The following is a 57296-nucleotide window of genomic DNA, read 5'->3' as shown; positions in this document are numbered from 1 at the left end:
GCTGAAGCCGGTCCTACCGTGGAATGCGGTGCTACTTACTGCCTGACTGCTCGCCCGGCAAACACGGCCTTGCCCACCCCCTGCAACACCACGTCATTCTGTGGCGTGTGTACTCGGCCGCAGACGACGTTGCGGTAATGGCGTTGCAGCGGGTTGCTGCGCGACAGGCCGGGGTTGCCGGTGGCTTCAATCGCCAGTTCAACCGCGCGAATAGCGTTGCTGGTCACCAGGTATTTGATCTGCGCCGCATGACTGGCCGGCGTCAGCCCATGAGTCGCCGATTCCAGCAGTGTCTGGTTGGCGAACAACAAGGTGTCGATGTGGCCGAGTACTTCATGAAAGCGCGGCAGCGTCGACAGCGAGGCTCCCAGGTTGGACGGCGTGCGCTGCTCCAGAAAATTCACCAGCCAGTCCCGCGCCGATTGCGCAATGCCGTCGTACACCGACGATAACAACACCGACATCCACAGCAATCCCGTCGCATCCAGCTCAGGCTGCGGTGAACTCGCCGGGCTGGTGTTGACAGCATGATCCAGCGGCACCAGCACGTCGTCGAAAATCACCTCGTGGCTGGAGGTCGCGCGCATGCCCAAATGATCCCAGTCCTCGATGATGCTCGCGCCCAGGCTGTCCTTGCGCACCAGCCACACCCCGACCAACGGATCGGCGTCATCGCTGCGCGCCCAGACGTTGAACCAGGTCAGGCCGTGGCTCCCCGTCGAGTAAATCTTTCGTCCGCTGATCCGCCAGCCTTCCGCCGTCCTGCGCGCAATCGTCGCCGGCAGCCCGCCGCGAGAAGGCGAGCCCAGATCCGGCTCAACGCGCAGCGCATTGATCAGCGCACCTTTATTCACCGCGTCCAGCGCCACCTGTCGGTATAAATGCTCGGGCCAGTTTTTGACCTCCCGAAGGCGTGCGTGCTGGATGTACTGCATCACCAGAATCAGCGCAGTGGAGGGCTCGCCGCGCGCCACCGCGCTGATCACTTGCTGTGCCCGCTTAAGATCCGCATCACCGCCCCCCAGCGCGCCTTCGACCGTCAGCCCGAGCAGACCTTGCTCGTGCAGCAAACGGAAGTTCTCGTGTGGGAAGTCAGCCGTTTCATCGTAGTGCTGCGCGGTCTCGGCCAGCCGCTCGGTGATCCCCTGCAAACGCGCCACAAAGGCCTCCTCGGTCTCGGCATCAGCTGAAGCATCAGGCTGCCGATTCAATCCTGCGCTCATGCCGGGACCTGCGATTTTTTGGCGTCCGTGACTTTCGCAGCCGCTGCCAGCCGCGCGGCGGTATGACGATTAACGGGAAACTCCAGACCGAAGTGTTCCCGCAGGGTCGAGCCGGTGTAATCACTGCGTTGCAGGCCGCGTTGCTGCAGGAGCGGAATCACCAACTCGGTGAAGTATTTCAGCCCATCAGGCAACAGCGAATTGATGATGAAGCCATCACTGGCGCCGTTCTCGAACCAGTGCTGAATCTGGTCGGCGACCTGTTCGGGCGTGCCGACGAACTCGCGGCGAGGGCGGGAGAACTCCAGCGCAACCTGACGCAGGGTCAGGTTCTGCTCCCTGGCCTGCTGCTTGATCCGATCCGAACCGCCTTTCTGGCTGTTGGCGCCCAGATCACCCAGGTCCGGAAACGGCGCATCCAGCGGGTATTGGCGGAAGTCGTGATCGTTGAACGGCCGGCCCAGCGCGACGATAGCGTCTTCGATGCTCACCAGTTCCACCGCTTGCTGATAACGCTGCTCAACCTCTTCGGCGTCGCGCCCCACGATCGGGCGAATGCCCGGCAAAATCGACAGGTCATCCGGGTTGCGCCCAAAGCCGACCGCGCGGCGCTTGAGGTCGGCGTAATACGCTTGAGTCTCTTCCAGGGACTCGGCGTGGACGAAAATCGCATCGGAATACTCTGCAGCGAAGTTGCGCCCGTCCTCGGAGGTGCCAGCCTGAAACAGCACCGGCTGGCCCTGGCGTGAGCGGGCGATGTTCAGCGGGCCTTTGACCTGAAAGAAGTCGCCCGAGTGATTCAAGGCGTGGAGCTTGCTGCGGTCGAAAAACTCGCCCGTCTGCTTGTTGCGGGTGAAGGCGTCGTCCTCCCAGGAATCCCACAGCCCTTTGACCGCCGACACGTGCTCCCTGGCGATGCGATAGCGCACGGCGTGGGGCGGATGCTCGCTCTTGCTGAAGTTCTCGGCGGTGCCGCTGAGCCATGAGGTGACGACGTTCCAGCCGGCGCGGCCGCCGCTGATGTGGTCCAGGGAAGAGATCTGCCGCGCCACTTGAAAGGGTTCGGTGTAGCTGACGGTCACAGTCGCCACCAGGCCGATCCTGCTGGTAGTGGCGGCCAGCGCCGAGAGAATGGTCAGTGGCTCGAAACGGTTGAGGTAGTGCGGGCTGGAGTTCTCGTGGATGTGCAGGCTGTCGGCGATGAACACGAAGTCGAATTTCGCGTCTTCAGCCAGTCGGGCCTGGCCTTTATACCAGTCGACGTTGGTGCTGGCGTCGGCCTGCGCATCCGGGTGGCGCCACTCGCCCCAACCGTGGCCCACGCCATGGACCATTGCACCGAGTTTGAGTTGACGAGGCTTGCTCATGGTGTGTGCTCCTGAGTCGAGCGCTTAGCGTGCAGCTTGGGGATTGTTCTGGTGGGCGGCTTGCTCGGCTGATTGCTCGGCGGCCAGGCGGATGGCGTTGAAATCCGCATCGAAGCCGTGGGACACGTCGACGTGCTTGTTCAGGATGCCTTCGCGCTGGTAGATGTCCGCCGTGTTCTGCAAGCCCTTGATGACGCCGTCATCGATGCTCACGCGTTCCATTTTGGTGTCTTTGTTGACCGCCAGATGCACGGCCAATGGCAGCCCGGTGACCTTGGTCTGGGCGGCGGCGTATTCGGCGGGATGGGCGTTGGCCCAGCGGTAGGCGCGGTCGAGGCGCACCACGAAGTCGTCCAGTTGCACGCGCTTGTCGGCGATAGCCTTGCTGGTCGCAGCGAGGTAGGAATGATTGGTCAGCAAGTCCGGGCCGTTGGGCAGAATGCGCGCGCCGTTCTGCGTGGCGACGGTGGTGTAGGGCGCCCAGGTGGCCCAGGCATCAGCATCGCCGTTGTCGAGGATCAGCCGCGACTCGCTGGGCAGCAGGTAGACGAAATTCACGTCGCTGGTCTTCAGGCCCGCTTCGTTCAGCGCGCGGATGGCCAGGTAATGGCCGATGGAGCCGCGTCCGGTGACGATGCGCTTGCCCTTGAGGTCGGCAACCGACTTGATCGGCGAGTCGTTGCGCACGATCAATGCAGTGGTATAGCGGCCGCTGACGTGGGTGATGCTGATGACCTTCAACGCGGCCCCCGCGCCCAGCGCAAAGACATACGGCGCGTCGCCCAGTGCGCCAACGTCAACGGCCCCTGCGTTCAGGGCTTCGCCCAGTGGCGACGCCGAAGGGAATTCGGAGAACTTGATCTCGTAGGGCACGTCCTTGAGCTCGCCGGACACCTCCAGCAGCACCTTCAGCGCGGACTTCTGGTTAGCGACGAGCAGCGGCTGGAGTGGCTCGGCGGCCTGCGTGATTTGGCTGAATGACAATGCGAGCAGTGCGCCGAGTATCACGTGTCGGACGCGGAGCAGGGGAGTGAAAGGGGCGGACATGATGCGTGTCTCCAGGCGTGGAAGTGGATTCTTGGCCTCCGCCTGGAGAAGGGGTCGGCAAGGGGATTGACCTTATGCCTATAAGAAACGGAATAGAAGTATCTTTTGGTTATATGCTAATTATGTATTTGTGTGATGATGCGGATACTAATTATTAAATTAATGCATAACTATTTTTGGGGCGATGCATTTTGTGCAGGAGCGGTTGCCCACGAGGTGGCGGGCACACGCGCTGAATCTTCAGCGGCTGGAACGCCATCTTCGCGAGCACGCTCACTCCCACAGCGGCTGGCGTCGTCCGCGCGACGGGGGCAAAAGCCGTCATGCGGCGGCTCAGATCACATAAAACCCGTGGGTCCCGTCGCGGCCCAACTGCTCGACCAATCCATACTCCCAATCCAGATACGCCTGCATCGCCTCACGCGGCGCATCAGTGCCTTCATAAGGCCGGCGATAGCGATCAATGCGCGAGGAGGCCAGATGGCTTTCGCCGTGCTCAAGCTCTAACCCCGCCGCGACCCAACTGGCGGTGCCGTCCTTGAGCACAAACACCGGCTTGCCCGTTAGCGCTTCGACCTCAGACACAGCCAGGCGCGCCAGTTTGCTGCTGCCACAGGTCAGCACGTAACGCTCGGCGACCGGAATGTTCTGCAGCGCGCTGGCAAGGTCGGCTCGCAGCGTCCACCAGGCACCCGGAATATGCTGCTTGACGTAGTTGGCGCTGGCGGTGAAATCCAGCACCGCCACGCCACCGTGTTCGCGCCACTGGCGCAGTGTTTCGGCGCTGATCTCCTCGACCTGCGGCGCGGGCGGACTCGGCGCGTTCCAGCCGCCTTTTTCGCTGAAATCCTCAGGACCCAGGTTGTCCACCACGAACACCTCCCAGCCGAGCTGTGCGAGCCACGAAGCCGACATGTTCGCGCGCACGCCGTCGTCGTCGAGCAAGACAATTCGTGCGCCGCGCACGCTGGCGTAATGGTCAGTCTCCTGCACCAGTTGGCCGCCCGGCGTCGAACGCGCCCCCGGCATGTGACCGGCTTCGAACTCCTCCGGCGTGCGCACATCGAACAGGTACGTCGTGCGAGTCGTTTCTGCCTGCCAGACCGGCAGGTCCGCGCGGCTGCCTCGTTTCACTCGTGCTTTGTCCGCCACGTTGCGCGCATCCGCCCGAGCGACTTCCCGGGTCGCGTCGCTGACTTGCGGGAAGCGCCGGGATTGCCCGTGATCCAAGGTCTGCCCGGCCAGCAGCCAGCCGATGGTGCCATTGCGCAGGGCGGAAATCGGGTTGGGCAGGCCCGCGTTGACCAGCGACTGGGTGCCGATGATGCTGCGCGTACGGCCGGCGCAATTGACGATGATCCGGGTGCTGGGATTGGGCGCCAGTTCACGGGCACGCAGCACCAGTTCGGCGCCGGGCACGCTGACGCCGGTGGGAATGCTCATGGTCTGGTATTCATCGAACCGCCGCGCATCCAGCACCACCACGCCGGCCTGGGCGTCGAGCAACTGCTTGACCTCTTCGGCGGCCAAAGACGGCGTGTGGCGATGGTGCTCCACCAGTTCGCCGAACGCCTTGCTCGGCACGTTGACGTCAATGAACACCTCGCCGCCAGCGTTGCGCCAGCCCTGCAACCCGCCTTCAAGCAGCTTGACGTCGCTGTAACCCAGTTCCTGAAGACGCTTCAAGGCGCGTTCGGCCAGACCTTCGCCGTTGTCATAAACGGTGACAGCGGTATCGCGACGTGGGATGCGCGCGAGCACCTCCAGCTCCAGCTTCGACAACGGAATGTTCGCGGCGAACAGCGGGTGAGCTTCGGCGAACGGGGCTTCTTCGCGGACATCGATCAGCGCGACCTCCTCATGGGCGAGCAGCGCTTGGCGGATGTCGGCGTAGGAACGGGTGTCATGGCTCATTGGGCTTGGTTCTCTTTGGACAGATCCCAGATGTTCGGGAGAAAAGCGTTGGAATAGCCGGAGATGAACAGTTTTTCGCTGCCATCGGGCTGGTAAACAGCGCGCTTCACGGCGCCGATGTTGGCGCCGTAGACATGAATACTGATCGACACCTGGTCGTCGAAGGCGTTGCTGACCTGATGAATGTCGTTGCTGCGCGGCGACAACGCCTCGACATGACCGGGCTCCAGGCGGATCGCCGGGCCTTCCTGTTCCAGCCGGCCATCGGCGCTGCGGGCGAACCCCTGGGAATACTCGGCGCCGCGCAGCATGCCGATCAAGCCCCAGACGCGATGGTCATGAATCGGCGTGCTCTGGCCCGGCCCCCACACGAAGCTGACGACCGAGAACCGCTGCCGTGAGTCGGCGTGCAACAGAAACTGTTGATAGCGCGCCGGATCGGGCACGGCGAACTCATCCGGCAGCCAGTCGTCATGACTGACCAGTTGCCCCAGCAGCTTGCCACCCCGGGAGAGCAGGTCGCCTTCCCCCGGGTTGCTATCGATCAGCTCGGCCAACGCGCCGATAAAGGCCCTGAGTCGTTCAGGGTGTCGGATGTGAGTCATATCGGCTCCGGTCGGAAGGGGATGCTTAATATAAGCATAATGCGCCTGGCTAATATGCTATTTATTGATGATTAGGTTATAACCAAAAAGTCGTTGATAACCGATTCGCAGGGTGCCGGACGTTGTGAGGCTATCCAGCGCCTTCGATAGCCATTATGATTTTTGCCTATCTTGTTTCTCTTATTCCATGTGCGATCCGAATGAAAATTGATGACATCGATGCTTTCGTAGCGGTCATTCGCTGCCAGTCGATCAGCCATGCCGCTGAATCCCTCGACCTGACCCAACCCGCTATCACGCGCCGGGTGCAGAATTTCGAGCAGGCGCTGGGCGTTGAGTTGTTTGACCGTAATACCAAGCCGCTCAAGCCGACGCCAATGGGCACGCAGGTGTATCAGAAGTGTCTGGCGATCCTGCGGGAAATGGACTCTCTGCGTGAACTCGTCGCCAGCGACACGCCGCCCAGCGGTTTGCTCAGGCTGGGGGTGCCGCAAACCATCGGCGACGTCGTGCTGCTGGATGCGTTGAAACACCTGCGCGGGCAATTTCCCGACCTGCGCGCCCAAGTGATCACTGGCTGGGGCAGCCACCTGATCGGCAAAATCGAGAATGGCGAACTGGACGCGGCCGCGGCGCTGTTCCCGGCCGGGAAGATCTTCCCTGAAGGCATCGTTGGCGAGTCCATCGGCAAGATGGAGCTGGTGGTGGTGTGCGCCAGGAGCGCGCTGCCGAAAAAGCCGGTGAAGCTGGCGGACTGCTACGAGCTGGGCTGGGTGCTCAACCCCGATGGCTGCGGTTTCCGCGCCGGACTGCAACGCACGCTGGCTGATCAGGGGTTAAGCCTGAAGGTCAATCTGGAAACCTTCGGCACCGAGCTGCAACTGGGGCTGGTTGCCGATGGCATGGGCCTGGGTCTGGTGCCGCGTCCGCTGCTGGAACGCAGCGTCCACCGCGATTCACTGGCGGTCATGCCGCTAAAGGATTTCAAGCCGGTCATGGACCTGTGGCTGATCTACCCTCGCTTCCTCGGCAATCTGCAGGCGCCGGTGGCGTCCTTCGGCAGTCTGGTGGCGCAATCGCTGAAGCAGGAGCGGGATGCGGCTTGAGGGCTGCTCCAGTCTAATAATAAAAAATACTGATAATTAGCTTAGAAGAAAATGTGATTTCTAAATGGTTTGCTCGGCGCATAGGCTGCCCCGATTACGTCTGAACCAGACCACCAGGGAGTCATGCATGAGCAACGTCAGTTCTTTACCCGTTCAGTCCGGCGTTAGCACCGCCGTCAACGCCGGCAGCGTGCGTGATCGGGTCAGCCCGGAAGAGTGGGAGGTGCGGGTGAAACTGGCGGCGGCTTACCGGATCGCCGCCCTGAAACGCTGGACCGACCACATCTACACGCACTTTTCCGCGCGCGTGCCGGGGCCTGATGAGCACTTCCTGATCAACGCCTTTGGCTTGCTGTTCGACGAGATCACCGCGTCCAATCTGGTCAAGGTCGACATCGACGGCACCCTCGTCGATGACCCGACCGGCCTGGGCATCAACAATGCCGGCTACGTTATCCACAGCGCCATCCATGCAGCGCGCCCTGATTTACAGGCGGTGCTGCACACCCACACCCGCGACGGGATTGCCGTCTCTGCGCAGAAGAACGGGCTGTTGCTGATCTCCCAGCATTCCCTCGGGTTCTCCGGGCGCGTGGCGTACCACGGTTACGAAGGCATCGCGCAGGACCTCGGCGAGCGTGAACGCCTGGTGGCGGACCTGGGCGACAAGAGCGTGATGATCCTGCGCAACCACGGTCTGCTCACGGCAGGGGTGAGTGTCGAGCACGCGTTTCAACAGCTGCACAACCTCGAATACGCGTGCAACATTCAGATCGCGGCGCAGGCGGCGGGCAATGCCGAATTGATCTTCCCGCCCGAGGAAGTGGTCAGGAAAGTGGAAGAACAGGCCAAAGTCCTGAAAAGCGGCACGGGTCCGGGCGTGACACGGCACTGGAACGCGCTGATCCGCGAACTGGATCGGCACGGGACGGATTATCAGGCGTGATGTCGAATCCTGGCGCGCCGTTACGCGGCGCGCCTGGCATGGGGTGTTGATGAGGCCTGCCGCGCAGGCGGCGATTACGCCACTTTCTCGTTCTTCTCCTGCTCACGCCGCGCGACCAATTCCCGTGTCAGCGGGATCAGTTTTTTGCCGTAATCGATTGCGTCTTGCAGCGGATCAAAACCGCGAATCAGGAACGTCGTGATTCCCAAGTCGTAATAATCCAGCAGCGCCTCGGCCACTTGCTCTGCGGTACCCACCAGCGCGGTGGAATTGCCTTTCGCGCCAAGCAGCCCGGCAATGCCGGTCCACAAGCGTTTGTCCAGACGCGCACCTTGGGCCGCGGCTTCCAGCAAACGCCGCGAACCTTCATTTGGCGGCTCCCGGCGTTCAAACCCTGAAGCCTGCGCCAGTGCCTTCGCCCGCTCAAGGATATTGTCCGCACGCGCCCAGGCCTTTTCCTCCGTCTCCGCCAGAATCGGCCGCAACGACAGGCTGAAACGTACCGTCCGGCCGTGTTTTGCGGCTTCAGCCCGCACCTGTTTGACGATGTCTCTTACTTGCTCGTAGGTCTCGCCCCACAGCGCATAGACATCGGCATGCTTGCCCGCGACTTCCAGCGCAGCCTGCGAGGCACCCCCGAAATACAGCGGAATATGCGGCTGCTGCGGCGACTTGACCAGCGAGTGAGCGCCCTCGAACTGGTAGTAATCACCGTGGTGATAGAACGGCTTGTCGGCTGTCCATTCCTGGCGCACCACGCCGAGGTACTCGTCCGTGCGCGCGTAACGCTCATCCTTGCCAATGAAGCTGCCGTCGGCGCGCAGCTCCTGATCATCGCCGCCTGTAATGATGTGCACCGCAATCCGCCCGCCAGTGAACACATCCAGCGTGGCGAATTGCCGAGCGGCGACGGTGGGTGAGATAAAACCCGGACGGTGTGCGACGAGAAACTTCAATGTTGTCGTGACGCTGGCCGCGTAAGACGCGACGAACGCACTGTCCGGGCTGTTGGAATGGTAGGCAACCAGTGCACGATCAAAGCCCGCCTCTTCATGGGCACGGGCGACTTTCTCCACATACTCAGGCTGGACCGCCGGCCCGCTGCGCGGATGAATCTCCGATCCGGGTTGGGTCGCGATATAACCGATGAACTCGACGCTCATGACAATTCCTCGTGCTGATGGAACAACCTGCACCAAGGGGAGGGCGCGGGTGCGAGTCAGCAACATAGGGGGAAGTCGAGGGTCTGTGAAATTCGATTTGGCGCTAAGCTAATTATAAAAAATATGCATTTAGCGGGCAGGTAAGATCACAAAATGTTTTGTTGAGCGGCAGAGCCACTGACAAGTTCAATGACGACGCGGAGCGTCTTGGGCTGCATTCCCACGCAGAGCGCGGGAACGATCAATTCGCGGCGCCCGTGCTGACCTCTTCCCGGCGAAAGCCGGTCCTACAAATGCGCGCAGTCATAAGGACCGGCGGCGCCCCCCGTAGGACCGGCATCAGCCGGGAAGCCCTTGATCTGCCGTTGATCTGGATCTTGATCTTGATCTTCATACGCAGAATGTCCAGACACCGCTAAACGCGACTTGGTTGCAGGCTGAACGCAGGTTTCGCGGAGTGGGCCGAGCCGCATGGATGCGGCGAGAGCGCCGTCAGGACATGGATGTCCGTTCGGCGCGGGCCCACGGAGCGAGACCGGAGTGAAGGAACCCCGACGGAGGAGGGGCCAAACCGAGAGCAAGCACCCTTGGTTACTTGGGGTGCTTTTCCAAGTAACTCGCCGAAGGCGAAACAGTCGAGCCGTTAGGCCGACGCTCTTGATCTTGATCCGGATAACCTCAGATCAATGCTTGGACTCAGACTGCGACATCGCCAACAACTGCTTCTCCTGATTCCAGTCGAACGGCTCCTCGTTCTCCATCGCCTCAAACCGACGCTCCTCCAGCGCCGTATACAAATCAATCTCATCGTCCGGCATGAAATGCAGACAATCGCCCGCGAAAAACCACAACAAATCCCGCGGCACCAAATGAGCAATCTGCGGATAGCGCTGAATCACCTGACACAACAAATCCTGCCCCAGATACTGACTCTCGATCGGATCAGCCGGCAACAGCGTCAGCAACTCATCGTAACGCTCCAGAAACAGCGCATGACTTTCTTCGGGGACCTGCTCGGCCTCTCCCAGCGCGACCAGGATGCCGCGCAAATGCAACAGCAGATTCATGATGTGGTCGAGATTGGCGTCGGCCATGATGAAGCCCTCAGAGACAAAAACAGGCGCAGGAGTATAGAGGCCCCCGCCGCCTGCGGCTATCTCAATGCCACAACCCGGCCAGATACCGATGGCCTGCTTCGGTAAGCGCGAGATGAGCATAGGTACGGTCAGGACTGGGCAGACGAGTGACGAAGCCCATCATCAGCAGGGTTTGCAGGGTTTGTGTCGGCTTGCCTCTGTAAAGATCCTCCCCGGAGGCAATTTCAGAGAGCAGGCAGCGATGAGTCAGGCGTTGGTTAATCATGATGCGTCCCCTTGGGTTTTTCTTGTTGTTACCAAGGAGTGTAGGACAATTCGCTAGAGCGGTGTATGTAGACGTAAGTCGTGGGCAGCAACTGCAGGAGCGATTCCCATGCTCGCGGATGACGGCGTGTCAGCTAAGGTGCATGTTGCTGACCCACCGCAATCGCGAGCAAGCTCACTCCTACAGGGTACGTCGTTGTTAGCGGGTTTTGCCTTCAGTGGCGACCAGCGCTTCCTTGTCGAAATCATCCACATCGATCACCTTGCGTCGCGCCGCCTCTGCAGCGCGCAAGGTTTCCGCTTCCGCCGCCTGCAGCACGCCTGCGTTGAGCGCGGCGTCGATCAGATGCTCGCCACCCGTCGGTTTGACCTGGCCGCTTTTCACCGCGTGATGAAGTTTGCTGCGGATCGCCTTGGCGCCGTCGAGCAAGTCGCTGGCGTGCTGCAACGCGCCGACCGGATCCTCTGCGTCGGTCGGGCGATAGCAACCGGCAAGCACCGATTCCAACGCCGGGTCTCCCTTGGCGCGGCCGAGGATCTCCGCGACCTGGGCATCGAGCCTGTCCGATGGCCCTTTGTGGCGACGGCCGAACGGGAACACGATCACCCGCAGCAACCCGCCGAGGATGCGGTTCGGGAAATTGCTCAGCAGCTCATCCAGCGCACGCTCGGACTCGCCCAGCGCTTCTTCCATGGACCAGCAAAACAGCGGCGCCAGCGCTTCGGGATAATCCAGATCGTGGTAACGCTTGAGCGCGGCGGACGCCAGGTACATGTGGCTCAGCACATCGCCAAGACGCGCCGACAGACGCTCGCGGCGTTTCAGCTCGCCGCCCAGCAGCATCATGCTCAGGTCCGCCAACATTGCGAACGCAGCAGCCTGCCGGTTCAGCGCGCGGAAATAACGCTGGCTCAGGCGATCCCCCGGCACGCTTTCGAAATGCCCCAGCCCCAGATTCAGCACCAGCGTGCTGGCCGCGTTGCGCACGGCGAAGCCAATGTGCTGCATGAGCAGGCCGTCGAATTCCACGACCGCCCGATCGTGATCCTTACGGCCGGCGAGGGCCATTTCCTTCAGCACGAACGGATGGCAGCGAATAGCGCCCTGACCGAAGATCATCAGGTTGCGCGAGAGAATGTTCGCGCCTTCCACGGTGATGAAGATCGGCGCGCCTTGCCATGAGCGACCGAGGTAGTTGTTCGGGCCCATGATGATGCCCTTGCCGCCGTGCACATCCATCGCGTGGGTGATGCACTCGCGGCCACGCTCGGTCAGGTGATATTTCAGAATCGCCGACAGCACCGAAGGCTTCTCGCCCAGGTCCACCGCGTTGGCGGTCAGAATGCGCGCGCTGTCCATCAACCACGCGTTGCCACCGATGCGCGCGAGGGATTCCTGAATCCCTTCGAACGCTGCCAGCGGTACGTTGAACTGCTCGCGCACTTGGGTGTACTGCCCGGTAACGAGGCTGGTGAACTTCGCAGCGCCGGTGCCGACCGCCGGCAGGGAAATCGAACGGCCGACCGACAGACAATTCATCAGCATCATCCAGCCTTTGCCAAGCATGTCCTGGCCGCCGATCAGGTATTCCAGCGGAATGAACACGTCCTTGCCGGAGTTCGGGCCGTTCATGAACGCTGCGCCCAGTGGCACATGACGGCGACCGATTTCCACACCGGCGGTGTCGGTTGGAATCAGCGCCAGGCTGATGCCCAGGTCTGTCTCGTCACCGAGCAAATGCTCAGGGTCGTAGGCCTTGAACGCGAGGCCGAGCAGGGTGGCGACGGGACCGAGGGTGATGTAGCGCTTTTCCCAATTCAGGCGCAGACCAATGACTTCCTCACCTTCCCACTGGCCCTTGCAGATGATCCCGGTGTCAGGCATCGCCCCTGCGTCGGAGCCGGCCAGCGGGCCGGTCAGTGCGAAGCACGGGATCTCGTCGCCTCGCGCCAGGCGCGGCAAATAGTGGTTGCGCTGCTCGTCGGTGCCGTAATGCAGCAGCAGTTCCGCCGGGCCCAGTGAGTTAGGCACCATCACGGTGGAGGCCAGATCGCCGCTGCGGGTCGCCAACTTCATCGCCACTTGCGAGTGGGCGTAGGCCGAGAAGCCTTTACCGCCGTATTCCTTGGGAATGATCAGCGCGAAGAAACCGTGCTCCTTTATATGCGCCCAGGCTTCATGCGGCAGGTCCATGGCCTGACCGATCTCCCAGTCGCTGACCATGGCACACAGTGCTTCGGTCGGGCCGTCGAGGAACGCCTGCTCTTCATCGGTCAGCTTGCTTTTCGGGTAGCTGAGCAGGGTGTTCCAGTCCGGACGTCCGCTGAACAGCTCTCCATCCCACCACACCGTGCCGGCGTCGATGGCGTCACGCTCGGTGGCGGACATCGGCGGCAGCACTTTCTGAAACCACGAGAACATCGGCGCACTGAAGTGTTTGCGGCGCAGGTCCGGCAGCGCCAGCATCAACGCGACGCCAATCCACAACACCCACGGGATGATCATCCAGCCGTGGGCATGGCTGAACGCGCCCATCGCCAGCAGGTACACCGCGACGATGCCCAGGGCGGGGAATGGCGCAACTCGCCGATGGGCCAGCCAGGCCACGCCGACCACCAACACTACGATCCACAGCAACAACATAAACAGCCCTCCATGATGACGGTGCGATAAGCGCAACCGGCTGCGCAGTCGACCGCTCTGGCCCGCGCTTCGATAGTGACCCCGGGCTACCAAGGGAGTTCGGGGGCTGGCCGATGCACAGGAAGTTGTGGCTCGAACACCCGCATCCCGGAGTAGACTGTGGCCCGCCGCAAACGCCACTCATCGCTCGTTGACCACACGGAGAATGACAACATGTTGAAGATCTGGGGCCGCAAGAACTCGTCCAATGTGCGCAAGGCATTGTGGATCGCCGAGGAACTGGGACTGGAATACGAGTCGCTGAATGCCGGCGGCGCCTTTGGTGTCAACGATCAGCCCGAGTACCTGGCGAAGAACCCCAATGGTGTGGTGCCGATGATTGAAGACGGCGAGTTCGTGCTGTGGGAATCCAACACCATCGTCCGTTATCTGGCGGCTCAATACGCGCCGGATTCTGCTTTCTATCCCGCCGGCCCCAAGGCGCGCGCTCAGGCGGAGAAGTGGATGGACTGGACTACGTCGACGCTGGCCGGCCCTTTCCGCCCGGTGTTCTGGGGCGTAGTACGCACGCCGGCCGACAAACAGGACTGGACGCAGATCAACGCGGCCAAAGCTGAAGTCGAGCGCCTGCTGGTCATCGTCGACGCAGCACTGGCGCATCAGCCGTACCTCTCAGGCGACGAATTCGGCGTGGGCGACATTCCCCTCGGCTGCTTCGCTTATCCCTGGTTCGAAATGCCGATTGAACGTCGCGAGCTGCCCCACCTCAAAGCCTGGTACGAGCGTTTGCAACAGCGTCCGGCGTATCGAAAGGCCGTCATGACCGCGCTGACCTGAGTTCAGCCCGTGTCGAGTTAATACTGACTATCAATCGATGTCGCTGTACTTGGGCGGCATCGGCACGCAACATTGCGGCCACTGCGTTTGTAGCCTTGTGTTGCGCCTGATATTCCAGCTGCGCAGCACGGTAAATGTCAGCGCCCCTGTGAGCCCGGCAACTGCACGTTCGTATTCGTTTATCTTCCCTTTTCATTTTTTATTGGTGTGTGTTCAGTCATGAGTTCAGCTCTGTCCATCCGGCAGCTAACCAAGACCTACGGCAACGGTTTCCAGGCCCTCAAGGGCATTGATCTGGACGTCGCCGAGGGTGATTTCTTCGCATTGCTCGGCCCCAACGGCGCCGGCAAATCCACCACCATCGGGATCATCTCGACCCTGGTCAACAAAACCAGCGGCACGGTGAACATCTTCGGCCACGACCTCGATACCCATCCGGCGCAACTCAAGCGCTCGATCGGCGTGGTGCCGCAGGAATTCAATTTCAATCAGTTCGAGAAGACTTTCGATATCGTCGTGACTCAGGCGGGCTATTACGGCATTCCGCCGAAGATCGCCAAAGAGCGCGCCGAGCAGTACCTGACTCAGCTTGGGTTGTGGGACAAGCGCGACTCGCCGTCACGTTCGTTGTCCGGCGGCATGAAACGCCGACTGATGATCGCCCGCGCGCTGATTCACGAGCCGCGTCTGTTGATCCTCGACGAGCCGACTGCCGGCGTTGATATCGAGCTGCGCCGTTCGATGTGGACCTTCCTCACCGAGCTGAACGAGAAGGGCATCACCATCATCCTCACCACGCATTACCTGGAGGAGGCTGAGCAGCTGTGCCGCAACATCGGCATCATCGATCACGGCACGATCATCGAAAACACCAGCATGAAGACCCTGCTCAACAAGCTGCACGTCGAGACCTTCCTGCTGGACCTGCGCGATCCACTGCAGGCCGCGCCTCAGCTCAACGGTTATCCGGTGAAACGGGTGGATAGCCAGACGCTTGAGGTGCAGGTCGACAAGACCATCGGCATCACGTCGCTGTTCAGCCAGCTGTCGCTGCAGAACATTCAGGTGCTGAGCCTGCGCAATAAAACCAATCGCCTTGAGGAGTTGTTCGTGGGTCTGGTCGAGAAGAATCTGGCGAAGGTGGCGATATGAGCTCGGAGCTGCGTCCCAACCTGATCGCCCTGAACACCATCGTTTACCGTGAGGTCCGGCGCTTCATGCGGATCTGGCCGCAGACCCTGCTGCCGCCGGCGATCACCATGGTTCTGTACTTCGTGATCTTCGGCAACCTGATCGGTCGGCAGATCGGCGACATGGGTGGCTTCACCTACATGCAGTACATCGTGCCCGGCCTGATCATGATGTCGGTGATCACCAACTCCTACGGCAACGTCGTCTCGAGCTTCTTCGGCGCCAAGTTCCAGCGTTCGGTCGAAGAGCTGATGGTCTCGCCGGTGTCGCCGCACACCATTCTGGTCGGCTACACCATCGGCGGCGTACTGCGCGGGCTGGCGGTGGGGGTGATCGTCACGATGCTGTCGATGTTCTTCACCGACCTGCAGGTGCATCACCTGGGGATCACCATCATTGTGGTGCTGCTGACCGCGACAATCTTTTCGCTGCTGGGCTTCATCAACGCTGTGTTTGCGCGCAATTTTGATGATATCTCGATCATCCCGACCTTTGTGCTGACGCCGTTGACCTACCTGGGCGGGGTGTTCTATTCGATTAACCTGCTGCCGCCGTTCTGGCAAACCGTGTCGCTGGCCAACCCGGTGCTGCACATGGTCAACGCCTTCCGCTTCGGCATCCTCGGCGTGTCGGACATCAAAATCAGCATCGCCCTGGCGTTCATGGTCGTTGCGACCATAGTGCTGTACCTGGGCTGCGCGCGATTGCTGGTGAGCGGGCGCGGGATGCGTCAGTAACAGATTTAGGACGATCTTGTGAAATAGCGGCGGACTCGATCATGAGTCCGCCGCATTCTTATGTGGGAGCGAGCTTGCTCGCGAAGACTCCATTACACGCGCTGAATGGGTAGCGGATGTACTGACCTCTTCGCGAGCAAGCTCGCTCCCACCGGATTGGCGGCGTTGGCGCTACTGACGTTTAGCCTTGCGCTGCTTCCACTGCCGTCCGACCCACCAGCGCCAGTACGCCATTGTCCCGAAATACCCCGCCACGCCCAGCACGATCCCCGCCACCACCGACCCCAGCAAAAATGGCTGCCACAGGGTAGAAAGCTGCCCGCTGATCCAGTCCCAGCTCAGCTCGTCCGGGAAATGCCGTGGCGGCAAGCCCATCAGCAGCGCACCGATTTTGTAGGTGCAATAGAACACCGGCGGCATCGTCAGCGGGTTGGTCAGCCAGCACAGACTCACCGCAATCGGCATGTTGGCCCGTACCCAGATCGCCAGCACGGCAGCCAGCAGCATCTGCAACGGCATCGGCATCAACGCGGCGAACAGCCCGATCCCCATCGCGCGCGCCACGGAGCGTCGATTGAGGTGCCAGAGGTTGGGGTCGTGCAGAAGAGAGCCAAGAAAGCGTAAGGATTTGTGTTCCCGGATGCTGTTCGGATCGGGCATGTACCGCTTGATCAGGTGGCGTGGCATACGGGAATCCGGCGAGGTGGGCGGGAAATTCGAGGAAGTATGCACGGATAGTCGCAAACGCAAATTCAGACTTTGTGACAATTAATAAGCGCGCGTGCCGGGGCATCGACTAAGCCGTGGAGGTCGATTTCGCCCGCAGACAAGGAAAGCCTCATGCGCACAGGGATGCTCGCCCTCGCACTCGGATTGCTGACGCTACGTTTTTTGCCAGCACTACCGCCGGTCTGGTTGCTGCTGGCGATGCCCGTGGTGGCGCTGATGCTGCTGCCGTTTCGCACCTACCCGCTGGCGTTTTACCTGTTCGGCCTCACTTGGGCCTGCGTCTCGGCGTCGTCGGCGCTGGAGGATCGACTGGCTGAACGCCTCGACGGGCAAACATTGTGGCTGGAAGGGCGCGTCGTCGGGCTGCCGCAGACTATTGACGGCGTGGTGCGGTTTCAGCTGGACAAGCCCGTTTCACGACGCGCGCGGTTGCCCGAGCAGATCCGCATCGGCTGGTACGGCGGCCCGCCGGTCAGCAGCGGCGAGCGCTGGCGTCTGGCGGTCAAACTCAAGCGGCCGGGCGGGCTGATCAATCCCGGCGCGTTCGATTACCAGGCGTGGCTGCTGGCCCAGCGCATTGGCGCTACCGGCACCGTGGTGGACGGTCAGTTGCTCGAACCGGCCCGGGGCAATTGGCGCGACGGCATCCGCCAGCGCCTGCTCAGTGTGGATGCCCAGGGCCGACAGGGCGGGCTGGCTGCTTTGGTGCTCGGTGACGATTCAGGACTGAGCGCCGCCGACTGGCAGGTCCTGCAGGACACCGGCACCGTTCACCTGTTGGTCATCTCCGGGACGCACATCGGCTTGCTTGCCGGCTTGCTCTACGGGCTCGTCGCCGGGCTGGCCCGCTGGGGCGCGTGGCCGGCTTTTTTACCCTGGCTGCCCTCGGCGTGCATCGCGGCCTTCTCGGGCGCGCTGGCCTATGGCGTGCTGGCGGGGTTTGAAGTGCCGGTGCAGCGGGCTGTCACCATGCTGGGGCTGGTGCTGCTGTGGCGTCTGCGGTTTCGCCATCTGGGCACCACGTGGCCGCTTTTGCTGGCGCTGAATCTGGTGCTGATCGCCGAGCCGTTGATCACGCTGCGCCCCGGCTTTTGGCTGTCGTTTCTGGCCGTCGCGATCCTGATGCTGATCTTCAGCGGGCGACTCGGGCGGTGGAGCTGGCTGCAGAGCTGGACCCGCGCACAATGGCTGATTGCGCTTGGCCTGATGCCGGTGTTGCTGGCGCTGAACCTGCCGGTGAGCGTGAGCGGCCCCGTCGTCAATCTGCTCGCCGTGCCGTGGGTAAGCCTGTTGATTCTGCCGCTGGCGTTGCTCGGCACGCTGCTGCTGGCGATTCCATCCCTTGGCGAAAGCCTGCTGTGGCTGGCGGGCGGTTCGATGGACGGGTTGTTTCGATGGCTCTCGTTCATGGCGGATCTCGCTCCCGCCTGGACCGGGCCCCACGTGCCGGTGTGGGTCTGGCCGCTCAGCCTGCTCGGCGCGTTGCTGCTGTTACTGCCCAAAGGCCTGCCGATGCGTCCGCTGGGCTGGCCGTTACTGTTACTGTGCATCTTTCCGCCGCAGAAGACAGTGCCCGCCGGGCAAGTCGAAGTGTTGCAACTGGACGTAGGGCAGGGTCTTGCCATATTGCTCCGTACCCGTGATCACGCCCTGCTGTACGACGCGGGGCCGCGCTTCGGCGATTTCGATATCGGCGAGCGCGTGGTGTTGCCGGCCATTCGGCGCGCCGGGGTCAGGCAGCTGGACACGCTGCTGCTCAGTCATGCCGATTCTGATCATGCCGGTGGCGCCGCCGCCGTTCTAAAAGGCGTGCCCGTTGCGAGAGTGCTGGCGGGAGACGTAGGGCGCATGCCTGCCGAGTGGTCGGCCGAGTCCTGCAGTAACGGGGAAACATGGACGTGGGATGAAGTCGTTTTTTCCACCTGGAGTTGGGAGCAAGCCGCCGAGGGCAATCAGGCCTCGTGCGTGCTCAGCGTCGAGGCCAACGGCGAGCGGCTGTTGCTGACCGGTGATATCGACGTGGAGGCAGAGCGCGCCATGCTCGCCGATGGCTTCAACGTCAGCGCCCACTGGCTGCAATCCCCCCACCACGGCAGCCGCAGCTCGTCGTCCCGGGCTTTTCTGCGCGCGGTCGGCGCCCGGGGCGTGCTGATTTCCCGAGGCCGCAATAATGCGTTCGGTCACCCCCATCCTCTGGTGATGTCGCGCTACGCGTGGTCGGGCATGGAGATTCACGACAGCGCTGTGCTGGGTGCTATCACCGTGCAGTTGGGCGCCTACGAAAAGGCGCAGGCCGAACGTAGGACGCGACGCTTCTGGCGTGACTGAAAGGTCTGGTTATTCATCGACACGTTCGGCGAGGCGCCGACGCTATGTTAGAGTGGCGCCACTTTTTTTGAGGGGGTGGTCGCTGTGTGGGAGCTGGTCAAATCAGGTGGCTGGATGATGCTACCGATCATTTTGAGTTCCATCGTCGCCGTCGGAATCATCATTGAACGCCTCTGGACCCTGCGCGCCAGCCGCATCACGCCGCCGCATTTGCTCGGTCAGGTGTGGCGCTGGATTCAGGACAACCAGCTGAGCGCCGAAAAGCTCAAGGAGCTGCGCGCCGATTCGCCATTGGGTGAAATCCTCGCCGCAGGCCTCGCCAATTCCCGTCATGGCCGCGAGATCATGAAAGAGTGCATCGAGGAGGCCGCAGCCCGGGTCATTCACGAGCTCGAACGCTATCTGGCAACACTCGGCACCATCGCTGCCATGGCCCCGCTGCTGGGCCTGCTGGGCACCGTGCTCGGCATGATCGACATCTTCAGCTCCTTCACCAGCAGCGGCATGACCGGTAACGCAGGCATGCTCGCCGGCGGTATTGGCAAGGCACTCATCTGCACCGCCTCTGGCCTGACCGTTGCGATTCCCGCGATCTTCTTTCACCGCTACCTGCAAAGCCGCGTGGATGAACTGGTCGTCGGCATGGAACAGGAAGCCATCAAGCTGGTGGAAGTCGTGCAGGGCGATCGTGACGTCGATCTGACCGACGCCAAGCCGGACATCAAGGCTGCCGCGCGTGGCGAGGGCAAGAAGAAGTGAAATTCCGCCGTCGCAAGCCCAGGGAGACCATCGACATCAATCTGGTGTCGCTGATCGACGTGGTGTTCATCCTGCTGCTGTTCTTTGTCGTGACCACCACGTTCACCCGGGAAACCCAGCTGCGCGTCGACCTGCCCCAGGCGGTGACCGGTGCTTCGGCCGATGATGTCGACAAAAAACACCTCGACATCACCATCAATGCCGACGGTGTTTACTCGGTGAACAACACGCTGCTGGGCGACAGCAAGCTGGAAACCCTGATTGATGCCTTGCAGAAGGAATCCGAGGGCGACACCAGCCTGCCGCTGTCGATCAGCGCTGACGGCAAGACCCCCCATCAGGCGGTGATTACCGCCATGGATGCTGCCGGCAAACTCGGTTTCGCTCATTTGCGCATGACCACCGTCGAGGCCGCATCGGCTAACTGATGGCATTCACTGACCGACTGCTCGACGCCTGGTACAACGGCCATCCGGCGCTGGTGTTATTGCGCCCGCTCGAATGCCTGTACCGACGCGTGGTGAACCGTAAGCGCGCGCGTTTCCTCGCAGGGCAGGGCGACATCTATAAAGCGCCCGTTCCGGTCGTTGTCGTCGGCAATATCACCATCGGCGGCACCGGCAAGACGCCGCTGATTCTCTGGATGATCGATCATTGCCGGGCGCGCGGCCTCCGCGTCGGTGTGGTCAGTCGCGGCTACGGCGCCAAACCGCCGAGCCTGCCCTGGCGCGTACTGCCGCAACAGACTGCCGAGCACGCGGGCGATGAACCGCTGCTGATCGTCAATCGTACCGGCGTGCCGCTGATGATCGACCCGGACCGCCCGCAAGCCGTGCGCGCCTTGCTGGCTGAAGAGCCCCTCGACCTCATTCTTTCCGACGACGGCCTGCAGCACTATCGCCTGAACCGCGACCTCGAACTGGTGCTGATCGATGCCGTTCGCGGGCTTGGCAATCACCGCTGCCTGCCGGCGGGCCCGTTGCGCGAACCGGTCGAGCGGCTGCAAAGCGCGGATGCCCTGCTGTACAACGGCGCCGGCGCCGATCGCGAAGACGGCTTTGGGTTTCAGCTCAAGCCCTCCGCGCTGGTCAACCTGGTCACCGGTGAACGCCGGCCGGTCGATCATTTCCCGCTCGGTCAGCAGGTCCACGCAGTGGCCGGCATCGGTAATCCACAACGTTTCTTCAACACCCTCGAAGGACTACACTGGCGGCCTGTTCCACATGCGTTCGCCGACCACGCCGTGTTCAGTGCCCAGTCCCTGTCGTTCACCCCGGCATTGCCCGTGGTCATGACCGAGAAGGACGCCGTCAAATGCGCCTCCTTCGCCGCGCCGGACTGGTGGTACCTGGCCGTGGAAGCCGCTCCTTCGCCGGCGTTCGTCAGTTGGTTCGATTCGCAGTTAACCCGTCTTTTGCCATGACTCGCTCAGGATCTCTTATGGACACCAAATTGCTCGACATTCTTGCCTGCCCGATCTGCAAGGGTCCGCTCAAGCTCAGCGCCGATAAAACCGAGCTGATCAGCAAAGGCGCCGGCCTTGCCTATCCGATCCGCGACGGCATCCCGGTGATGCTGGAAAGCGAAGCGCGCACCCTCACCGCCGACGAGCGTCTGGACAAATGACCGCAGCGTTCACCGTTGTCATTCCGGCGCGCTACGGCTCCAGTCGCTTTCCCGGCAAGCCGCTGAAAACCATCGCCGGCAAGCCGATGATCCAGCACGTCTGGGAACAGGCGCGCAAAAGCAGCGCAGAGCGCGTGGTGGTTGCCACTGACGATCAGCGCATCGTTGAAGCCTGCCAGGCCTTCGGCGCCGAAGTGCTGATGACCCGCGATGATCACAATTCCGGGACCGATCGCCTGGCCGAAGTCGCCGCCACGCTGGGTCTGGCCGACGACGCCATCGTGGTCAACGTCCAGGGCGACGAGCCGATGATCCCGCCCGCCGTGATCGATCAGGTTGCCGACAATCTCGCCGCACACCCTGAAGCACGCATGTCGACCCTCGCCGAGCCGATCGAGGACGTGGCATCGCTGTTCAATCCCAATGTGGTCAAGGTCAGCTCCGACCTCAATGGCCTGGCGCTGACCTTCAGCCGCGCGCCGCTGCCTTGGGCTCGCGATGCGCTGGCGAAGACCCGCGACGAGCTGCCGGAAGGCGTGCCGTATCGCCGTCACATCGGCATTTATGCCTACCGCGCCGGGTTCCTCCACGACTTCGTCAGCTGGGGCCCATGCTGGCTGGAAAACACCGAAAACCTCGAGCAGTTGCGTGCGCTCTGGCACGGCGTGCGCATTCACGTGGCCGATGCCCTTGAAGCGCCACCGGCCGGCGTCGACACCGCTGAAGACCTGGAACGCGTTCGTCGTCTGCTGGAGGGTTGATGGGCATGGGTCTGGTCATTCTTCCACTGTTTTCGCGGATGCACCCATGACGCTGAATGTGGAGCACGACGTGTCTCTCAAGCCCTACAACACGTTCGGCGTGGATGTGCGTGCCCGGCGTTTTGCCGAGGCGTTCAGCGACGACGACGTGCGCGAGGCCCTCGCGTATTCGGCCAGCCACGACGTGCCGCTGATGGTCATCGGCGGCGGCAGCAACCTGCTGCTTACCCGTGACGTCGATGCCCTCGTGTTGCGCATGGCCAGCCGTGGCATCCGCATTACCCACGAGGATTGCGGCGGCGCCATTGTTGAAGCGGAGGCGGGAGAGCCCTGGCATCCTTTCGTCCAGGACACGCTCGCTCAGGGACTGGCCGGGCTGGAAAACCTCAGCCTGATCCCCGGCACTGTCGGTGCTGCACCGATGCAAAACATCGGCGCTTACGGCGTTGAACTCAAGGATGTTTTCCACAGCCTGACCGCGATCGATCGACACAACGGCGAGCTGCGGCAATTTGGCCTGGCCGACTGCGCGTTCGGTTACCGGGACAGCCTGTTCAAGCGTCAGCCAAACCGCTGGCTGATCCTGCGGGTTCGCTTCAAGCTCAGTTACTCGGCGAGCCTGCATCTCGATTACGGTCCGGTGCGTCAGCGGCTGGAAGAGCAGGGCATCAAAGAGCCTTCGCCGATCCACGTGAGCCGGGCGATCTGCGCCATTCGCAGCGAAAAACTGCCGGACCCGGCGACATTGGGCAACGCGGGGAGCTTCTTCAAGAACCCGCTGGTGTCCGCCGAGCGTGTGGCTGTCATCAAACTCACGCACCCTGGCGTGGTCGGCTACCCTCAGGCCGATGGTCAGGTAAAACTGGCGGCCGGCTGGTTGATCGAGCAGGCGGGCTGGAAGGGCTTTCGTGATGGTGACGCCGGCGTTCATGCGCTGCAGTCGCTGGTGCTGGTCAATTACGGCCAGGCATCGGGCGGGCAATTGCTCGGTCTCGCGCAGCGGATTCAGGCGGACATCCTCGAGCGCTTCGGCGTTGCGCTTGAGATGGAGCCTAACCTGTATTGACCGTGGGATCCGTCCTCTTCCGGTTTGAGTTTCAGTCAGCGTGTATCCCATGAGGGTTGAACATGAGTGAAACGCTGTGTGCCGTCGTGCTGGCGGCGGGCCTCGGCAGTCGCTATCGAGCGGTTGCCGGTGACCACCGCAACAAGCTGCTGGCGCAATGCATCGGGCGTGACGGTGCGGAGCGATCGGTGCTGGAGCAGGTGCTTGCCCACGTAAAAACCCTCGCCGATAAAACCGTTCTTCTGACACGAGCCGATTACTGCAGCGTGGCCGAGCTGGGTCTGCGTCACGGCTGTGAAGTGGTGGTGCTGGATTCCCCTGGCATGGGCGACAGTATCGCTGCTGCCGTTTCGGCGGAGCCTGCTCATTGCGGCTGGTTGATTGCGTTGGGCGACATGCCCTTCATTCATGCTGACACACTCGAGCGCGTGGCCTGCTCCGTGGAGGACGACGCCATCAGCGTGCCGGTCCATGGCGGGCGGTATGGGCATCCCGTCGCCTTTGGCCGCACCTTCGGGCCGGCGCTCATGGCCCTTGCCGGGGAGAAAGGGGCCAAACGGCTGTTCGTGGGTGCGCGGATCAAGGAGATCGAGGTCGACGACCCAGGCGTGTTGTGGGACGTGGACGTGCCTGCTGCGCTGATCTTTCAACCCGGCTGATTTCAAACCTCCAGGCATAAAAAAGCCCCACCTGCTTACACAGGTGGGGCTTTTTAGTTACCGCCGATTAAACGAGCGGTTTAGGCTCATCCGAGGCTTGGGCCTCTTTCTGCTGACGCTCGGCTTCCAGACGACGGCGGCGCACTTCACGGGGATCGTTCGGTGCACGGCCATTGCTGGCAACCGGCAGCGCAGGCGTCTCTTCTTTGGCCGGTTCTGCAACCGGCACTTGAGGAGGTTCGACAGCGACTGGCGCAGCGACGATTTCCGGCGCTGCAGTCTGAGCTGGCGCTTCTACGGCTGGCGCGATGACCGGTTCAGCGGCCACAGGCTGCTGAGCAACGGGTTCAACCACGGTCGGCGCGTCGATTACCGAGGCCTTGGCGTGCACTGGCTCGGCGGTTTGAGCAGGTTCAGAGATCTGAACGAGCTCAGACGCTTCGGCAGGCTCGGCCGTCTGAACAGGCTCAGCAGGCTGGACATGCTCGGCTTTAACCGGTTCAACAACGTGAACCGGCTCAGCGACGGCTACTTCAACCGCTTCATGCACCAGCGCAGGGGTCGGCATAAAGGCCGGGGCTTCCACAACCGCTGGAGCTTCAACAGCGACCGAAGTCTCGCCACTGGCTGGCGTGTCGGTCGATTCGGCTTCAGCGGCAGCTTTCACCTGGCGTTCGAACGGGCTCAGTGAGGCGTCGAATGTTGCCACTTCCACTTCCGGCATCACCGAGCGCTTGGCTTCAGGGGCAGGGGACTCGACGGCGGGCGCTTCTGGCGCTGCTTCGGAGGCCTGAGCCACCGGTGCTGCTTCAGTCGCGCTGGCTTCAACGGACGTGTTCGCACGTTCAGCCTGGCGGTGGGCATCGGCTTCGGCGGTGGCGCTGATGACGCGCTCCGCTACGGCAGCAACGCTTGCACCGGCAACGACATTGCCACGGTCGGCGTTTGCGTGCACTTCGTCATGGGACTCATGACTGTGCTCATTGCCTTCGCCGTCGTGGGCTTCAGAGCCTTCCGAACCCTCAACGCCTTCGCTGCCTTCGATTTCATTGCCGTTGGCATCACGCTGGCGCTCACGACGGTTGCTGCGACGACGCTGACCACGAGAACGACGACGAGGGCGATCGCCTTCGGCGTGCTCCTGGTTGTCATCCTGTTGCTCTTCGCTGGTCAGCAGGGTTTCGTCTTCGGCTGCTACTGCAGCCTGTTCGGCGCGTGGTTGACGTTCTTCACGCGGCGCACGCGGCTGACGCTCTTCACGCGGGGCGCGCTCAGGGCGTTCTTCGCGGGGCAGGTTGACAGCCGGTGCGGCGTCGATCGGCTCACGCAGTTCACGCACACGCTCTTCACGCGGCTTGCGGTCTTCACGCCCAGCACGTGGCTGACGCTCTTCGCGAGGCGCACGGGCCTGACGCTCTTCACGCGGTGCGGTAGTTTCTTCACGGGCTTCACGGGCTTCACGGGCTTCACGGGCTTCACGCGGCTCGCGCGGTGCACGCTCTTCACGAGGCGCGCGCTCCTCACGTGGGGCACGTTCTTCACGGGGTGCGCGTTCTTCGCGATCGGCACGCGGCGCACGTTCTTCACGCGGCTTGCGTTCTTCGTCACGGCGACCATTACGGCTGCGGCTCTGCTGACGGCCATTACGGCGCTCGTCGTTGCGCGCAGGACGCTCGGCAGCCGGTTTTTCGACCACGGCGGCAGGTGCGGCAGCAGCAGGCTCTTCCTTGGAAGCGAACAGGCTGACCAGCGACTTCACCAGGCCTTTGAACAAGCTTGGCTCGTGGGCAACCGGTGCAGGCGCAGCGGCAACCGGTGCAGCGGCTTCAACCGGAACCGGTGCGTTGGCGCGGGCCGGAGCGGTCTTGACTGCCGCTTCCTGGCGAACCAGGGTGCGGGTGGCGGCGGCAGGCGGTGCAACTTCTTCCACTTCAGCAGCAGCGGCAGCGATTTCATAGCTGGTCTGCAGGCTGTGGGCTTCCGGACTGTCATCACGCAGACGCTGCACTTCGAAGTGCGGGGTTTCGAGATGGTCGTTCGGCAGAATGATGATGCGCGCGCGGGTGCGCAGTTCGATCTTGGTGATCGAGTTGCGTTTTTCGTTAAGCAGGAACGCAGCGACCGGGATCGGCACTTGAGCGCGCACTTCGGCCGTGCGGTCTTTCAGCGCTTCTTCTTCAATCAGGCGCAGGATTGCCAGGGACAGCGATTCAACGTCACGAATGATGCCGGTGCCGTTGCAACGCGGGCAGACAATACCGCTGCTCTCACCCAGGGATGGACGCAGACGCTGACGGGACATTTCCAGCAGGCCGAAGCGCGAGATGCGACCCACCTGAACGCGGGCACGGTCGGCCTCGAGGCTTTCACGGACCTTTTCTTCCACAGCGCGCTGGTTCTTGGCCGGGGTCATGTCGATGAAGTCGATGACGATCAGGCCGCCGATGTCGCGCAGACGCAGTTGACGGGCGATTTCCTCAGCCGCTTCAAGGTTGGTCTGCAGGGCGGTCTCTTCGATGTCGCTGCCTTTGGTGGCGCGCGCCGAGTTGATGTCGATGGAGACCAGGGCTTCCGTCGGATCGATGACGATGGAGCCACCGGAAGGCAGTTCGACGACGCGCTGGAAGGCGGTTTCGATCTGGCTTTCGATCTGGAAACGGTTGAACAGCGGAACGCTGTCTTCGTAGAGTTTGATCTTGCTGGCGTACTGCGGCATCACCTGACGGATGAACGTCAGCGCTTCTTCCTGGGCTTCGACGCTGTCGATCAACACTTCGCCGATGTCCTGGCGCAGATAGTCGCGGATGGCGCGGATGATGACGTTGCTTTCCTGATAGATCAGGAAGGGCGCGGAGCGGTCGAGGGAAGCCTCTTTGATCGCGGTCCACAGTTGCAGCAGGTAATCGAGGTCCCACTGCATTTCTTCGCTGCTGCGGCCAAGACCGGCAGTGCGAACGATCAGACCCATGTCGGCAGGGGCGATCAGGCCGTTCAGCGCTTCACGTAGTTCATTGCGCTCTTCGCCTTCGATACGACGGGAGATGCCGCCGGCGCGCGGGTTGTTCGGCATCAGGACCAGGTAACGGCCTGCGAGGCTGATGAACGTGGTCAGGGCAGCGCCCTTGTTGCCGCGCTCTTCTTTCTCGACCTGAACGATGACTTCCTGGCCTTCGCTCAGGACGTCCTTGATGTTGACGCGGCCTTCGGGCGACTTCTTGAAGTATTCGCGGGAGATTTCTTTCAGCGGCAGAAAGCCGTGACGCTCGGAGCCGAAGTCGACAAACGCGGCTTCAAGGCTGGGTTCGATACGCGTGATCCGGCCTTTGTAGATGTTGGCCTTCTTCTGTTCGCGGGCCCCGGATTCGATGTCCAGGTCGTAGAGGCGCTGGCCGTCTACCAGCGCAACACGCAACTCTTCGGGTTGAGTTGCGTTAATCAGCATTCTTTTCATGTAGTACCGTCGGTTTCCGGGCTGCCGGAAACGGCGTTCGGCACACACGACTTCTCACGGTCGGTGTCAGGGCACGTCAGGAGTGCTTGAACACTCCAGTGTCTAACGAGGTTCGGCCAGCGGGGCCGAGTCGCGACGACGTTCCTGCTTGCTGTGGTGACAAATGACACCCTGTCAGCAAAAGCTTTGTCAGGAGGAGGAATCAACCATCGGTAGCGGACGATATGAAGCGTCTTGAATAAAGCCTTGTGCTACACAGTCCGACGGTTGTGCGTCTCCACCCCACACGTATCCCTGATAATTCGGGTGCTGCCGCGCGCTGAATCCGCAGCGGGTTGCATTTATCGCGATCTTCCATGGGAAGTCCGCGCGTCATGGCTCAAATAAGGCATGGTTTCCGAAGCATTCGCCCGGAGCGACTGCCAGCGACTGCACTTTGTGAACTGGCCTTGAACGTGGGCCTCGATGGCGAGTGACTCACTCTGCGATCGGGCTTGTTTCAGGCCTCATGTCACCTGCGCTCGTTACGCTTGCATATCTTCCGTTGTCACCGAAAGCCCCGTAGGACGGCCTCGCGCCCTCGTGAATTGCGTTGGGCAGGGCCGGCTGTCATACCGTTTGTCCGCTGTCCAGGCCGCTTTTGGCGGCGTTCGCGACTATAGCAGCAATCATTAAGTGCTTCAAATCCATAAAAAATTGTTATGATTTGCGCCATGACAAATCTTACCCCCCCAACCCCCGGCGTCCGGCTGGTAGAGGTTGCGCCGGAATTTGCCGGTCAGCGCATCGATAACTTTCTGATCACGTACCTCAAGGGCGTTCCCAAGACCTTGATTTACCGCATTTTGCGCAAGGGCGAAGTGCGTGTGAACAAGGGCCGGATCAAGCCCGAGTACAAGCTTCAGGCGGGCGATGTCGTGCGCGTCCCACCCGTTCGAGTGCCTGAGCGCGACGAACCTGTGCCGGTTGCCCAGGGTTTGCTGCAGCGTCTTGAGGCCGCCATTGTCCATGAAGACAAAGGCCTGATCGTCCTCAACAAGCCCGCAGGCATCGCGGTTCACGGTGGCAGCGGCTTGAGCTTTGGCGTCATAGAAGCCTTTCGTCAGCTGCGTCCCGACGCCAAGGAGCTGGAACTGGTCCACCGTCTGGACCGCGACACCTCCGGGCTGCTGATGATCGCAAAAAAGCGCAGCATGTTGCGACACCTGCACGAACAGTTGCGCGGCGACGGCGTGGACAAGCGTTACATGGCGCTGGTCCGCGGAAACTGGCCGACCGCGCAGAAGCAGGTCCGGGCACCGTTGCTCAAGAGCAATCTTCGCTCCGGCGAGCGCATGGTCGAGGTCAATGAAGAGGGCAAGGAGGCGCTGACCTTGTTCAAGGTGCTGCGCCGCTTCGGCGACTTTGCCACCATGGTCGAAGCCCGGCCCATTACCGGCCGTACCCACCAGATTCGCGTCCACGCCTTACATGCGGGCCACTGCATCGCCGGTGACCCCAAGTACGGCGATGAAGATTTCAGTCGCGAAATTCGTGATCTCGGCGGCAAGCGTCTGTTCCTGCACGCCTATGCCCTGACCGTGCCGCTGCCGGACGGTGGCGAGTTGAAACTCGAAGCGCCCGTCGACGAGATGTGGGCCAAGACCGTGGAGCGACTGCTGCTTGCGCCCTGATTACGAACTGCTGATCTTCGACTGGGACGGCACGCTGTCCGATTCCATCGGTCGTATCGTCGACGCGATGCAAGCCGCCGCACAGCTTGCCGGTCGTCCGGTACGCGACGATGCAGCGATCAAGGGCATCATTGGTCTGGGTTTGCCGGAAGCGATTCGCACGTTGTACCCGGATATCACGGCCAATGACCTGATCGATTTCCGGCAGCACTATGCCGACCGTTACATGGCCATGGACGTTGAGCCCTCGAAACTGTTCGACGGGGTGCGTGAGTCGCTGGAGGCGTTTCGTGACGAGGGCTATCGCCTGGCGGTCGCCACCGGCAAGGCCCGGCGTGGTCTGGATCGGGTGTTGAAGGCGCACGGCTGGACCGACTTCTTCGACGCCACCCGCGCAGCGGATGAAACGGCCAGCAAGCCCGATCCGCTGATGCTCAATGAAATCCTGCAGCATTGCGGCGTCAGGCCTGAAAAGGCGCTGATGGTTGGCGACGCTTCGTTCGATCTGCTGATGGCGCGTAACGCCGGAATGGATTCGGTGGCTGTCGGGTACGGCGCGCAAGCGCTAGGCTCTCTGCTTCAATACCAGCCGCGTCTGGCGATCGAGCACTTTTCCGAATTGCGCACCTGGTTGGGTGCGCGGACTGCTGAAACTTCGTTGTTGGGGTAACTGATCTATGTCGGACGAATGGAAATCTCCGTCTTCGCCAGAGCGCGACGACGCAGGGGATGCAAAAAGCTGGAAACTGCTGGAAAAGACCCTGCTCGCCAGCGTGCAGGAGCAGCGTCGGTCGCGGCGCTGGGGGATCTTCTTCAAATCCCTGACCTTTCTTTATCTGTTCGGCGCACTGGCGCTGTTCTCGCCGCTGATGGATTTCGGCAAGGGCGCCTCGCGCAGCACCAGTCACACTGCGCTGATCGAAGTGAAGGGCATGATCGCCGATACCGAGGCGGCCAGCGCCGACAACATCGTTGGCAGTTTGCGGAAAGCGTTTGAAGATGAAAAAACCAAGGGCGTGATTCTGCGCATCAACAGCCCGGGCGGCAGTCCGGTGCAGTCCGGCTATATCTACGACGAAATCCGTCGTCTGCGCGCGCAGAAGCCGAACATCAAGGTGTATGCGGTGATCACTGATCTGGGTGCGTCCGGTGCGTATTACATCGCCAGCGCCGCTGACCAGATCTACGCGGACAAAGCCAGTCTGGTGGGTTCGATCGGTGTCACGGCAGCCGGCTTCGGTTTCGTCGGCACGATGGAAAAACTGGGTGTTGACCGTCGTACCTACACGTCGGGCGAGCACAAGGCGTTCCTTGATCCGTTCCAGCCGCCAAAGCCTGACGAGACTGCCTTCTGGCAGGGCGTTCTGGACACTACCCACAAGCAGTTCATCGCCAGTGTGAAGGCGGGTCGCGGTGATCGCCTGAAAGACAAGGACCATCCGGAACTGTTCTCGGGGCTGGTCTGGACAGGCGAGCAGGCGGTGGGCCTGGGTCTGGTCGATGGGCTTGGCAGTGCCAGCTATGTGGCGCGGGATATCATCGGCGAGAAAGAGATGGTCGATTACACGGTGCAAGAGTCGGCGTTCGATCGTTTCTCCAAAAAGATGGGCGCCAGCGTGGCCGAGCAGATCGCAATGTGGGCAGGCTTCAAAGGGCTGTCCCTGCGCTGATCGCTTCAGCCTTCGCGTGTGAAGAAAAGCCCGGCCATTGGTCGGGCTTTTCGCATCTGTTTATTTTGTCGAAATCAGGGCAGCTCGATGCCTTCGTTCATCAACATGTCCACCAGGCGTATTAAAGGAAGGCCGATCAGGCTGGTCGCATCCGCGCCCTTGGTGCTGCGGAAGAGGCTTACGCCCAGTCCTTCGGCCTTGAAGCTGCCGGCGCAGTCATAGGGTTGTTCGGCGTGGAGGTAGCGGCTGATACGCGCCTCGTCCAGCTGGCGCATGTGCACGGTGAAGGGCACGCAATCGACTTGGCACTGACCCGTGCGGCTGTTGAAGAGCGCAAGGCCGGTGAGGAAACTGACGCTGTTGCCGCTGCTCTCCTTCAGCTGTTCCAGCGCGCGCTCGAACGTGTGCGGCTTGCCAAGGATCTGTTCGCCAAGCACGGCGACCTGGTCCGAGCCGATGATCAGGTGGTCGGGGAATCGTTCGGCCAGTGCCATGGCTTTCTCACGCGCCAGGCGGGTCACAAGGTCGATGGCAGGCTCGTTCGGCCGGCGGCTTTCATCGATGTCAGGCGACGCACAGACGAATGGCAAGCGCAGGCGATCGAGCAATTCACGGCGGTAAGGCGAGCTGGAAGCAAGGAGTAGAGGCAGCATGGGTGGCTCCGAAACATGAAAGTCGAGTGTAATCAGCAGGTCAGGTTGCGAACAGGCCTGAATTTCCTTTGACAGTCGCCAGGGTCGTCCCTAGAATGCTGCGCCTATGTTGAATGACCCGATTCCACCTCACGTTGACCCGCGCAAATTAGCTGATCGTGGCACTACTCTTCAGGGAGAGATGCTGCTGGCTGATTTGGAGAGACTCTGCGACCCGCTTGCTGACAATCTCGGTACGGTGCAGGCGAAATTCGTTTTTGAGCGAGACGAGCAGCGCGCTGTGGTTATCCACAGTGCAATTGACGTCGAAGTCAAAATGGTTTGCCAGCGTTGTCTTGAGCTGGTCACCTTTCCGATCCACAGCGAATGCAGTTATGCCGTGGTGAAGGAGGGTGCAAACACCCAGTCGATGCCGAAAGGCTATGACGTGCTGGAACTCGGCGAAGATCCCATGGATCTGCTGGCTTTGATCGAGGATGAGCTTCTGCTCGCCTTGCCCATTGTTCCAACTCATGATCCGAAAGAATGCCAGCCGCCGGCGGACCTCAACGAGTCCGAACCGAGCGAGGACGAGGTAACGCGGTCCAACCCGTTCAGTGTATTGGCGCAGTTAAAGCGTGACCCAAACGTTTAGGAGTTAATCAATTATGGCTGTTCAGCAGAACAAAAAATCCCGCTCTGCCCGTGACATGCGTCGTTCCCACGACGCTCTCGAGGCTAGCACTCTGTCTGTAGAAAAAACCACCGGTGAAGTTCACCTGCGTCACCACGTATCGCCAGAAGGCGTATACCGTGGCCGTAAAGTGATCGACAAGGGCGCTGACGAGTAATTTCTTGTCTGCTCCGGTCATCGCGATCGATGCAATGGGCGGGGACTTCGGTCCCCGGCACATTGTTCAGGCCAGCATTGCCTGCCTGCTTGCCACACCCTCGTTGCACCTGACCCTCGTCGGTCAATCCGCCCTTCTTGAAGAACTCATCGCACGCCACTCCGGTGTCGATCGCTCACGCCTGCACGTCGTGCATGCCAGCGAGATCATCACCATGGATGAGCGTCCGTCCCAGGCCTTGCGCGGCAAGCCTGAGTCGTCGATGCGCGTTGCGCTGGGGCTTCTCGCCGATGGCAAGGCCCACGCCTGTGTCAGTGCAGGCAATACCGGTGCCTTGATGGCGCTGTCCCGCTTCGTGCTGAAAACCTTGCCCGGTATCGACCGGCCGGCCATGGTGGCCGCAATTCCGACACAGCGCGGTTATTGCCAGTTGCTGGATCTGGGTGCGAACGTGGATTGTACCGCCGAACATCTTTATCAGTTCGCCGTGATGGGTTCGGTGGCCGCCGAGGCGCTGGGCGTGGTGCGACCCAGAGTCGCACTGCTGAACGTTGGCACTGAAGACATCAAGGGCAATCAGCAAGTCAAGTCGGCCGCGAGTCTTTTGCAGGCCGCACCGGGGCTGAATTACATCGGCTTTGTCGAAGGGGATGGCCTGTATCGGGGTGAGGCGGATGTCGTGGTCTGCGACGGCTTTGTCGGCAACGTGCTGCTGAAGTCCAGCGAAGGCCTGGCACTGATGATTGGCGAGCGGATCGAACGGTTGTTTCGCCGCAACGTGTTGTCGCGACTGGTGGGTTTGATGGCAAGGCCTGTGCTCGGCAGGCTCAAGGCCGATCTGGCCCCGGCGCGGCATAACGGTGCCAGTTTTCTCGGTCTGCAGGGCATCGTGGTAAAGAGTCATGGTTCGGCCGATGCTCAGGGTTTCCAGAGCGCGATACAGCGGGCGCTGATCGAGATTCAGGAAAACCTGCCACAGCGCTTGCGCGGTCGTCTTGAGGATCTGCTTTAGGGCTTCGCTGCGAGTCTTGGGCTAGAATGTGACGCCTGTGACCGCATGGTCATCCAACTGTCCATCGCAACACATTGAATTACCTCGCGTTCGGCCCGCCGGACGCTCATTTTGACGAGAATAATCAGGGGCTTGTTAATGTCTGCTTCCGTCGCATTTGTCTTTCCGGGCCAGGGCTCGCAGTCCCTCGGCATGCTGGCCGAGCTGGGCGCGCAGCATCCGCTGGTGCTGGAGACGTTCAAAGAAGCTTCCGCTGCGCTGGGCTATGACCTCTGGGCGCTGACCCAGCAGGGCCCGGAAGAGAGCCTCAACCAGACCGATAAAACCCAGCCTGCCATCCTCACTGCATCGATTGCCTTGTGGCGCCTGTGGCTGGCGGAAGGCGGCGTGCGCCCGGCGTATGTCGCCGGCCACAGTCTGGGTGAGTACAGCGCGCTGGTCGCGGCCGGCAGTCTGAGCCTTGCGGACGCGGTCAAGCTGGTCGAGCGTCGCGGTCAATTAATGCAGGAAGCTGTGCCGGCGGGGCAGGGCGGCATGGCGGCCATTCTGGGTCTCGACGATGCGGTGGTTATAGCCGCCTGTGCCGAAGCGGCTCAGGGCGACGTGGTCAGCGCGGTGAATTTCAATTCGCCCGGGCAGGTTGTGATTGCCGGTGCCAAGGCCGCTGTGGAGCGCGCCATCGAAGTCTGCAAGGCCAAAGGCGCCAAGCGCGCCTTGCCGTTGCCGGTGAGTGTGCCTTCCCACTGCGAACTGATGCGTCCGGCAGCCGAACGCTTCGCCGAGTCCATCGCCGCCATCGACTGGCAGGTGCCGCAGATCCCGCTGGTTCAGAACGTCACCGCAAGTGTCGTGTCCGATCTCGAAACGCTGAAAACCGATTTGCTGCAGCAGCTGTACAAGCCGGTGCGCTGGGTCGAATCGATTCAGACCCTGGCGGCTCAGGGCGCCCTGCAACTGGTCGAGTGCGGCCCGGGCAAGGTGCTCGCCGGCTTGAACAAGCGCTGCGCTGATGGCGTGACCACTCACAACCTCAATACCCCAGACGCCTTCGCCGCCGCTCGCGCGGCGCTGGCCTGATTAGGAGACGCCTGCATGAGTCAGGGTAAAGTTGCACTTGTCACCGGCGCGAGCCGTGGCATTGGCCGGGCGATCGCCCTTGAACTGGGTCGTAACGGCGCCACCGTCGTGGGTACGGCGACGTCCGAAGCCGGCGCCGAGAAGATCACCGCTTATTTCAAGGAAAACGGCATCGAAGGCTTCGGCCTGGCGCTGGACGTGGGCAGCGACGAATCCGTTGCCGCCGCGCTGGCCCAGATCACCGAACGCGTTGGTGCGCCGTTGATCCTGGTCAACAACGCCGGTATCACCCGTGACAACCTGATGATGCGCATGAAGGATGACGAGTGGCATGACGTCATCAACACCAACCTGAGCAGTCTGTTTCGCCTGTCCAAGGGCGTTCTGCGCGGGATGACCAAGGCGCGTTGGGGCCGGATCATCAGCATTGGTTCGGTGGTGGGTGCCATGGGCAACGCAGGTCAAGTAAACTACGCAGCCGCCAAGGCGGGTCTGGAAGGCTTCAGCCGTGCCCTGGCACGTGAAGTCGGGTCGCGCGCAGTGACGGTCAACTCGGTGACGCCGGGTTTCATCGACACCGACATGACCCGCGAGCTGCCAGAAGCGCAACGTGATTCCCTGACGGCGCAGATTCCTCTGGGCCGACTGGGGCAGGCAGAAGAGATCGCGCATGTTGTCGCTTTTCTTGCCTCAGAAGGTGCAGGCTACGTTACCGGGGCTACAATCCCCGTTAACGGCGGCATGTACATGTGACCGGTCGTATCGAAAAAATGTCATACGGGCTGTCTAAAATCCGTTATAAAGCTGAAATCTTTTAAGGGGTAGAGGGCTGTTGGGCGTAGCGGGAATTGCGTTTAGCTTGAAATGCGCAAAACCTCTTCTATACACTTACCCATCGGCCAGCTGCCTGAATTTGTCCACTAGGAGTTAAAACACGGTATGAGCACCATCGAAGAGCGCGTCAAGAAAATCGTTGCCGAACAACTTGGCGTCAAGGAAGAGGAAGTCGTGAACACTGCTTCCTTCGTTGAAGACCTGGGTGCCGACTCCCTTGATACCGTAGAGCTGGTAATGGCTCTGGAAGAGGAATTCGAGACCGAAATCCCTGACGAAGAAGCCGAGAAGATCACCACCGTACAAGCCGCTATCGATTACGTTACTGCCCACCAGGCGTAAGATTTTGTAATCGTAGTTTGCTGTCCTGGAGAAACCGCACTGCCCCTGGCGTGCGGTTTTTTCTTTGAATAGGGCAGCGTTTCATCAATAGAAGAAAGGAGAGTCCTGTGTCGCGTAGACGCGTCGTGGTCACCGGTATGGGTATGCTGACGCCTTTGGGCACGGATGTGCCGAGCACCTGGCAAGGCATTCTGGCTGGCCAGAGTGGCATTGGGCCTATCGAACACACGGACCTGTCCAAATACACCACCCGTTTTGGCGGATCGGTGAAGGGATTCAACGTCGAGGAATACCTGTCGGCCAAAGAGGCCCGCAGACTCGATCTGTTCATCCAGTACGGGCTGGCTGCCAGCTTTCAGGCCGTGCGCAACTCCGGTATCGAGATCGACGACACCAATCGCGAGCGCGTCGGCGTGGCGATGGGATCGGGCATCGGGGGCCTGACCAATATCGAAAACACCAGCCGGCTGATGCATGAACAGGGGCCAGGCAAGATCTCCCCGTTCTTCGTGCCGGGGTCGATCATCAACATGATTTCCGGGTTCCTGTCGATCCACCTCGGCGCACAGGGCCCCAACTACGCCATTGCCACTGCGTGCACCACGAGCACCCACTGCATCGGCATGGCCGCGCGCAACATCGCCTACGACGAAGCCGACGTGATGATTGCCGGCGGCGCTGAAATGGCGGCCTGCGGCCTGGGCATGGGTGGCTTCGGTGCCTCCCGCGCGCTGTCTACCCGCAACGATGAGCCGGCGCGCGCCAGCCGTCCGTGGGACAAAGGCCGCGACGGCTTCGTGCTGTCCAACGGTGCCGGCGCCATGGTCCTCGAAGAGCTCGAGCATGCCAAAGCCCGGGGCGCGACGATTTATGCCGAGCTGATCGGCTTCGGCATGAGCGGCGATGCGTTTCACATGACCTCGCCGCCGGATGACGGCGCCGGTGCCGCGCGCTGTATCACCAATGCCCTGCGTGACGCGAAGATTCGTCCAGAGGACGTGCAATACATCAACGCCCACGGCACCTCGACGCCTGCGGGCGATCTGGCCGAAGTCAGCGCCATCAAGAAGGTGTTCGGCGAACACGCCTACAAGCTGGCCGTCAGTTCGACCAAGTCGATGACGGGCCACCTGTTGGGCGCCGCCGGTGCAATCGAAGCGATTTTCAGTGTGCTGGCGATCAAGGATCAGGTCGCGCCACCGACGATCAACCTCGACGAGCCCGATGAAGGCTGCGACCTGGACTTCGTTCCCCACGAGCCGCGCAAGATGCCGATCGACGTGGTGATCTCCAACTCCTTCGGTTTTGGTGGCACCAACGGTTCGCTGGTCTTCCGCCGGTACGCCGAATGATCGTGAGCTGGATCGATGGCCTTGCTGCTGACTCCCTTGCCGTCAAGGATCGGGGGTTGGCGTACGGCGATGGTCTCTTCGAGACCGTCCTCGTCAAGGCCGGACAGCCATTGCTCTTCCCACGTCATCTGCAACGCCTGGCACTGGGGGCACAGCGCCTGGCGCTGAACCTGGATCTGGCGTTGGTCGAAGAGGAATGCTGCCGCTTCGCTGCCCAGTTGGGTGACGGTGTGATGAAGCTCATCGTTACCCGTGGCGATGGCGTGCGGGGCTATGCACCCACTTCGGACGCGCAGCCGCGACGCATCCTCCAGGCAAGTGGGCTGCCGGCGTATCCCGAGGCCCATGCAGCGCAGGGCGTCAAACTGTTCGCTTGTCAGACCCGCCTCGCCGAGCAGCCGCTGCTGGCCGGGCTCAAGCACCTCAATCGCCTTGAGCAAGTGCTGGCCCGTGGCGAATGGCAAAGTGCCGAGTACGCCGAAGGGCTGATGCGGGACGTTTCGGGGCGTATCGTTGAAGCGGTCTACAGCAATCTGTTTATGGTCAAGGGCGGCGTGCTGCTGACGCCGGACCTGCGCCGCTGTGGCGTGGCCGGCGTGATGCGGGCCGAGATCCTGGCGCTGGCGGAGCGCGAGAACATGCCGGCCCGTGAGCTTGACCTGCAGATGTCCGACCTGCAAAAGGCCGATGAGGTGTTTGTCTGTAACAGCGTGTACGGCATCTGGCCGGTGCGCGGCGTCGAGCATCTGAACTGGCCGGTTGGGCCGCTGACCCGTAAACTCCAACACCTTGTTCGCGGGCTTCTGGATATCTGATTCGTGATCCGAAAATTACTCGTCTTGCTGGAAACAGGTGTGGTTCTGGCGGGGCTGTTGCTGGGCGTGGCTTATTGGCAGCAGAACAGCGCGCTGCAGCAGCCCCTCAATCTGACCCAGGAAAAACTGCTGGACGTGCCGTCGGGCTCTTCTCCGACCGGCGTGCTGAATCGGCTGCAAGCCGACGGCGTCATCAAGGACGCGTTCTGGCTGCGTTTGTACTGGCGCTTCAATCTGCAGGGCCAGTCGCTGCACAGTGGCGAATACCGCATGGCACCGGGCATGAACGCCGAGTCGCTGCTCGATCTCTGGCAAAAAGGTGAAGTGGTGCAATACAGCGTCACCCTGGTGGAGGGCTGGACCTTCCGTCAGGTGCGCGCGGCACTGGCCAAACAGGTCAAGCTGGAGCAAACGGCGAGCGATCTCAGCGACACCGAGCTGATGGCGAAGCTGGGCCATCCCGACGTCTTCCCCGAAGGCCGGTTTTTCCCGGACACCTATCGCTATGTGCGCGGCATGACCGACGTCGAGCTGCTCAAACAAGCCTACAACCGCCTGGATGAAGTGCTTCAGGAGGAATGGGAGAAGCGCGCTGCCGATGTGCCTTACACCGATCCTTACCAGGCGCTGATCATGGCGTCGCTGGTGGAAAAGGAAACCGGCGTGCCTCAGGAACGCGGCCAGATTGCCGGTGTGTTCGTGCGTCGCTTGCAGCAAGGCATGTTGCTGCAGACCGATCCGACCGTCATTTACGGCCTCGGCGACCGGTACAACGGCAAGATCACCCGCGCGTTGCTGAAAGAACCTACGCCCTACAACACCTATGTCATCTCCGGTTTGCCGCCAACGCCGATTTCCATGGTCGGGCGTGAAGCGATCCATGCGGCGATGCACCCGGTGGCCGGCAACAGCCTGTACTTCGTGGCGAGAGGGGACGGCAGTCACGTATTCTCCGCCGATCTGGATGCGCACAACGCAGCAGTGAAGGAGTTTCAGCTCAAGCGTCGCGCGGACTATCGTTCCAGCCCGGCGCCTGTCGCTGCATCGGCGCTGCCGGCGAATACCGTCGAGCAGCCGCCTTCAGAGCCGCAACCCATAGAGCCGCCATCGACAGAATCAAAGGCGACCGAGCCGAAGGGGGCTGAGCCGGACGCGAGCGAGCAGTCGCCGAAACCGCAGACAGACGCTGCAGCTCCGTCGACTCCAGCCAATGACCCCGGCAAATGACAACCGCGAGCACACTCGCCATGAATCTGACCAAGGACTGCCCGTGACCGGTTTGTTTATTACCCTGGAAGGCCCCGAAGGCGCGGGCAAAAGCACCAACCGCGACTACCTGGCCGAACGGCTGCGCAGTGAGGGCATTGATGTCGTCCTGACCCGCGAGCCCGGCGGTACGCCGCTCGCCGAGCGTATCCGCGAGCTGCTGTTGACGCCGGGTGACGAGCAGATGTTCGTGGATACCGAACTGCTGCTGATGTTCGCCGCCCGCGCGCAGCACCTCGCCGCGCTGATTCGCCCGGCGTTGGCGCGGGGCGCCGTTGTGCTTTGCGACCGATTCACCGATGCCACGTACGCGTATCAGGGAGGCGGCCGAGGCCTGCCCATCGAACGCATCGCCGTGCTGGAAGATTTCGTCCAGGGCGCGCTGCGTCCCGATCTGACCCTGGTGTTCGATCTGCCCATCGAGATCGGCCTGGCCCGGGCTTCCGCGCGCGGTCAGCTGGACCGTTTCGAGCAAGAGGGCCGAGCGTTCTTCGACGCCGTGCGCAGTACGTATCTGTCGCGCGCGGCCGCTGCGCCTGAGCGTTACCGCCTGGTAGACGCGGCGCTGCCGCTGACTGAAGTCCAGGCTTCCCTTGATGTGCTGGTGCCTGAGTTGACCGCGCTGCTGGCGGCTCGCCGGCATGGCTGAGGCTTATCCCTGGCAGCATGGCCTGTGGCAGCAACTGGCGGGCCGCAAGCAACATGCTCACGCCTATTTGCTGCACGGTCCGGCCGGTATCGGCAAGCGGGCGCTGGCTGAGCGTTTGATGTACCTGCTGCTGTGCCAACGCCCGGCAGGCCTTGAAGCGTGCGGCCAATGCAAATCCTGCTCGCTGCTGGCGGCCGGCAGTCACCCCGACCATTACGTGCTGGAGCCTGAAGAAGCCGACAAGGCCATCAAGGTCGATCAAGTGCGCGATCTGGTCAGTTTCGTGGTACAGACCGCGCAGATGGGCGGGCGCAAGGTGGTGCTGATCGAGCCGGTCGAGTCGATGAACATCAACGCCGCCAATGCCCTGCTGAAAAGTCTGGAAGAGCCGTCGGGCAACACCGTTCTGTTACTGGTCAGCCATCAGCCGAGTCGGCTGCTGCCTACGGTGAAGAGCCGATGCGTGCAACAGGCGTGTCCGCTGCCCAGTGATGCCATGAGCATCGCCTGGCTGGCCGATGCGCTGCCCGATTGCACCGAGCAGGAACGCGTTGAGTTGCTGACCCTCGCGGCCGGTTCGCCCCTGGTGGCGGTCAAGCTGCACGCCCAGGGTGTTCATGAGCAACGGGCGCTGGTGGTGGACGGCGTTAAAAAGCTGCTCAAGGGCCAGCAATCGCCGACCCAGCTGGCCGAAGGCTGGAAGGACATACCGCTGTTGTTGCTGTTCGACTGGTTCTGCGACTGGTCGAGCCTGATCCTGCGCTATCAGCTGACCCAGGACGAAGAAGGCCTGGGCCTGACTGACATGCGCAAGGTCGTGCAGTATCTGGCGCAGAAATCGTCCCAGCGCAATGTGCTGGCGATTCAGGACTGGGTGCTGCTGCAGCGCCAGAAGGTCATGTCAAAAGCGAACCTCAACCGGGTTTTGTTGCTCGAAGCGTTATTGGTGCAGTGGGCAGGCCTGACCGGACAGGGTTAGACTGGCCATCTGCATGACATCATGCATTGCCTGAGGAAACGAGATGAGCGTGCCACTGAGTCCAGGTCCACGTAACGGTATCCTGTCCCTGACCATCAAGGACAAGTCCGTCCTGTACGCCGCGTACATGCCGTTCATCAAAAACGGCGGCCTGTTCATTCCCACCAGCAAAAGCTACAAGCTGGGCGATGAAGTCTTCATGTTGCTCAACCTGATGGACGAGCCTGAAAAGATTCCGGTCGCGGGCAAGGTCACCTGGATTACCCCGAAGGGCGCTCAGGGGAACCGCGCCGCTGGCGTTGGGGTGCAGTTCAACGATGGCGACAACACCGCGCGCAACATGATTGAAAACTACCTGGCCGGAGCGCTTAAGTCCGACCGTCCTACCCACACGATGTAAGTTGCCCCCGCCGCCATGCTTGTAGATTCCCATTGCCACCTTGACCGCCTCGACCTCAGCGCCCACGACGGCTCCCTCGACAACGCCCTGCAAGCGGCGAGAGAGCGGGGCGTCGGGCACTTCCTGTGCATCGGCGTCAGTGCCGAGAATGCCGGTGCCGTAAAAGCGCTGGCCGATAGCTACGACGACGTTGATTGCTCGGTCGGCATTCACCCGCTGGACCTCAAGCCCGGCGAGGCGCCTGCGCTGGAGTGGCTGCTCGGCGAACTCAACCATCCGCGCGTCGTGGCCATCGGCGAAACCGGGCTGGATTATCACTACGAGCCTGAGGCGGCCGAGTTGCAGCAGGCCTCGTTCCGGCTTCATCTGCAGGCGGCCAACGTGACCGGCAAGCCGGTGATCGTCCACACCCGCGGTGCGCGTGCCGACACGCTGGCGCTGTTACGCGAAGCCGCGTTGCCTCAAGCCGGCGTGCTGCATTGCTTCACCGAAGACTGGGACATGGCCAAGGCCGCGCTCGATCTTGGGTTTTATATCTCGCTGTCCGGCATCGTCACCTTCCGCAATGCTGACGCGCTGCGGGACGTCGCCAGCAAAGTGCCCGCCGACCGTCTGCTGGTCGAGACCGACTCGCCGTACCTGGCGCCGATCCCGTATCGCGGCAAGCCCAACCTGCCGCAATATGTGCGTGAAGTGGCCGAGTTTCTGGCGATGTTGCGCGGCGAGACCTACGCGCGTTTTGCCGAGCAGACCAGCGAGAACTTCAAGCGGCTGTTCCCGCTGGCGCGCGTCAAGGGCTGATCCGCCGTGCATGGCAGTGCTTGCCAAGCCCCTGGCGTTCAGCAAATCGCAGGCAAAAAAAACCCGGGTTCTGGGGGGTGAATCCGGGTTAAGACCATTAGGAGTAAAACAAAGACACGCTATCCATTGGTGTCCTTACCAACGCTGGCACTTGGGGGAGATGCTGCGTTGGCGAATATAAGTATTGGCTATAATCCGCAGGCGTCCAGCCGCACGCTGTACGATTTTTAAACAGTTTTGGAATACCTGACGGCCTGCTGATACCGCAATTCCACCGACGCCCCTGATTTTCGACTGCCTGTCTCATCCCGCCAAAAACCGAGACTGTTTCGGCCTCGAGCGTTTCCTTTTTGCCTGCCGTTGTCGAAAATCGTCAGAAAACGGATACAGGTCGGATCGTTCGTGCATTCTGCTGCGGGATAGGCATAATGTGGCGCTTCCGATTTCGAACCCACAGTCTCCTCCTATGCAGAAAGAACCTCGTAAAGTCCGTGAGTTTCGCCGCCGTGAGCAGGAGATTCTCGACACCGCGCTCAAGCTGTTCCTTGAACAGGGCGAAGACAGCGTCACTGTCGAGATGATCGCGGATGCCGTGGGTATCGGCAAAGGCACCATCTACAAGCATTTCAAATCCAAGGCCGAGATCTACCTGCGCCTGATGCTCGACTACGAGCGCGATTTGAACGAGTTGCTGCATTCGGCGGACGTCGACAAGGACAAGGAAGCGCTGTCCCGCGCCTACTTTGAATTCCGCATGCGCGACCCCCAGCGCTACCGGCTGTTTGACCGCCTGGAAGAGAAGGTGGTCAAGGGCAATCAGGTGCCGGAGCTGGTCGAGGAGTTGCATAAGATCCGCGCCTCCAACTTCGAGCACTTGACCCTGTTGATCAAGGGCCGAATTTCCGAAGGCAAGTTGGAAGACGTTCCTCCGTATTTCCACTACTGCGCCGCCTGGGCTCTGGTGCATGGCGCGGTGGCGTTGTACCACTCGCCGTTCTGGAGCAATGTCCTTGAAGATCAGGAAGGTTTCTTCCAGTTCCTGATGGACATCGGTGTGCGCATGGGCAACAAGCGCAAGCGGGATGTCGACCACGGCCACGAGACCAAACCCGAGCGCCAATCCGACTCCCAGGCTGACCCTGCTGCCGAATAAATCGCAGCCGCAAAAACCCGATTCAGCGAGCGAAACCTTCTCCAGGTCCGACATGGCGCAAAAGCTGCATTAACCGGCCATTCGCCGGTTTTCCGTCGCCGGACTTTGGAGATAAACATGCGTAGCCTGGTTTTACTGCTGGCTCTACTGGCGTTGAGTGGCTGCATGCACGTCAGCGATCTGGCACAAGGCGCTCACGATGAGCTCAGTGACGCCGGGCTGCTGGATCACAGTTCGACCCGCCGGTTGAACAACTTTCGCGTGCAACCTGACTCGTTCATCTATATCGCCCAAGGCGCCTTTGCTCCTCCGGGCGGCGCCTACCCGCGTCCCAATGTCGTGGCCGAAGAAGCCTTCAACGGTTTTATCGAATACTTCCCGATGGTCCGACGCGCCCGCGCCCCGGAAGGTCTGGATGACGCGATGAACGAGGCTCGGGCCGCCGGCGCGCATTATCTGCTGTACACACGTTTTGCCAAGGCTGATGACCGCATCGGCACGTTTGACGAGTGGTCCGACCAGGAAGCAGTGGACCGTCTTGGCATCGACAACGGCGTCATACAGCTGATGCTGATCGAAACCAACACTCGCTACCTTATCGATTCGGCACGCATTCACCTCCGTGGTGGTCTGCTGACTTTGTACGACACCAAGCCCGAGGATTTGCTAGGACCCCCGATGGAAGCTTACGCTCGGGGTTTGCTGGGCGTCGAAGCCCGCTGAGGAGTGGCGTATGAGTGGGCAGGACAAAGCCAACGATCTGTTGGCCCAGATTGCCAGGAGCGGCAAGGGCTTGCCGCCGGTGCACCTGTGGAACCCGGATTTCTGCGGTGACATCGACATGCGCATCGCCCGCGATGGCACCTGGTTCTATCTGGGCACGCCCATCGGTCGCAAGCCGATGGTCCGGCTGTTTTCCACCATTATTCGCCGTGATGGCGACGATTACTTTCTGATCACCCCGGTCGAGAAGGTCGGCATCAAGGTCGACGACGCCCCTTTTGTGGCGGTCCTGCTGGACGTTGAAGGCAGCGGTGAGTCGCAGTTGCTGCGCTTTACTACCAACGTCGACGACGTGGTGGAGGCGGGGACCGACCACCCGCTGCGTATTGACCTCGATCCGCAGAGCCAGGAACCGGCGCCTTATATTCTGGTGCGCAACAACCTCGAAGCGCTGATCCACCGCAACGTCTTCTATCAGTTGGTGGACCTGGCCGTGGTGCGTGAGATCGACGGCCAGCGCTGGCTGGGGGTATGGAGTGGTGGCGAATTCTTCCCCATTGGCCTTGAGCCCTGATCCCTCCATTTCTGTTTCCACCACGTTCGCTAATCCGCTCGCGGCCAATTGCCTGACTTTTGCCAGGCAGTTACAGTGCCGCCCCCCGATTTTTCCTGAGGTTTTTCCATGAGTCAGTCCTTTGATATCGCCGTGATTGGCGCCACCGGTACTGTCGGCGAAACCATCGTCCAGATTCTCGAAGAGCGCGACTTCCCGGTCGGCGATTTGCACCTGCTCGCCAGTGTCGAATCGGCCGGCAGCTCGGTGCCGTACCGTGGCAAGAACGTCCGCGTGCGTGAAGTCGATGCCTTTGATTTCAGCAAGGCCAAGATTGCGTTCTTCGCCGCGGGCGCTGCCGTGACGCGCAGCTACGCCGAGCGCGCCACCGCCGCCGGTTGCGTGGTGATCGACCTGTCCGCCGGCTTGTCCGTCGAGCAGGCGCCGAATGTGGTGCCCGAGGTCAACGGCGCCCGTTTGGCTGATCTGGCCACACCGCAGCAGGTGGCCTGCCCAAGTTCCAGCACCGCCGCCCTCGCGCTGGTGCTGGCGCCGTTGCGCGCACTGCTGAACATCGAGCGGATCACCGTGACGGCGTGCCTGGCGGTGTCGAGCATGGGCCGCGAAGGGGTCACCGAACTGGCCCGGCAAACCGCCGAGCTGCTCAACGTTCGCCCCCTCGAACCCAAGGTGTTTGACCGGCAGATGGCGTTCAACGTGCTGGCCCAGGTGGGCAAGCCTGACGCCGAAGGTCATGTGCCACTTGAAAAACGTTTGGTCAGTGAGTTGCGCGAGTTGCTCTCGCTGCCTTTAATCAAGGTCGGCGTGAGTTGCATCCAGGTGCCGGTGTTCTTCGGCGACAGCCTGAGCGTGTCGGTGCAGACCCGCGAGGCGGTTGACATCAACGCGGTCAATGCGGCGTTGGAAACGGCCGAGGGTATCGAGCTGGTTGAGGCCGGCGATTACCCGACGCCGGTGGGCGACGCGGTAGGACAGGATGCTGTCTATGTAGGACGTTTGCGCGGGGGCGTCGACGACGCTTGTGAACTGAATTTCTGGGTCACGCTGGATAATGTGCGCAAGGGCGCCGCGTTGAACGCTGTGCAGGTGGCTGAGTTGTTGATAAAAGATGTTGCGTAAAAGATACTTGCCCACAACTCGAAGAATCATTCTAGCTGCGGCGTGTCGATACGCCCTACACCCGAGCAGGCATTATCTTCGCGATTGCCGGGGAAATTTCAAACAAGGGATGGGCTATGGTTCAGGTTCGTAAACTCGTTTTAGCAATCGCTGCGGCTTCGGCGCTGTCATCGGGAATGGCCCAAGCGCTCGGCCTCGGCGGTCTGACCGTGAAGTCGACCCTGAATCAGCCGCTGTTGGCCGAAATCGAGCTGACGGAAGTGCAGGACCTCAATGCCTCCCAGGTAGTGCCGAGTCTGGCGACTTCTGCGGAGTTTGCTCAGGCCGGCGTCGGCCGGGTGGCGATCCTGGATGACCTGACCTTTACTCCGGTTGTCAATCCCGGTGGCAAGAGCGTGTTGCGCATCACCTCCACCAAACCCATCCGCGATCCCTACGTGAAGTTCCTGGTTCAAGTGCTCTGGCCCAATGGCCGTGCGCTGCGCGAGTACAGCCTGTTGCTGGACCCGCCGAAATTCTCGCCGCAAGCCGCTGCGGCCGCCGCTCAACTGCCTTCGACGGCACCGAGCGCCGCGCCTGCTCCGGCTCCCGCCGCCGAAACACCGGCCGCTGCGCCTCCAACGCCCGCTCCAGCGCCGGCGCCGGAACCCAAATTCACTCAATACACCACCGCCAATAACGACACGCTCTGGGAAATTGCCGAGCGCGTGAAAAATGGCGGGACTGTACAGCAGACCATGCTGGCGATTCAGGCGCTGAACCCTGATGCCTTTATTGCCGGCAACATCAACCGCCTGAAAAAAGGTCAGGTGTTGCGTCTGCCGTCGCCGCAGGAATCAACAGCGCTCGCGCAGCCCCGCGCGGTGGCCGAAGTGGCCGAGCAGAATCGCGCCTGGCGCGAAGGCCGACGCCTGCCGAGCGGTGCGCGTCAGGTTGATGCGACCCGTCGCGACCGGGCTGGCGCTGCGCCGTCGCAGATTGACGCCAAGGACAACCTCAGCCTCGTCTCTGCCAACAAGGCGGGCGCGAAAGGCAAAGCCGGTGACAATGCCGATATCAGCAACCAGCTGGCGACCACCCAGGAAAGCCTGGATACCACGCGTCGGGACAATGCCGAGCTAAAGAGCCGCATGACCGACCTGCAAAGCCAGGTCGACAAACTGCAGCGCCTGATTCAACTGAAGAATGACCAGTTGGCGAAGATGCAGGCGTCGGGCGCAGCGGTTCCGCCGCCCATTGATGCCGCCAATCCTGCCAATCCCGCGGTCAGCCCCAACAGCGTCACCAATCCGAACAACGCCGCCAACCCGGCGATGCAGGCCCAGGTCGTGCCGAACGCGGCGGCGCCTGATGTCGCCGGCAAGGCCCCCGACGAAATCGCCCCGGAAGACGCATTGCCAGTGGACGGGGCGGCAGTTACCAGCGCCACGCCCGATCAAGCGCTGATTGTGCCGACAGAACCGGTGGTCGATGAAGACAACCGCAGCGCCCTCGAGAAGATCCTCGCCAGCCCGATGCTGATAGGGTTGATCGGCGGCGGCGCGTTGTTGCTGTTGCTGCTGCTTCTGTTGCTGCTGGCCCGCCGCCGCAACGCGCTGATCGAAGCCGAACGGCATCGTCAGATGGCACGTGCCTTGGCCGAAGAGTCTGACTTCGCGTCCGACATGGACATGCCTGCCAGCAGCTTCGAAGGCCTGGAGGCGCCGGCGCCCCACGCAAAGACGCCGCCGGCGCCGACCGTCGCCGAGCCGGTCCGCGAACATCCGGCTGACGCGCTCGTTCAGGCTGAAATCCACATTGCATATGGCCGCACCAATCAGGCGGTCGCCGTTCTCGAAGACGCCATCAAGCACGAGCCGCAGCGCAGTGATCTGCGCCTCAAGCTGATGGAAGTCTATGCCGAGCAGGACAACAAATCCGGGTTTGTCGCGCAGGAGCGGCAACTGATCGCCACGGGAAAGAACCACGCTGAAGTCGAAGAGCTGAAATCCCGCTATCCGTCCATGGCCGCTGCGGCTGCGGCGGCCGCAGGGGTGGCAGCAGCGGCGGCTTTGGCAGCGGAAATGGACGCAAAGTACGTTGAAGAGCTGCTCCATGATGAGCCTGAAGTCGCCGCGCAGCCTGCTCCGGCTGCCGAAACGGTCACCGAAGTGCCGCTGGACGAAGAGTTCGACAACGCCTTTGACCTGAGCCTGGATGACCTGGACAGCGAATCCCCTGCTGCTGCGCCACACCGCGCCGCTGCGCAGGACAACGCTGCCCTCGACGATCTGGACCTGGACGCGCCGTTTGCCGGGTCGGCTGCCGATGATCTGGATTTCGACGCGATCCTGCGCGAGCAGCAGGCGACATCCGTTGCTGCCAAACCGGCCGATCTGGACGATTTCGATCTGGATCTGGCAGAAGATCAGCCGGCGTTGAAGGCCGAAGACGATTACTTGCTGGGAATGGAAGACGATCTGCGTGATCTGCCGCCGTTCGAACAGCCTGCATCGTTGGGCGCCACCAAGCCTGGGCTGGAAGACGACATCGAGTTGCCTGCCGATTTCGACCTCTCACTGGCTGACGAGATGGAAACCGAGCAGGCGTCCGAGGCGTTCGCCTCCGAGATCGACGACGTCAATGCCGAGCTGGACCGTCTTTCCCAGAGCCTTGAGCAGCCACCGATTGCCAAGCCGTTCGACACGGCGCTGGACAAGCCGGTGGAAGCATCGCCTCATTTCACCGAGGACGATGCTCTGCTGGCGGACGACGAACCGGAATTCGACTTCTTGTCCGGCACCGACGAAGCCGCGACCAAGCTGGACCTCGCCCGGGCCTACATCGAGATGGGCGACGCCGACGGCGCGCGCGACATCCTCGATGAGGTTGTGGCGGAAGGTGACGACGGCCAGAAGACCGAAGCACGGGACATGCTGTCGCGCCTTGTCTGAGCGGATTCACCGCTGTAATAAACGACCGCTTCGGCGGTCGTTTGCGTTTCCGGGTCGGGCATTTCGGCTTGTCCCTCGCCTCCGGGTTAACCGTTGGCCGCTGCCGATGGCGTCTTTCTTTTCGATCCGTATAATGGCCGCCCTTGCGCACATCGACAGGCTTTAAGCTCTTGGCAACTACAGACACCGAGGCAGAAACAGCGGCAGCCGAACTGGCCGCCGAAGGTTTTTCCAGAATCGCCCTGGGCGTGGAATACAAAGGCTCGCGCTACAGCGGCTGGCAGCGCCAGTTGACCGGCGTGCTGACCGTCCAGGAAACGCTGGAAAATGCCCTGTCGAAAGTGGCCGATTCGCCGGTGTCACTGATGTGTGCCGGGCGCACCGATGCGGGCGTGCATGCGTGCGGTCAGGTGGTGCACTTCGATACCCAGGCCGAGCGCAGCATGAAAGCCTGGACCATGGGCGCCAATATCAATCTTCCCCACGACATCAGCGTGACCTGGGCCAAGGTCATGCCCGCGCATTTTCACGCGCGTTTCAAAGCCATCGCCCGTCGCTATCGTTATGTGATCTACAACGATCAGATCCGCCCGGCGCACCTGGGCCAGGAAATCACCTGGAACCACCGCCCGCTCGATGCCGAACGCATGGCGCTGGCCGCCGAGTATCTGGTCGGTACCCACGACTTCAGTGCGTTCCGTGCCGGGCAATGCCAGGCCAAGTCGCCGATCAAGCAGCTTCACCATCTGCGCGTCACCCGCCACGGCAAGATGATCGTCATCGATGTCCGGGCCAATGCCTTCCTGCACCACATGGTGCGCAACATTGCCGGCGTCCTGATGACCATCGGGGCAGGGGAGCGGCCGATCGAGTGGGCGAAGGAAGTGCTCGAAAGCCGAGTGCGAAGAACTGGCGGGGTGACGGCTCATCCTTTCGGCCTGTACCTGGTTCAGGTGGAATACCGCGACGAGTTCCCATTACCGGATCGCTACATCGGCCCGCATTTTCTCACTGGCTTCTCGGAACTGGACGGCTGACGCAGGTGACTGCATTTGCTACCATCCGGGACTTTCGCAAGGCTTGAGGTCTCCACTACATGTCAGCCGTTCGCAGCAAGATCTGCGGGATTACCTGCATAGAAGATGCGTTGGCCGCCGTTGACGCGGGAGCTGACGCCATCGGGCTGGTGTTTTATCCCAAGAGCCCGCGCTTCGTGACGGTGGAGCAGGCCCAGGCTATCGTTGCCGCGCTGCCGCCCTTCGTCAGCACCGTCGGCCTGTTCGTCAATGCCGAGCGCGCTGACTTGAAAGCGTTGCTCGACGTCGTTCCCCTCGACCTCATTCAGTTTCACGGCGATGAAACCCCTGAGCAGTGCGAGGGATACAACCGTCCGTACATCAAGGCCCTGCGCGTTCAGGCCGGCGACGACATCGCGGCCAGTTGCGATGCCTACGCCAACGCCTGCGGCATCCTGCTCGACGCTTATGTCGCGGGCATTCCGGGCGGGACGGGTGAAACCTTCGATTGGGCGCTGATTCCAAAACATTTGAGCAAACCGGTGATTCTCGCCGGTGGCCTGACCTCGGCCAACGTTTCCCAGGCCATCGCGCAGGTGCAGCCCTACGCGGTTGATGTGAGCGGCGGGGTGGAGAAGTCCAAAGGACTGAAGGACCACGACAAGATCCGTGCATTCATGAGTGCTGTACACGGGGCTTAGGGCATTTGCCCGGCAACATTGGCCGGGATGTGACGGCGGACCAACGGTCGCCGTCCACTAGCCTGCCATCCGCTGATGCGCGTGGCCGAATTGATTAAGCGAAGACGTCTTGCGTCTCGTGATGGAAGTTGAGAGTGGTGTTGGTGAATGTTGTTCTGGCAGGTCAGGCCTCGCGCCGATCGCTGTACGACATTTGGCGGCACCGTACATGACATTGGTTTAAGGGCATGCGCATGGCACCGATTGCCATCGCGTTCGAGCCATCGGTACTGGAGAAAGAAAGCATGAGCAACTGGTTGGTAGACAAACTGATCCCTTCGATCATGCGTTCCGAGGTCAAGAAGAGCTCGGTGCCCGAAGGTCTGTGGCACAAGTGCCCGTCCTGCGAAGCGGTGCTGTATCGCCCGGAGCTGGAAAAGACCCTGGACGTCTGCCCGAAGTGCAACCACCACATGCGCATCGGCGCCCGTGCCCGTCTGAATATCTTCCTGGACGCCGAAGGCCGTCAGGAGATCGGCGTTGATCTGGAGCCGGTGGACCGTCTGAAATTCCGCGACGGCAAGAAGTACAAGGATCGCCTGGTCGCCGCGCAGAAGCAGACCGGTGAAAAGGACGCGCTGATTTCCATGAGCGGCACCCTGTTGGGCATGCCGGTGGTGTGCAGCGCATTCGAGTTCTCCTTCATGGGCGGCTCGATGGGTGCGGTCGTGGGTGAGCGCTTCGTACAAGCCGCCAACTACGCGCTGGAAAACCGTTGCCCGATGATCTGCTTTGCGGCCTCCGGCGGTGCGCGCATGCAGGAAGCGCTGATCTCTCTGATGCAGATGGCCAAGACCTCGGCCGTGCTGGCGCGTCTTCGTGAAGAAGGCCTGCCGTTTATTTCCGTGCTGACCGACCCGGTCTACGGCGGTGTTTCTGCCAGTCTGGCGATGCTGGGCGACATCATTGTCGCCGAGCCCAAGGCCCTGATCGGCTTCGCCGGCCCTCGCGTGATCGAGCAGACCGTGCGCGAGAAGCTGCCGGAAGGCTTCCAGCGCAGCGAATTCCTGCTCGACCATGGCGCGATCGACATGATCATCCACCGTCAGGAACTGCGTCAGCGTCTGGGTAACGTCCTGGCGCAGATGATGGGGCTGCCGACGCCGAAATTCGTGGCGCCGAAACTTGAGCCGATCGTTGTGCCGCCTGCTCCGGCCAACCTATGACCGCACGCTCTTTGAGCGACTGGCTCAGTTACCTGGAACAACTGCACCCCTCGGCCATCGACATGGGGCTGGAACGTTCGCAGCAGGTGGCCACGCAGATGGGCCTGACCCGGCCGGCGCCGAAAGTGATCACCGTCACCGGCACCAACGGCAAGGGCTCGACCTGCGCATTCGTTGCTTCTTTGTTGCAGGCACAGGGCCTGAAGGTCGGCGTTTACAGTTCGCCGCACCTGCTGCGCTACAACGAGCGTGTCCAGGTGCAGGGCGTTGAGGCGACTGACGCCGAGCTGTGCGCGGCGTTCGAGGTGGTCGAGCGTGGCCGTGGCGACGTCTCCCTGACTTACTTCGAGATGGGCACGCTGGCAGCCTTCTGGCTGTTCGAGCACGCCGGGCTGGACGCCGTCGTGCTGGAAGTCGGTCTCGGCGGGCGGCTCGATACGGTCAACCTGATCGACGCCGACATGGCGCTGGTCACCAGCATTGGTGTCGATCACGCGGAGTTTCTAGGCAATACCCGTGAGAGCGTGGCCTTCGAGAAGGCCGGGATATTCCGTGAAGGAAAGCCCGCGCTGTGCGGCGATCTCGATCCACCGCAGCCATTGCTCGACAAGGCGCGGTCACTGAATTGCCCGCTGTCGCTGCGCGGTCGCGATTTCGAGGTGCAGATCAACGCGACGGGTTGGGACTGGTCGGGCACCGACGCAAACGGCCGGAAAGTCGAACTGCATTCGCTGCCGTTACTCGACCTGCCCATGCAGAACGCGGCCCTGGCGCTGCAGGCCTACCTGCTGCTGGATTTGCCGTGGGATGAGGCGACCCTTCGCGATGCGCTCGTCAACACGCGCGTCACTGGTCGCCTTGATCGTCGCAGCATCGACTGGCAGGGCAAATCGCTGAGCCTTCTGCTGGATGTCGGCCATAACCCCCATGCGGCAACGTTTCTCGCCCAGCGCCTGAATCAGCGACCGGTGGCAGGCAAGCGGCTGGCGGTGTTCGGTCTGCTCAATGACAAGGACCTGCAAGGCGTTCTGGCGGAGTTGATCGAAACGTTCAGCAGCTGGGCCGTGGCGCCGCTGCCAACGCCGCGCAGTCGTCCGGCACAAGAGATCGAACAGGCGTTGCAGAACCTTGGCGCTCGCGTGACGTCTCACCCGAGTATCGCGCTGGCGCTTGAAGCCCAGTGCGCCCACGCGACAGCCGACGACGAGATTGTTCTGTTCGGGTCTTTTTACTGCGTAGCCGAGGCCCTGGAATGGCTTGCTGGCGCGTCACGGAGGAAGTGACACATGGCTTTGCTGGATAAAGCGTACAAACAGCGCATGGTGGGAGCGTTGGTGCTGATTGCCATCGCGGTGATTTTTCTGCCGATGCTGTTTTCGCGTCAGGACGAAGCCCGCCGTGTGCAGGTCGATGCGCCTGCCGCTCCGCAAGCGCCGGCCACCTCGCCGATCAAGGTCGAGCCGGTCAGCGTGCCTGAACAGCAGCCATTGCCGCAGGAGCCCGTGCCGACCGATGACGAACTGACCCAGCCTGCTCAGTCCACCCATACTGCTCAGCCCGTTCAGCAGCGCACCAGTCAGCAGCCGCCGGCAATGCCCATTGCGCCAGCGCCTTCCAAGCCTGTGGCTGCTGCGCCTAAGGCCGTTCAGACCGCGCCCGCGAAACCTGCTCCGGCGCCGACACCTGCACCCGCTCAAGCGCCAGCACCCGTCGCATCGGCGGCTGACACCAGCCGAGTCGATGCAAATGGTCTGTCGGTCACGTGGTCGGTGCAACTGGCGAGCCTGTCCAACCGCGCCAACGCCGACAATCTGCAGAAGACCCTGCGCACTCAGGGCTACAACGCCTACATCCGCACCTCCGATGGCGTGAACCGTGTCTTCGTGGGCCCGGTGATCGAGCGCGCCGAAGCCGATCGTCTGCGTGACACGCTGGAAAAGCAGCAGAAAATCAAAGGCATCGTCGTGCGCTTCCAGCCGGAGCGTAGGTAACTCGACTGACGCCTTCCCCCAGTAGGACCGGCTTTAGCCGGGAAGAGGCCGGATCAGCCACCCTCGATTTCGCGGTGTGGCAAATGCCGCCTTCCCGGCTAAAGCCGGTCCCACCAGGGAAGGGGCCGGATCTGACACCCTCGATTTAGGGTTCAACCCGCCCCGACCTCGAACAAAGTCCAATAGTTCGCCTTAATTGGCCTTCATCCGCAATCGCTGCTTACCGGCAGGCGAGTGCTCTGCTAAAATCCGCCGCCTTATCAGTCTGTAGGCTGCGACGTGTCATTTACTCCGGTTGACTGGGCGATCATTGCAATTGTCGCCATCTCCGCTTTGATCAGTCTCAAGCGCGGCTTCGTCAAAGAAGCACTGTCCTTGCTGACGTGGATCATCGCAGGTGCCGTCGCCTGGATGTTTGGCGGATCGCTGGCCCAGTATCTGGTCAACTACATCGAAGCACCTTCGGCGCGCGTGATTGCGGGCTGCACCATTCTTTTCGTCGCCACACTGCTGGTCGGCGCCATGGTCAACTTTCTGATTGGAGAACTGATTCGCGTTACCGGGCTGTCCGGGACCGATCGTTTTCTGGGCATGGTCTTCGGCGCGGCGCGCGGAGCCTTGCTGGTTGTCGTCGCGGTCGGGCTGTTGAGCCTGGGCCCGGTGCAACAGGATCAATGGTGGCAGCAGTCGAGGCTGCTCCCGCAATTTGTCATGGTCGCTGACTGGTCGAAAAACCTGATTCTCGGGATGTCCAGCAAGTGGCTAGCCAGCGGAGTCAGCGTACCTGTTGACATCCCGTTCAAGGATCACCTCCTGCCGCCTACAACGCCGCCGGAAGTGTTCGGTAAATCCAGTTCCACTAAGTAGGGGTTGTGTCGCATGTGTGGCATCGTCGGTATCGTCGGCAAGTCGAACGTCAATCAGGCGCTTTATGACGCGCTCACCGTCCTCCAGCACCGCGGCCAGGACGCTGCCGGTATCGTGACCAGCCATGACGGCCGGTTGTTTCTGCGCAAGGACAACGGTCTGGTTCGGGACGTGTTCCACCAACGCCATATGCAGCGTCTGGTCGGGCACATGGGCATTGGTCACGTCCGTTATCCAACGGCAGGCAGCTCCACGTCAGCCGAAGCCCAGCCGTTCTACGTCAACTCGCCTTACGGCATCACCCTGGCGCACAACGGCAACCTGACCAACGTCGAGCAGTTGGCCAAGGAGATTTACGAATCCGACCTGCGCCACGTCAACACCAACTCCGACTCTGAAGTCCTGCTCAACGTGTTCGCCCACGAGCTGGCCGTGCGCGGCAAGTTGCAGCCAACTGAGGAAGACATCTTCGCGGCCGTCACCGACGTGCATAAGCGTTGCCGTGGCGGTTACGCGGTCGTGGCGATGATCACCGGTTACGGCATCGTCGGCTTCCGCGACCCGGACGCCATCCGCCCGATCGTCTTTGGTCAGCGTCACACCGACGAAGGCGTGGAGTACATGATCGCGTCCGAGAGCGTTTCGCTGGACGTGCTCGGTTTCACCCTGATCCGCGACCTGGCCCCGGGCGAAGCGGTGTACATCACCGAAGACGGCAAGCTGCACACCCGTCAGTGCGCCACCAACCCGAAATACGCCCCGTGCATTTTCGAACACGTCTATCTGGCGCGCCCGGACTCGATCATCGACGGCATCTCGGTCTACAAGGCGCGTCTGCGCATGGGCGAGAAGCTGGCCGACAAGATCCTGCGCGAGCGTCCTGATCACGACATCGACGTGGTGATCCCGATTCCGGACACCAGCCGAACGGCGGCGCTCGAACTGGCGAACCACCTGGGCGTGAAATTCCGCGAAGGCTTCGTCAAGAACCGCTACATCGGCCGCACCTTCATCATGCCGGGCCAGGCCGCGCGGAAAAAATCCGTGCGCCAGAAGCTCAATGCGATCGAGCTGGAATTCCGTGGCAAGAACGTGATGCTGGTGGATGACTCCATCGTTCGCGGCACCACGTGCAAGCAGATCATCCAGATGGCCCGCGAAGCCGGCGCCAAGAACGTCTATTTCTGTTCCGCGGCCCCGGCCGTGCGCTTCCCCAACGTCTACGGCATCGACATGCCGAGTGCCCACGAGCTGATCGCTCACAACCGTTCCACCCAGGACGTGGCCGACCTCATCGGTGCCGACTGGCTGGTCTATCAGGACTTGAATGACCTGATCGAGGCGGTGAGTGGCAGCAAAAAGATCAAGATCGACAATTTCGACTGTTCGGTCTTCGACGGCAAGTACGTGACCGGTGACATCGACGAGCACTACCTGAACAAGATCGAGCAGGCGCGCAATGACGCCTCCAAGGTCAAGACTCAGGCGGTGAGCGCGATCATCGATCTGTACAACAACTAATCCAGACAAGGAGCAGGCGGCATGACTCAGGAATGGGATGCCGGTCGACTGGACAGCGATCTCGAGGGCGTCGGTTTCGACACCCTCGCGGTTCGTGCCGGTCAGCACCGCACGCCGGAACGCGAACACAGCGATCCACTGTTTTTCACGTCCAGCTACGTGTTCCGCACGGCAGCTGAGGCGGCCGCGACCTTCGCCGGAGAGATCCCCGGCAACGTCTATTCGCGCTACACCAACCCGACCGTCGCTTCGTTCGAAGAGCGCATGGCCGCGCTGGAAGGCGGCGAGCAGGCGGTGGCGACGTCCACCGGTATGTCCGCCATTCTCGCTACGGTGATGAGCTTTTGCAGCGCCGGCGACCATGTGCTGGTGTCGAAAAGCGTGTTCGGGTCGACCATCAGCCTGTTTGAAAAGTACTTCAAGCGCTTCGGGGTCGAGGTTGATTACGTTCCCCTAGCCGAATTGTCCGGCTGGGACGCGGCGATCAAACCGAATACCAAGATGCTGTTTGTCGAATCGCCGTCCAACCCGTTGGCGGAGCTGGTCGACATCAGCGGGCTGGCGGAAATCGCCCACGCCAAGGGCACGCTGCTGGTGGTCGATAACTGCTTCTGCACACCGGCCCTGCAGCAGCCGCTGCGCATGGGGGCGGACGTGGTCGTGCACTCGGCGACCAAGTTCATCGACGGGCAGGGCCGCGCCATGGGTGGCGTGGTGGTCGGTCGCAGCGAACTGATGAAAGAAGTCGTCGGTTTTCTGCGCACCGCGGGCCCGAGCCTGAGCCCGTTCAATGCCTGGCTGTTCCTCAAGGGGCTCGAAACCCTGAACATCCGCATGCGTGCCCATTGCCAGAGCGCCCTTGAGCTGGCGCAGTGGCTCGAACAGCAGGAGGGCATCGAGAAGGTGCATTACTCCGGTCTCGAGAGCCACCCGCAGCACGCATTGGCCAAACGTCAGCAGAAAGCGTTCGGCGCGGTGGTGAGCTTTGAAGTGAAGGGTGGCAAGGATGGCGCGTGGCGCTTCATTGATGCCACGCGGTTGATCTCGATCACCGCCAACCTGGGCGACACCAAGACCACCATCACCCACCCGAGCACCACGTCCCACGGTCGGCTGTCGCCGCAGGAGCGTGAAGCCGCCGGTATTCGTGACAGCCTGATCCGCGTTGCGGTAGGGCTGGAAGACGTCGCTGACCTGCAGGCGGATCTCGCGCGGGGTCTGGCTGCGTTGTAAGCAGGTGCCTGAACAAGAAAGCGAGCCTCGGGGCTCGCTTTTTTGTTCCTGATGTGCAGCTTCGTGCTTGCTGCTAAAAATCGCTCTTTTTAAAAAAAACTTCAAGCGGGCTATTGACTTAGGTTCGTCACCTGCGTAAATTTCGCGGCCTCAGCGAAGCAAGGGTGATTAGCTCAGCCGGGAGAGCATCTGCCTTACAAGCAGAGGGTCGGCGGTTCGATCCCGTCATCACCCACCATCGTTGAGTGTTTCACAGCAGCATCAGACGCTGAAGGATACTGAGATTCAGCAGGACGAAAGTCCACGCAATGCGCAGCGGTAGTTCAGTCGGTTAGAATACCGGCCTGTCACGCCGGGGGTCGCGGGTTCGAGTCCCGTCCGCTGCGC

General features: G+C 61.7%; 53 protein-coding genes, 2 tRNA genes and 1 pseudogene. 44 read left to right on the top strand and 12 right to left on the bottom strand.

Annotated features, from left to right (window positions below):
• Positions 1 to 35 precede the first annotated feature (35 nt).
• From AC07VF_RS00280 to AC07VF_RS00260, 5 genes are all read right to left on the bottom strand, one after another.
• Positions 36 to 1223, bottom strand: a complete 1188-nt coding sequence (locus AC07VF_RS00280) for an acyl-CoA dehydrogenase family protein (protein WP_495008892.1) — start codon at positions 1221 to 1223, stop codon at positions 36 to 38.
• A complete protein-coding gene (locus AC07VF_RS00275) occupies positions 1220 to 2590 on the bottom strand; it encodes an LLM class flavin-dependent oxidoreductase (protein ID WP_495008893.1) in 1371 nt (456 codons plus the stop codon). Before AC07VF_RS00275 ends, AC07VF_RS00280 begins: the two co-directional genes overlap by 4 nt.
• A gap of 24 nt (positions 2591 to 2614) precedes the next feature.
• Positions 2615 to 3637, bottom strand: coding sequence for an ABC transporter substrate-binding protein (locus AC07VF_RS00270; RefSeq protein ID WP_495008894.1), 1023 nt, complete (start codon positions 3635 to 3637; stop codon positions 2615 to 2617).
• A gap of 333 nt (positions 3638 to 3970) precedes the next feature.
• Positions 3971 to 5551, bottom strand: a complete 1581-nt coding sequence (locus tag AC07VF_RS00265; protein ID WP_495008895.1) for a rhodanese-related sulfurtransferase — start codon at positions 5549 to 5551, stop codon at positions 3971 to 3973.
• A complete protein-coding gene (locus tag AC07VF_RS00260) occupies positions 5548 to 6156 on the bottom strand; it encodes a cysteine dioxygenase family protein (RefSeq protein ID WP_346626564.1) in 609 nt (202 codons plus the stop codon). The genes AC07VF_RS00265 and AC07VF_RS00260 overlap by 4 nt, the downstream gene beginning before the upstream one ends.
• Before the next feature lie 200 nt (positions 6157 to 6356).
• On the opposite strand from AC07VF_RS00260, the gene AC07VF_RS00255 reads away from it, so the two are divergent.
• Positions 6357 to 7262 (top strand): LysR family transcriptional regulator, encoded by a 906-nt coding sequence (locus tag AC07VF_RS00255; protein WP_192172755.1) that lies wholly within the window; start codon positions 6357 to 6359, stop codon positions 7260 to 7262.
• 127 nt (positions 7263 to 7389) lie between these two features.
• Positions 7390 to 8208, top strand: a complete 819-nt coding sequence (locus tag AC07VF_RS00250) for a class II aldolase/adducin family protein (protein WP_423572768.1) — start codon at positions 7390 to 7392, stop codon at positions 8206 to 8208.
• A 74-nt stretch (positions 8209 to 8282) separates the two neighbouring features.
• On the opposite strand, the gene AC07VF_RS00245 is transcribed toward AC07VF_RS00250, so the two are convergent.
• The 4 genes from AC07VF_RS00245 to AC07VF_RS00230 form a co-directional block, all read right to left on the bottom strand.
• Positions 8283 to 9371 carry an LLM class flavin-dependent oxidoreductase gene (locus AC07VF_RS00245; protein WP_495008896.1) on the bottom strand — a complete coding sequence of 363 codons (1089 nt, stop codon included), beginning with the start codon at positions 9369 to 9371 and terminating at the stop codon, positions 8283 to 8285.
• A 683-nt stretch (positions 9372 to 10054) separates the two neighbouring features.
• Positions 10055 to 10465: a PA2817 family protein gene (locus AC07VF_RS00240; protein WP_133776461.1), complete on the bottom strand. Its 411-nt coding sequence runs from the start codon at positions 10463 to 10465 to the stop codon at positions 10055 to 10057.
• 64 nt (positions 10466 to 10529) lie between these two features.
• Positions 10530 to 10733: a helix-turn-helix domain-containing protein gene (locus AC07VF_RS00235; RefSeq protein WP_163022082.1), complete on the bottom strand. Its 204-nt coding sequence runs from the start codon at positions 10731 to 10733 to the stop codon at positions 10530 to 10532.
• Between the two features lie 198 nt (positions 10734 to 10931).
• Complete coding sequence (locus AC07VF_RS00230; protein WP_346630558.1) at positions 10932 to 13376, bottom strand: acyl-CoA dehydrogenase; 2445 nt, start codon at positions 13374 to 13376, stop codon at positions 10932 to 10934.
• A 213-nt stretch (positions 13377 to 13589) separates the two neighbouring features.
• On the opposite strand from AC07VF_RS00230, the gene AC07VF_RS00225 reads away from it, so the two are divergent.
• The 3 genes from AC07VF_RS00225 to AC07VF_RS00215 all read left to right on the top strand — a co-directional run bounded on the left by AC07VF_RS00225 (position 13590) and on the right by AC07VF_RS00215 (position 16141).
• Positions 13590 to 14213, top strand: a complete 624-nt coding sequence (locus AC07VF_RS00225; RefSeq protein WP_346630557.1) for a glutathione S-transferase family protein — start codon at positions 13590 to 13592, stop codon at positions 14211 to 14213.
• 219 nt (positions 14214 to 14432) lie between these two features.
• Positions 14433 to 15365 (top strand): ABC transporter ATP-binding protein, encoded by a 933-nt coding sequence (locus AC07VF_RS00220; RefSeq protein ID WP_495008897.1) that lies wholly within the window; start codon positions 14433 to 14435, stop codon positions 15363 to 15365.
• Positions 15362 to 16141, top strand: coding sequence for an ABC transporter permease (locus tag AC07VF_RS00215; RefSeq protein WP_495008898.1), 780 nt, complete (start codon positions 15362 to 15364; stop codon positions 16139 to 16141). Before AC07VF_RS00220 ends, AC07VF_RS00215 begins: the two co-directional genes overlap by 4 nt.
• 171 nt (positions 16142 to 16312) lie before the next feature.
• Here the strand turns inward: AC07VF_RS00215 and AC07VF_RS00210 are convergent, their stop codons facing one another.
• On the bottom strand, positions 16313 to 16828 hold the full coding sequence (locus tag AC07VF_RS00210) for a DUF2062 domain-containing protein (protein WP_463582800.1): 516 nt from the start codon (positions 16826 to 16828) through the stop codon (positions 16313 to 16315).
• A gap of 153 nt (positions 16829 to 16981) precedes the next feature.
• Here AC07VF_RS00210 and AC07VF_RS00205 point away from each other — a divergent pair, with 153 nt between their 5' ends.
• The 8 genes from AC07VF_RS00205 (at position 16982) to AC07VF_RS00170 (ending at position 24069) form a co-directional block, all read left to right on the top strand.
• Positions 16982 to 19198: a DNA internalization-related competence protein ComEC/Rec2 gene (locus tag AC07VF_RS00205; protein WP_495008899.1), complete on the top strand. Its 2217-nt coding sequence runs from the start codon at positions 16982 to 16984 to the stop codon at positions 19196 to 19198.
• 84 nt (positions 19199 to 19282) lie between these two features.
• On the top strand, positions 19283 to 19957 hold the full coding sequence (locus tag AC07VF_RS00200) for a MotA/TolQ/ExbB proton channel family protein (RefSeq protein WP_495008900.1): 675 nt from the start codon (positions 19283 to 19285) through the stop codon (positions 19955 to 19957).
• Positions 19954 to 20385, top strand: a complete 432-nt coding sequence (locus AC07VF_RS00195; RefSeq protein WP_065993112.1) for an ExbD/TolR family protein — start codon at positions 19954 to 19956, stop codon at positions 20383 to 20385. The genes AC07VF_RS00200 and AC07VF_RS00195 overlap by 4 nt, the downstream gene beginning before the upstream one ends.
• The gene (lpxK, locus tag AC07VF_RS00190) at positions 20385 to 21380 is read left to right on the top strand and encodes a tetraacyldisaccharide 4'-kinase (RefSeq protein WP_495008901.1); all 996 of its coding nucleotides are present in this window, start codon (positions 20385 to 20387) and stop codon (positions 21378 to 21380) included. Before AC07VF_RS00195 ends, lpxK begins: the two co-directional genes overlap by 1 nt.
• A 17-nt stretch (positions 21381 to 21397) precedes the next feature.
• Positions 21398 to 21583: a Trm112 family protein gene (locus AC07VF_RS00185; RefSeq protein ID WP_071551147.1), complete on the top strand. Its 186-nt coding sequence runs from the start codon at positions 21398 to 21400 to the stop codon at positions 21581 to 21583.
• Positions 21580 to 22344: a 3-deoxy-manno-octulosonate cytidylyltransferase gene (kdsB, locus tag AC07VF_RS00180; protein ID WP_495008902.1), complete on the top strand. Its 765-nt coding sequence runs from the start codon at positions 21580 to 21582 to the stop codon at positions 22342 to 22344. The genes AC07VF_RS00185 and kdsB overlap by 4 nt, the downstream gene beginning before the upstream one ends.
• A 46-nt stretch (positions 22345 to 22390) precedes the next feature.
• Positions 22391 to 23410, top strand: coding sequence for a UDP-N-acetylmuramate dehydrogenase (gene murB / locus AC07VF_RS00175; RefSeq protein WP_495008903.1), 1020 nt, complete (start codon positions 22391 to 22393; stop codon positions 23408 to 23410).
• Positions 23411 to 23472: 62 nt separating this feature from the next.
• The gene (locus AC07VF_RS00170) at positions 23473 to 24069 is read left to right on the top strand and encodes a nucleotidyltransferase family protein (RefSeq protein ID WP_495008904.1); all 597 of its coding nucleotides are present in this window, start codon (positions 23473 to 23475) and stop codon (positions 24067 to 24069) included.
• Between the two features lie 67 nt (positions 24070 to 24136).
• On the opposite strand, the gene rne is transcribed toward AC07VF_RS00170, so the two are convergent.
• Positions 24137 to 27520, bottom strand: a complete 3384-nt coding sequence (gene rne / locus AC07VF_RS00165) for a ribonuclease E (RefSeq protein ID WP_495008905.1) — start codon at positions 27518 to 27520, stop codon at positions 24137 to 24139.
• A 713-nt stretch (positions 27521 to 28233) separates the two neighbouring features.
• On the opposite strand from rne, the gene rluC reads away from it, so the two are divergent.
• The 3 genes from rluC to sppA are packed head-to-tail and all read left to right on the top strand — an operon-like array spanning position 28234 to position 30863.
• Positions 28234 to 29193, top strand: a complete 960-nt coding sequence (rluC, locus tag AC07VF_RS00160) for a 23S rRNA pseudouridine(955/2504/2580) synthase RluC (RefSeq protein ID WP_192172737.1) — start codon at positions 28234 to 28236, stop codon at positions 29191 to 29193.
• The gene (locus AC07VF_RS00155; RefSeq protein WP_423572748.1) at positions 29183 to 29863 is read left to right on the top strand and encodes an HAD-IA family hydrolase; all 681 of its coding nucleotides are present in this window, start codon (positions 29183 to 29185) and stop codon (positions 29861 to 29863) included. The genes rluC and AC07VF_RS00155 overlap by 11 nt, the downstream gene beginning before the upstream one ends.
• A gap of 7 nt (positions 29864 to 29870) precedes the next feature.
• Positions 29871 to 30863, top strand: coding sequence for a signal peptide peptidase SppA (gene sppA, locus AC07VF_RS00150; protein WP_495008906.1), 993 nt, complete (start codon positions 29871 to 29873; stop codon positions 30861 to 30863).
• A gap of 74 nt (positions 30864 to 30937) precedes the next feature.
• Here the strand turns inward: sppA and AC07VF_RS00145 are convergent, their stop codons facing one another.
• Positions 30938 to 31516, bottom strand: a complete 579-nt coding sequence (locus AC07VF_RS00145) for a Maf family protein (RefSeq protein ID WP_495008907.1) — start codon at positions 31514 to 31516, stop codon at positions 30938 to 30940.
• 106 nt (positions 31517 to 31622) lie between these two features.
• On the opposite strand from AC07VF_RS00145, the gene AC07VF_RS00140 reads away from it, so the two are divergent.
• The 28 genes and pseudogenes from AC07VF_RS00140 (at position 31623) to AC07VF_RS00005 (ending at position 57295) form a co-directional block, all read left to right on the top strand.
• Positions 31623 to 32150, top strand: a complete 528-nt coding sequence (locus AC07VF_RS00140) for a YceD family protein (RefSeq protein WP_192172733.1) — start codon at positions 31623 to 31625, stop codon at positions 32148 to 32150.
• Positions 32151 to 32163: 13 nt separating this feature from the next.
• The gene (gene rpmF, locus AC07VF_RS00135; RefSeq protein WP_003179396.1) at positions 32164 to 32346 is read left to right on the top strand and encodes a 50S ribosomal protein L32; all 183 of its coding nucleotides are present in this window, start codon (positions 32164 to 32166) and stop codon (positions 32344 to 32346) included.
• A gap of 4 nt (positions 32347 to 32350) precedes the next feature.
• On the top strand, positions 32351 to 33358 hold the full coding sequence (plsX, locus tag AC07VF_RS00130; protein WP_495008908.1) for a phosphate acyltransferase PlsX: 1008 nt from the start codon (positions 32351 to 32353) through the stop codon (positions 33356 to 33358).
• A 138-nt stretch (positions 33359 to 33496) separates the two neighbouring features.
• Positions 33497 to 34435, top strand: a complete 939-nt coding sequence (gene fabD / locus AC07VF_RS00125) for an ACP S-malonyltransferase (protein ID WP_495008909.1) — start codon at positions 33497 to 33499, stop codon at positions 34433 to 34435.
• A 15-nt stretch (positions 34436 to 34450) separates the two neighbouring features.
• Positions 34451 to 35188: a 3-oxoacyl-ACP reductase FabG gene (gene fabG / locus AC07VF_RS00120; protein ID WP_192172730.1), complete on the top strand. Its 738-nt coding sequence runs from the start codon at positions 34451 to 34453 to the stop codon at positions 35186 to 35188.
• 186 nt (positions 35189 to 35374) lie between these two features.
• Positions 35375 to 35611 (top strand): acyl carrier protein, encoded by a 237-nt coding sequence (gene acpP / locus AC07VF_RS00115; protein ID WP_007987170.1) that lies wholly within the window; start codon positions 35375 to 35377, stop codon positions 35609 to 35611.
• A gap of 107 nt (positions 35612 to 35718) precedes the next feature.
• On the top strand, positions 35719 to 36963 hold the full coding sequence (fabF, locus tag AC07VF_RS00110) for a beta-ketoacyl-ACP synthase II (protein ID WP_192172729.1): 1245 nt from the start codon (positions 35719 to 35721) through the stop codon (positions 36961 to 36963).
• Positions 36963 to 37778, top strand: a complete 816-nt coding sequence (pabC, locus tag AC07VF_RS00105) for an aminodeoxychorismate lyase (protein ID WP_192172946.1) — start codon at positions 36963 to 36965, stop codon at positions 37776 to 37778. The genes fabF and pabC overlap by 1 nt, the downstream gene beginning before the upstream one ends.
• A gap of 3 nt (positions 37779 to 37781) precedes the next feature.
• On the top strand, positions 37782 to 39005 hold the full coding sequence (gene mltG, locus AC07VF_RS00100) for an endolytic transglycosylase MltG (protein WP_495008910.1): 1224 nt from the start codon (positions 37782 to 37784) through the stop codon (positions 39003 to 39005).
• A 43-nt stretch (positions 39006 to 39048) separates the two neighbouring features.
• Positions 39049 to 39693, top strand: a complete 645-nt coding sequence (gene tmk, locus AC07VF_RS00095) for a dTMP kinase (protein ID WP_192172727.1) — start codon at positions 39049 to 39051, stop codon at positions 39691 to 39693.
• On the top strand, positions 39686 to 40672 hold the full coding sequence (locus tag AC07VF_RS00090; protein WP_192172726.1) for a DNA polymerase III subunit delta': 987 nt from the start codon (positions 39686 to 39688) through the stop codon (positions 40670 to 40672). The genes tmk and AC07VF_RS00090 overlap by 8 nt, the downstream gene beginning before the upstream one ends.
• 43 nt (positions 40673 to 40715) lie before the next feature.
• A complete protein-coding gene (locus tag AC07VF_RS00085) occupies positions 40716 to 41072 on the top strand; it encodes a PilZ domain-containing protein (protein ID WP_037011754.1) in 357 nt (118 codons plus the stop codon).
• Between the two features lie 15 nt (positions 41073 to 41087).
• The gene (locus AC07VF_RS00080) at positions 41088 to 41873 is read left to right on the top strand and encodes a TatD family hydrolase (protein WP_192172725.1); all 786 of its coding nucleotides are present in this window, start codon (positions 41088 to 41090) and stop codon (positions 41871 to 41873) included.
• A gap of 466 nt (positions 41874 to 42339) precedes the next feature.
• The gene (locus tag AC07VF_RS00075) at positions 42340 to 43026 is read left to right on the top strand and encodes a TetR/AcrR family transcriptional regulator (RefSeq protein ID WP_192172724.1); all 687 of its coding nucleotides are present in this window, start codon (positions 42340 to 42342) and stop codon (positions 43024 to 43026) included.
• Positions 43027 to 43143: 117 nt separating this feature from the next.
• Positions 43144 to 43749, top strand: a complete 606-nt coding sequence (locus AC07VF_RS00070) for a DUF4823 domain-containing protein (RefSeq protein WP_192172723.1) — start codon at positions 43144 to 43146, stop codon at positions 43747 to 43749.
• 10 nt (positions 43750 to 43759) lie between these two features.
• Positions 43760 to 44323 (top strand): DUF1285 domain-containing protein, encoded by a 564-nt coding sequence (locus AC07VF_RS00065; protein ID WP_192172722.1) that lies wholly within the window; start codon positions 43760 to 43762, stop codon positions 44321 to 44323.
• 108 nt (positions 44324 to 44431) lie between these two features.
• Entirely contained in the window at positions 44432 to 45442 is a 1011-nt protein-coding gene (locus AC07VF_RS00060) for an aspartate-semialdehyde dehydrogenase (protein WP_495008911.1), read from the top strand.
• A gap of 116 nt (positions 45443 to 45558) precedes the next feature.
• Entirely contained in the window at positions 45559 to 48375 is a 2817-nt protein-coding gene (locus AC07VF_RS00055) for a FimV/HubP family polar landmark protein (RefSeq protein ID WP_495008912.1), read from the top strand.
• A 212-nt stretch (positions 48376 to 48587) separates the two neighbouring features.
• A complete protein-coding gene (truA, locus tag AC07VF_RS00050; protein ID WP_122623808.1) occupies positions 48588 to 49412 on the top strand; it encodes a tRNA pseudouridine(38-40) synthase TruA in 825 nt (274 codons plus the stop codon).
• Between the two features lie 59 nt (positions 49413 to 49471).
• Positions 49472 to 50092, top strand: coding sequence for a phosphoribosylanthranilate isomerase (locus AC07VF_RS00045; RefSeq protein ID WP_192172719.1), 621 nt, complete (start codon positions 49472 to 49474; stop codon positions 50090 to 50092).
• 284 nt (positions 50093 to 50376) lie between these two features.
• Positions 50377 to 51297 (top strand): acetyl-CoA carboxylase, carboxyltransferase subunit beta, encoded by a 921-nt coding sequence (gene accD, locus AC07VF_RS00040; protein WP_192172945.1) that lies wholly within the window; start codon positions 50377 to 50379, stop codon positions 51295 to 51297.
• A pseudogene (folC, locus tag AC07VF_RS00035) lies at positions 51294 to 52600 on the top strand (bifunctional tetrahydrofolate synthase/dihydrofolate synthase). Before accD ends, folC begins: the two are co-directional and overlap by 4 nt.
• Positions 52584 to 53288, top strand: coding sequence for an SPOR domain-containing protein (locus AC07VF_RS00030; protein WP_192172717.1), 705 nt, complete (start codon positions 52584 to 52586; stop codon positions 53286 to 53288). The pseudogene folC and the gene AC07VF_RS00030 overlap by 17 nt, the downstream one beginning before the upstream one ends.
• 279 nt (positions 53289 to 53567) lie before the next feature.
• A complete protein-coding gene (locus tag AC07VF_RS00025; RefSeq protein WP_037011737.1) occupies positions 53568 to 54155 on the top strand; it encodes a CvpA family protein in 588 nt (195 codons plus the stop codon).
• Positions 54156 to 54167: 12 nt separating this feature from the next.
• A complete protein-coding gene (gene purF, locus AC07VF_RS00020; protein WP_065986403.1) occupies positions 54168 to 55676 on the top strand; it encodes an amidophosphoribosyltransferase in 1509 nt (502 codons plus the stop codon).
• 21 nt (positions 55677 to 55697) lie between these two features.
• Positions 55698 to 56909, top strand: coding sequence for an O-succinylhomoserine sulfhydrylase (locus AC07VF_RS00015; protein WP_282371739.1), 1212 nt, complete (start codon positions 55698 to 55700; stop codon positions 56907 to 56909).
• Between the two features lie 162 nt (positions 56910 to 57071).
• Positions 57072 to 57147: transfer RNA gene (locus tag AC07VF_RS00010), tRNA-Val, on the top strand.
• Positions 57148 to 57221: 74 nt separating this feature from the next.
• Positions 57222 to 57295: transfer RNA gene (locus tag AC07VF_RS00005), tRNA-Asp, on the top strand.
• The last annotated feature ends 1 nt before the right edge of the window (position 57296 follow it).

The sequence above is a fragment of the Pseudomonas sp. GW821-FHT02H06 genome (genome assembly GCF_059421525.1).
Note: the sequence above shows the minus strand (reverse complement) of the source record. Positions and strands in the feature narration are given on the sequence as shown.

Coding starts and splice junctions, on each gene's coding strand:
- AC07VF_RS00280 (WP_495008892.1), bottom strand. CDS start 1,223: ATGAGCGCAGGATTGAATCGGCAGCCTGATGCTTCAGCTGATGCCGAG.
- AC07VF_RS00275 (WP_495008893.1), bottom strand. CDS start 2,590: ATGAGCAAGCCTCGTCAACTCAAACTCGGTGCAATGGTCCATGGCGTG.
- AC07VF_RS00270 (WP_495008894.1), bottom strand. CDS start 3,637: ATGTCCGCCCCTTTCACTCCCCTGCTCCGCGTCCGACACGTGATACTC.
- AC07VF_RS00265 (WP_495008895.1), bottom strand. CDS start 5,551: ATGAGCCATGACACCCGTTCCTACGCCGACATCCGCCAAGCGCTGCTC.
- AC07VF_RS00260 (WP_346626564.1), bottom strand. CDS start 6,156: ATGACTCACATCCGACACCCTGAACGACTCAGGGCCTTTATCGGCGCG.
- AC07VF_RS00255 (WP_192172755.1), top strand. CDS start 6,357: ATGAAAATTGATGACATCGATGCTTTCGTAGCGGTCATTCGCTGCCAG.
- AC07VF_RS00250 (WP_423572768.1), top strand. CDS start 7,390: ATGAGCAACGTCAGTTCTTTACCCGTTCAGTCCGGCGTTAGCACCGCC.
- AC07VF_RS00245 (WP_495008896.1), bottom strand. CDS start 9,371: ATGAGCGTCGAGTTCATCGGTTATATCGCGACCCAACCCGGATCGGAG.
- AC07VF_RS00240 (WP_133776461.1), bottom strand. CDS start 10,465: ATGGCCGACGCCAATCTCGACCACATCATGAATCTGCTGTTGCATTTG.
- AC07VF_RS00235 (WP_163022082.1), bottom strand. CDS start 10,733: ATGATTAACCAACGCCTGACTCATCGCTGCCTGCTCTCTGAAATTGCC.
- AC07VF_RS00230 (WP_346630558.1), bottom strand. CDS start 13,376: ATGTTGTTGCTGTGGATCGTAGTGTTGGTGGTCGGCGTGGCCTGGCTG.
- AC07VF_RS00225 (WP_346630557.1), top strand. CDS start 13,590: ATGTTGAAGATCTGGGGCCGCAAGAACTCGTCCAATGTGCGCAAGGCA.
- AC07VF_RS00220 (WP_495008897.1), top strand. CDS start 14,433: ATGAGTTCAGCTCTGTCCATCCGGCAGCTAACCAAGACCTACGGCAAC.
- AC07VF_RS00215 (WP_495008898.1), top strand. CDS start 15,362: ATGAGCTCGGAGCTGCGTCCCAACCTGATCGCCCTGAACACCATCGTT.
- AC07VF_RS00210 (WP_463582800.1), bottom strand. CDS start 16,828: ATGCCACGCCACCTGATCAAGCGGTACATGCCCGATCCGAACAGCATC.
- AC07VF_RS00205 (WP_495008899.1), top strand. CDS start 16,982: ATGCGCACAGGGATGCTCGCCCTCGCACTCGGATTGCTGACGCTACGT.
- lpxK (WP_495008901.1), top strand. CDS start 20,385: ATGGCATTCACTGACCGACTGCTCGACGCCTGGTACAACGGCCATCCG.
- AC07VF_RS00185 (WP_071551147.1), top strand. CDS start 21,398: ATGGACACCAAATTGCTCGACATTCTTGCCTGCCCGATCTGCAAGGGT.
- kdsB (WP_495008902.1), top strand. CDS start 21,580: ATGACCGCAGCGTTCACCGTTGTCATTCCGGCGCGCTACGGCTCCAGT.
- murB (WP_495008903.1), top strand. CDS start 22,391: ATGACGCTGAATGTGGAGCACGACGTGTCTCTCAAGCCCTACAACACG.
- AC07VF_RS00170 (WP_495008904.1), top strand. CDS start 23,473: ATGAGTGAAACGCTGTGTGCCGTCGTGCTGGCGGCGGGCCTCGGCAGT.
- rne (WP_495008905.1), bottom strand. CDS start 27,520: ATGAAAAGAATGCTGATTAACGCAACTCAACCCGAAGAGTTGCGTGTT.
- rluC (WP_192172737.1), top strand. CDS start 28,234: ATGACAAATCTTACCCCCCCAACCCCCGGCGTCCGGCTGGTAGAGGTT.
- sppA (WP_495008906.1), top strand. CDS start 29,871: ATGTCGGACGAATGGAAATCTCCGTCTTCGCCAGAGCGCGACGACGCA.
- AC07VF_RS00145 (WP_495008907.1), bottom strand. CDS start 31,516: ATGCTGCCTCTACTCCTTGCTTCCAGCTCGCCTTACCGCCGTGAATTG.
- AC07VF_RS00140 (WP_192172733.1), top strand. CDS start 31,623: ATGTTGAATGACCCGATTCCACCTCACGTTGACCCGCGCAAATTAGCT.
- rpmF (WP_003179396.1), top strand. CDS start 32,164: ATGGCTGTTCAGCAGAACAAAAAATCCCGCTCTGCCCGTGACATGCGT.
- fabD (WP_495008909.1), top strand. CDS start 33,497: ATGTCTGCTTCCGTCGCATTTGTCTTTCCGGGCCAGGGCTCGCAGTCC.
- fabG (WP_192172730.1), top strand. CDS start 34,451: ATGAGTCAGGGTAAAGTTGCACTTGTCACCGGCGCGAGCCGTGGCATT.
- acpP (WP_007987170.1), top strand. CDS start 35,375: ATGAGCACCATCGAAGAGCGCGTCAAGAAAATCGTTGCCGAACAACTT.
- AC07VF_RS00090 (WP_192172726.1), top strand. CDS start 39,686: ATGGCTGAGGCTTATCCCTGGCAGCATGGCCTGTGGCAGCAACTGGCG.
- AC07VF_RS00085 (WP_037011754.1), top strand. CDS start 40,716: ATGAGCGTGCCACTGAGTCCAGGTCCACGTAACGGTATCCTGTCCCTG.
- AC07VF_RS00080 (WP_192172725.1), top strand. CDS start 41,088: ATGCTTGTAGATTCCCATTGCCACCTTGACCGCCTCGACCTCAGCGCC.
- AC07VF_RS00075 (WP_192172724.1), top strand. CDS start 42,340: ATGCAGAAAGAACCTCGTAAAGTCCGTGAGTTTCGCCGCCGTGAGCAG.
- AC07VF_RS00070 (WP_192172723.1), top strand. CDS start 43,144: ATGCGTAGCCTGGTTTTACTGCTGGCTCTACTGGCGTTGAGTGGCTGC.
- AC07VF_RS00065 (WP_192172722.1), top strand. CDS start 43,760: ATGAGTGGGCAGGACAAAGCCAACGATCTGTTGGCCCAGATTGCCAGG.
- AC07VF_RS00060 (WP_495008911.1), top strand. CDS start 44,432: ATGAGTCAGTCCTTTGATATCGCCGTGATTGGCGCCACCGGTACTGTC.
- AC07VF_RS00055 (WP_495008912.1), top strand. CDS start 45,559: ATGGTTCAGGTTCGTAAACTCGTTTTAGCAATCGCTGCGGCTTCGGCG.
- AC07VF_RS00045 (WP_192172719.1), top strand. CDS start 49,472: ATGTCAGCCGTTCGCAGCAAGATCTGCGGGATTACCTGCATAGAAGAT.
- accD (WP_192172945.1), top strand. CDS start 50,377: ATGAGCAACTGGTTGGTAGACAAACTGATCCCTTCGATCATGCGTTCC.
- AC07VF_RS00030 (WP_192172717.1), top strand. CDS start 52,584: ATGGCTTTGCTGGATAAAGCGTACAAACAGCGCATGGTGGGAGCGTTG.
- purF (WP_065986403.1), top strand. CDS start 54,168: ATGTGTGGCATCGTCGGTATCGTCGGCAAGTCGAACGTCAATCAGGCG.
- AC07VF_RS00015 (WP_282371739.1), top strand. CDS start 55,698: ATGACTCAGGAATGGGATGCCGGTCGACTGGACAGCGATCTCGAGGGC.